The organism is Paenibacillus sp. QJM3NY_38, from assembly GCF_056173265.1.
This window is the reverse complement of record NZ_CM149665.1, coordinates 4942662-4998951: the sequence shown is the minus strand read 5'-3', so window position 1 is coordinate 4998951 and position 56290 is coordinate 4942662. Positions and strand designations below refer to the sequence as shown.

Genomic DNA, 56290 nt, shown 5'->3' with positions numbered 1-56290 from the left:
GCAGGAATTCGTGGACTGGATCTCGCTTCAACTGCAGAATTACAAGGTCATTAGCATATTAGGCATATAGATCAATCCAATCAGCGACTATGTTACGTGAGCAGCGATGAATATGATATTGGTATTGATTATTTATAAATATAATGGGTATAGTTCTTCCTGCGACTCTCTTATATGATGTAAGGAATGCCTCTAAAGAAATAGATTCTACTAGGACGAGAAAAAACACGGCGTCAATCCCATACGATTCGCTCAAGCTTCTCCTAACATAAGCGAATGTACTTAGGCGATATGGATACTAAAGATTGGGATTATCAAAGAATCCTCTATCGACCGGATGAGAAAAGAGAAGTCTAATTGCTAAACCTGGTGGCAGATTAATTGTGGATTTGTTTATTCCTACTAATTTTGATGCGAATTACACCTCGACTAGAAGCTGGGAAACTTCCGATAACGAAGTCATCGTTCTGGAGGATAGACGTACGGAATGCAATCTGCTTGACCAGCGGATCGTCTCGATTTTGAAATATGAAAAGTGGAAGGAAGGCCATCTGGTTCAGACCGAGCTGCAGCGGTTTCCTCTTAGTTGGTATGGATACCACGAATTTGAACTCATGCTAGAGAAGCAGGGATATGAAGAGATCACGAAGTCGGCTGACTATACATGGTTGAATAAACCTGTTAAAGCGGATCAGATGATTACATTCGAGGCTAGGAAAGCTCCGACAGGACGCTAGTAGAACTAGTGCCTTCAGGTGTTTATCCATAAGTGGCGTGAAACCCTGTGCAGGGATTAATTAGAATCAGTGAGGTGATTGCATGACGTATGACGCAGACTTAACTTCCGAGGATGTGGATCAATTACTCCAATACCTCGAATATTTCCAAGATCCTGGTTCCGTTTTTTACCATGAAGTTAATGAATATATGCACGAAAGTCAGGAAATCGGAAGTTTTCGTAAAGCGTTAGATGATGTCGGCTTCTTAATGGTATTCAACTGGAGTGATTGGTTAATGGAGAACGAGATCTACAGGAACTTAGATCATGAAGTGGATAGCAGCATCATGAACGCCGATCTGACAACCCTTAGAAAATTAATGACCAGTTATATTCGGGGGGATCGATTTAACGAAGGGTTATTTATCCACGTATGCATGAAAGGGTACGCAGCTAAAATTCTGTTAAGACTGAGAGAATTAAAGAGCACATTATCCTGATCCTACCCATATTTGTTATCCTCGTACCGAAATGACTTAGTACATTTATATGAAGTGATGGAATTAGAACGTGAGGGAGGAATAACAGTGATATCCAAAGCGATTTTCCTCGACTTTTATGGGACTGTGGTTCATGAAGATGATGAGATCATTCCGTTAATATGCCAAAAAATCAAGGAGACTTCCTCTGAGGACTGTACCATTCAGGAAATAGGACAATACTGGTGGAAGTCCTTTTCAAACATGTTTCATGAAAGCTATGGGAAAAGCTTCGATAATCAAAGAAATCTGGGCAGAACATCTTTACGCACGACGATAGACTACTTCAAATCGGATTGCATTGCAGAGGAGATCATACAGGAGCAATTTGAGCATTGGCAAAAGCCAGGTATTTATGAAGATGCGCTCTCTTTTTTTAAGTCGTGTAAATTGCCCATATATATCATTTCTAATATTGATACATCGGATGTGATGACAGCCATAAGGTTTCACAATTTAAAGGTCACTGGCGTGATCACTAGCGAAGATGTCAGATCATATAAGCCGAGGTCGGAAATATTTGTAGAAGCACTTAGAAGGTATGAGTTAAAGGCTGCGGAGGTCCTGCATGTCGGGGATTCATTAACAAGTGATGTTGTAGGGGCTCAAGCATTGGGAATCCGAGCCGTTTGGATCAATCGTATGAACAAATTAAAGCCGGATCATATACAGCCCGATTACATCATAAAGAAGCTGACGGAATTAGAAGGGATCATCTAGCGCGAAATATCTAAGAACGATAATGAATAGGAACGCTTGTGCGTAGATTCGATAAAAGGTAAAATATAACTACAATTGAATCTTGGGTGGGCATGGTTTCCCTTCGAAAGGGGGTGAAGCCATGGAGGTAAAGGATGCATTAACGATTATGTTTTTGTTTGGATCGTTCATTCTTGCTCTTTTAACATACATTAACAATAACAACAAGAAAAAGTAAAAACCCACCCAAAGGTTACGCGCCGAAGGTGGGTTTTTCGTTCCTAAATGACTTAGAGGGGAATAAACCATCCAAGCCAATTGTACTGACCAAGTGTTCGCTGCACTTGGTCTTTATTACATATATAGTACCATAAAATAAAATATGTATCAAAGCTTAGAAATACCTGAGGAAGCGTAGAAAACAAGAAAGTAATCATCATGTAAAATCGCTCTTTCGTAGTCGATGAAATCGATCGGAGTATATAGAATCTGGAAAAGGAAAGGAACGAAATGACCAAGAAATATACGATTTTCATATGTGTAATATTTCTACTCATCTCAATTCTGATCATTTCTTTTTTTGCACAAAAAACCTCTGAGACGAAAGCCCCTAATAACTCCGTTACCCTGACTTTAGATGAACATACAGGCTCTGTTATTTGGAATGATCTTATTAAGATCACGGTCGGGCAGCAAGATGGTCCAACAGAACATGTGAGTATTCGAAATCATTCGGAAATAACGAACAAAGAAAGTATAGACTTACCTATTGGTCAGGCTATATTAATTCGGTTTCTACATGGTGGTTCGGCAGTTTATCCCACTCCGGATAAAGTGTTTTATTTGATATACATTCAGAAACCCGTTAAAGAAAAGTCGGAGGAATTAATAAGAACTTATTATATTGAAGGAGAAGTTATAGGCGACAGTGAAATAGAAGCGAAAGAAGAACTCATAAAATTAGCACATGCTTGGAAGGTAGAGTAAGAACATATCGTATTTGTGCATATGAATCAATACTATAATAGTAATATGAAAGGAACTCTTATGGAAATCTATGGAGAACACATAATCTTATCTAGAATCACAAACGATGACTTGGATTTTATATGCAGGATTGAATGCGATCGAGATTTATGGCAGTTTGAAGAATCTGTACCGTCCGACGAACAAGTTCGAAGTAACTTTCTGGAGAAAATTAGGGAGGGAGACGAAACAGCAAGCTATGATTTTATAGTTCGTTTAGCGAATGATAAGAATAGAACTCCAATCGGACTTGCTCAGGTGTGGAGTTATATCGACTACAGGAAGAGCTGGGAATTGGGATTTGCGATCCTCCCCCAACATGGCGGACAGGGGTACGGAAGTGAGGCTGCTCAGCTTCTTTTGAAATTTGCTTTTGAACAGCTGCATGCGCATAAAGTGGTTGGTATGTGCAATTCGCAAAATGCTCGATCTGCAGCGCTCATGGAGCATATCGGGATGACCCAAGAAGCCGTTTTTAAAGAGGAACTTTTTTGGAAGGGACAATGGACGGATCAGTACTATTATTCCATCCTTGAAAAGGAGTTCTTTGAAGGTAAACGATTGTAGGAAAGAATAGTTATAATTCGTCAATGCCAATCTCAATATGGAGGGGATCATGAAAATAGTAAAACACGTACTGATCTTTTTTGTGTTGATTGTCATTACATCATGTAAGACCAACTCTGATATATCAACTACAAATTATGTGCATCTAATTGAGCAGCCGGTTGCGCTTATTGAATCCAAACTGGAGTTCACCCCGGAGATTCCAACATACATCCCAATTAATGTAACAGAAGCAACGGCTTCTTTGGAATCGTATGAAACCAAGCAAGGGAAGTTTCAGGAAGTGGTATACCACCATAGGAATATTAATAAACAGCAGCTTTATAATCTCATCATTACCTATGACGAGACGGACGAGATCTACAGTGAAGAATCCATTGCCAGAGGTAAAGAAAGTCATCATCTGGAACGTGGCATTCAAGGATATTATGAAGAAGATGATGATGGCCAATCATCATGGTGGAGAAATAACGGCTTAACGTATAGATTCGTATATTTTCTTAATGAAGGACAGCCTAGGTTGGATAAGCAAGAATTCATTCAGTCCGCCAACTCCGTTCCTGGGCGTACCAACCGTACAAGAAGATTTATAAGAAACTGAATTGAAAAATCACATGGGTGGGGGAGAAGACATGATACAATCCATTGTCCATATTGCATTAGTCGTGAAGGACTATGATGAGGCCATCGCATTTTATACCGAGAAGCTGAATTTCACCTTGATTGAAGATACATACCAGCCTGAACAAGATAAACGTTGGGTGGTCGTAGCACCTCCCGGCTCGGTCGGCACGACGATATTGCTTGCCAAGGCGTCCAAGCCGGAGCAAGAGCCATTTATAGGCAACCAGTCGGGCGGCAGAGTGTTCCTGTTCTTGAATACGGATGATTTCTGGAGAGATTATCGTGAAATGGTATCACGGGGGATTGAGTTTGTAAGAGAGCCCAAAGAAGCGGATTACGGCATGGTGGCGGTATTTAAGGATTTATACGGCAATCTGTGGGATTTGCTGGAGTTGAAGGAAGATCATCCATTGATGAAACGGACGAAGTAATCGGTATTCAAGAACCTGCAAGGAGGAAGCAAAAGATGCCTAATATCCTCAATGTCATTGTCATTGCAGCGCATCCGGATGAACCCGAAATTTATGCTGGCGCGATCTCGGCAGCTTACGCAGAGATGGGTCATCGGGTGAAGTTTGTAACACTAACCGATGGATGCTGCGGTCATCATGAAATGAGCGGACAGCAGCTGGTCGAGCGTCGGATTCAGGAAGCTCATGAGGCTGCAAAGCGGCTTGGGGTGCTGGAATACGTCGTCCTGCCCATTCCCGATGGCGAATTGATGCCAACGCTCGAAGTGCGCAAGGAAGTGATCCGTCAAATTCGCGGCTGGGAGGCGGATATCGTCATTACGTTCCATCCGGACGGTCCCGGTCATGTGGATAACCGTAATGTCGGGAAGGTCGTGCGGGATGCGGCAGATTTTGTTGCGAATGTGCCGAATGCCGTCCCTGAAGTGCCGTCATTGAAGAAATCCCCGATATTCCTGCTGATGCCCGATTACGCGGCACGGGCGACGTACCAGCCGGATATTGTTATCGATGCTGGAGGCGTGATCGAGAAGAAATTGCTCGCCTGCGATGCTCATGCTTCCCAATTCTATGAGTTTGCGCCTTGGCAGGGCGGTTTCTTGGATGCCGTACCGGATACCTGGAAAGAGAAGCGGGAATTTATTCTAAAGCATTGGGATCGGTTCCTGAGCGTCTCGGACGAAATGCAGCCTTCGCTTGTGAAGCAATATGGCCAAGACCTTGCAGCCAGCGTACAATATGCAGAGCCCTTCGAAATCGCGGATTATGGCAGAAGACCGAATGAAGCTGAAATGGAGATTTTGTTCCCGATGTTAACGGGTACTCATGTGTAGTCTATTTTTTGGTTAGATCATAAAAGAAAGCGGATTCCCTTCTCAGGGCAATCCGCTTTCTTTATGATCCGAAAAATAAGCTTAAACCTTCTCCAATGGTGATTCTCCAACGGGACAGAATTCGGGATTCGTCAAACTTAAGCGATCGGCAAATTCCGGCTGGAGCTTGGCAAGCTCCGCATAATAACTTCCGATTACATGATTGCCGCTCACCGATCCATTCTGGAAGGTCAACGGCCATTGGGTATGCACATGGCTGTAATAGTACTTCTTCTCCCGTTTAGGCATCTTGTAGATGTGAGGCGGGGCATGTGTTACGACGTCGAACAGGTTGGCGATGCGGCAGCTGTTTCGAACATACTTGGCGAAGGCCTTGGTAAAATCGAGATCTCCCACACGAGGGGACCCGTAGGTAAATACATAAGGGGATTGGTGGTCCGTGTTGGCGGCCGCATCGACTGCACATAAGGTTGCGAGCGCTCCTCCAAGGCTGTGACCGGTAATGAACAGTGTCTTGTGTGCAGGAAGTCGGTTAAGAGCCGACATGACCTGGCCCCGAGCAGAGGCGTAGATGTTAGTGAAACCGCGGTGTGTGAGAGAAGAGTCCTTAATATATTTGAAGTTTTTTTGGGAGGCGATGGCATCAGAGATCCAGTTTGTTGTTGAACTGGTGCCCCGAAAGGCGATAATGATTTCATCCGGTGATTCCAGAATAAACCCAAAGCGCTCGGACACGCTGATTAAGGAGTTCGCCTCAATGGTGTCATAGAGCGAATAATTTAGCGGAAGGACAAATGAGCCGTCCGTATTGCTGAATTGTGTATAGGTCTGTCCGCAGATCGCTGCCAAGAAAATGGCCCATTGTTCTTGTTCCATGCTCGTACCCATGCACATCCCGCCCTTCTGTTCTCCTACACTATATTAGAGTGCGGAAGGAAAGGTGCCTATACGCCTAAGAATGGCGCATTCGCCATCAAGCCCAAGCTCATACAAGGGATATTATCTTGAGAAGGTTTGGGTAGAACCAAGTTATATGGTACGATTCAATAGACGTTCTTGGTCGATCGGTGCATAAGCATGCACATCATCAGATTGTACTTTAATGATACATAGAGAGCAGGGTTATATAGAATGACGGACAATATTCAACAACGCTTCCGTTTCAGTGAAGCACCCATCTGGGAACTACAGCGGACTTACTACGAAGAACTGGGGATGAAAGCCTGGAATAATGACCAGGTTCCGCAGTATATTACGAGCAACCCTATGATTGCTACGGCTTACGCCGAAATTATATTCGGATTCCTTCGGGACCGCGCCGATCAAGGTGATCTAACCGAAACGGTTACGATTCTGGAACTGGGAGCCGGGGCCGGGCGCCTCGGTTATCATGTGCTGCACAAGTTGTGCGAGCTGAGAGATTTTGCGGGTATAGCGCTGCCCCCTTTCCGCTATGTCATGACGGATTTGCCGATTAAAAATGTTACGGCATGGCGTCAACACCCTGCCATGCAATCCTATATTGAACAGGGGCTGCTGGACTTCGCGAGGTTCGATGCCGTGCATGACACGGAACTGAACCTGGTGGTATCAAAGACAACGATACGTCCTGGAGATTTGAAGCAGCCGCTGCTGGTTGTCGCGAACTATTTCTTTGACGGTATTCCGCAAGAACTGATCTACGTGGGGGCAGGCAAGATTTACGAGAGCGATGTTGTCATCGAGTTTCCGGAGCAGCACGACAAGCTCAAGCCGGCTGAAGCACTGGAACGAATGAAACTGGCCTATGAGCACCGCCGTGCCCCCAGATACGAGGAGGACACCTACCCGTACCGTGATGTCATTGCCTACTACCAGCAAGAGCTGGAGGATTCGCATATCCTGTTTCCGGAGGTGGGACTGACCTGTATGGAGCGTCTAAATCAGTTATCAACGTCGGGTTTCATGCTTCTTACGGCGGATAAAGGAGATCATCATATCGATAATTGGAAGTTCGCCGAACCGCCGCAATTAATTTACCATGGCAGCTTCTCTTTAACGGCTAATTATCATGCGCTGCAGCATGTGTTTGAGCAAAGGGGCGCACATGCGATTTTCCCCACGCAGCATTATAAAAATATTAACGTCGGCTGTATCCTCATGCTGGAAGCACCGATGAGTTATGCGAACACCCGGATTGCTTACCGCCAATTTATCGAACGCTTCGGGCCTGATGAATTTTTCAGTATGAAGGAATGGATCGACCGGAATATTGAAAGCATGGGCATTCAGCAAATTTTGTCTTTTTGGCGATTGGGCGGGTATGACGCCGAGTTCTTCATTCAGAGCGCGAAGCGCATCTCGAATCTGCTGCTGGATGCCAATGACGAAGAAATGCTGGATATTCGAACAGGCATCTATAAAATGTGGTCATCGTACTATGTGATGGAGCAGCGTTATGATCTGGCATTGGACGCGGGGCTGGTGCTGTTCGAGATGGATATGTACGAGGATGCAAGGTTCTTCTTGAAGGAATCCGTGGAAACGGACGAAGACGAGCCGGTGCCAACGGTTATTTATTGCTTGGCGATCTGCTGCTATGAGCTTGGCCTCGACGAAGAGGCTCTGGAATACACGCGTGAGGCGCTCGTTCTGGAACCCGATCATGAAGAGGCTTTGGCACTGTTGAAATGTTTTGAGTAATACACGCATTACTTAATCTTCGCGAAGGAAGTTGCGTATTTTTCTCGGAATTGCATAGAATGACGCACGCGACCCGGCCTCTGAGATTACAATAAGGCTGGGTCGTTCTGTATTTTGAACTAGATCCCATTTACGATTCCATTCAAACAGCTGGCCCTGCGAGGATTGTTGGAGTGGAGTATAATGTAGAAGGACATTTACGTAATGATGCTGACAGAAAAACATACAACGATAGGTGAAAAACATGAGAATAGCTTTTTTTGATTCAGGTTTAGGCGGTTTAACCGTGTTATCGGAGGCAATGAAGGAGCTGCCGCAGGAAGATTTTTTGTTTTATGCGGACACCCTCCATGTGCCATATGGCACCAAAGCCAAGGAAGACGTGAAATCTTACATCCATCATGCGATGGAAACGATCATGAAGGAAGAAGTCAAAGCCATTGTTGTTGCATGCAACACGGCTACAAGCATGGCGATTTCCGATCTGAGAAAGGCTTATCCGATCCCGGTTATCGGGATGGAACCGGCCGTAAAGCCGGCCGTCGAAATCAATCGTTCCAGCGGGAAGCGAATCCTGGTGCTTGCCACACCGCTGACCATAAAGGAATCGAAGTACAGGGATCTGGTTCGACGAGTCGACAGCATGCATATCGTGGACTCCCTGCCTCTTCCGGAGCTGGTAGAGCACTGTGAGGCTTTGAATTTCGATCAAAAGGTGATGAAGGATTACTTTACCAAGCAATTCGAATCCTTCGATATGAATGAGTACGGAACTATTGTCTTGGGCTGTACCCACTATCCATTTTACAAAAGCATCTTATCGGATCTGCTGCCGGATCACATTCGCATGATAGATGGCAGTAAAGGAACCGTGAACAGACTTATTCAGGTTTTAAGTGACAATGATCTGCTCAGCTCCAGCGGTAATCGGGATGTTACGCTATTAAATTCGAGGCAATCCATAGAGTACACAGAGAAGATGAAGAAAGCATTGAGTCTTTATAGGGAAGTAGAGGGATAGGGTAACAGGCAGCTCCAAAAAAATGAAGATCGTTGAGGAGTAAGCTGCGGCTTTATAGCCGGTGTGCTTTGTGGTGTTATATGTTCAGCCTCAAAAACTTATCCCTGAAGCTGTTGAGCGTTTTACCGCTCTCCGAAAGCTGGTTGTCGTTAATCGGGGAATCATAGATTAGCTTCACAGGAGGACTTATTTTAAGACAGGACGATCAGTGCCGTGAAAATCTACGGACGCTGATCGTCCTGTTTCGCTTTTGCCGTGTTATTCCACTAAGAATTAGCGGAATCGTGAAGATTTCATAGCTGTATCAGCGTTACATCCCCCTGCCGGGTTCTATATAATTCTAGGCAAGGGTTGAACGAGATATGGCTTATTACCTAAGTCCTGACCATGGAAGTGGTTGAAGCTGACGCGGCCCTCGTCAGCACGGAATTGGACTGGGAGGATGCCGTCCCATCCGAATAAACAAAACGCTGTGTTTCGTCATATTTGAAGGAGTGTATTTATGCGAATTTACATTATCAGGCACGCCGATCCGGATTACGAGAACGACACTATTACTCCTCGCGGACACCTGGAGGCTAAAGCATTGGCAGAACGAATGCTCCAGGAGAACATCGACAGCATCTACTGCTCTCCGTTGCAGAGAGCTCGGCATACGATGAATTACACCCGGGAATTGACGGGTCTGCCGTTCGAAACGCAAGACTGGCTGGCCGAGATTCAGAACTGGCAAACAATGGATACAAGGGGCTGCCCGATCCCGGCCTGGAACGTGGATGGGGAAATTATACGCGGCCGGATGCCGCTGCCGACAAGCGATAATTTTCACGAGGCTGAGCCCTTCTGCAACCCGGACATTCGCCAGGGCTTCGCCGAAATCCGTTCCCATTCAGACCGCTTTATGGAGGCGGCCGGTTTTTGCAGGGAAGAAGGACGCTACCGCATTCTGGAACCAAACGAGCGAAAAATCGCCGTTTTCTGTCATATGGGTTTTGGCCTCGCATGGCTTGCTCATCTGCTGGAGATGCCGCTCCCGCTGTTGTGGGCGGGATTTTGGCTGGCGCCCAGCTCGGTGACGACGATTTTGATGGAAACACGTTCCGAGCAGTGGGCTGTGCCGCGCTGCTTAAGTCTCGGCGACGTTTCCCACCTTTACGACGCCAAACTGTCGGTCAGCAGCCAAGGCATCATTGCGAATTTTTACTGATTTTTTAGAAGCAAGCTTAAGGAACCTGCGCTATAATAAAAACAAACGCCGATTGAACGCTTCATTACGGTAAGGAAAGGATGGGATCACTTGAGCGGAAAACCTTATTATCCTGCAGATTTCGTAACTCCCAAAAACCGACCGCCGGGCGTTCTCGCTACGGAATTGTATCGCAAGGAGCACGGTTATTTCTGTCATCGTCCCAAAGGAACGCGGGACTGGTTGATCATGCATACCGTTTCCGGCACTGGTATTGTCGAAAGCGCCTCTCGTGCGTACGAATGCAAGCAAGGTGACATCGTATTGATCGCGCCAGGGACACCGCAGGAATTTTACACCGCTGAAAACAGCGTATGGGAGAAAATGTGGTGCCATTTCACGCCGAGACCGAGCTTCTATAGCTGGCTGTCCTTCACCGAGAACGTGGGAGGCGTGTTTCATTTTCGGCTGGACGATTCCGAAATCCGGGATCAAGTGCATAAAGCTTTCGAGCGCTTGCTGCATCACAACCAGTCGGTCCGTCCGATGTCGGAGGAATTGGCCGTGAACGCCCTGGAAGAAATTATTTTGTTGCTTTCCATGTATCAGCGGGAGAAGGAACAGGCTGTGTTGGATCAGCGGATTCAGGAAGTTGTTCAATTTCTAATGCAAAATTACGCGCAGAAAATCCAGCTGAAAGACCTAGCTCAGAAAGTTTGCTTGTCCCCATCACGATTGACGCATTTGTTCAAGGAGCAGGTCGGCCGCTCGATCACCGACATCCTCCAGAAGCACCGGCTAAAGCAAGCGGCGAGACTACTTCTATCCACAAACAAATCGGTTTTGGAAATATGCACGGAAGTCGGCTTCAATTCGCCAGCATTCTTCACCCGCAAGTTTATGTCATTCTATGGTACCAGCCCCGGCATGTATCGGAAACAGAACAAGTGGGAAGGGATGAAAGAGAGCTCGTGAGCATAGCCGAATCGATATAAAACGCAAAAAACCATTCAGGTATCAGCCTGAATGGTTTTTTCATTTTTGAGCGATAATCCTGTATTTACAGCGATTTAACGGGCTTTTTACAGCCGTTTTACAATGTCGCAAGAAATAGCGGAATCGTACAGGTTAATAGCGGATTCTTCACTTTCGTGGACGAAATCCCGTTGTTACAATGAACCCATACCAATCGGGCATGCGGATTGATTATCCAGGGAGACATGCGAGGGAGGTTAGGCTGAGCTATACACATGAAAGCGCTTAAGCGGAGTGCAAGCAAAAGTGTACAACGGTTGAATCATTTCGAAAACACGAGGAGGAAGACACGAGTCATGAAAAAATACGGTTTTTCGTTGTTAGTGGTCATCATGATTGTCGGCGTTATTCTGTCAGGCTGCGCGAAGAATGGAAATTCCGGTAACAATCCCTCGGAGCTTTCGGAGGACGGGACTTCGCCTCCGCAGGAGCAAGTCACGATCACGATGTGGAATCGCCTGGGCAAGGACACGTTCGACAGCGTCATCGCCGGATTCCAGGAGAAGTATCCGAATATTAAGGTGAAGCTGGAAAATATGCCGGAAGCCGGCGGCGACGTTGCGCAGTTCCAGGCGGCGATCAACGGCAACGAACTGCCGGACGTCTTCGTCAGACCGACCGGGTATACGATCTCGCAGCTGGTCAAGCTGGACAAAGTCCACAGCCTCGACGAGGTGTTCCCGGCTGATACCCACGGCAATTATACGGACGGCACGTTCGCGGAAGGCTACGGCAGCATCGAAGGAACCGTCTACACGTTCCCGTTATATTCTTCCTTACACGGCGCGCTAATGATGTATTACAACAAGAACGTGCTGGAAGATCTCGGCTATACGGAAGCGGATATCCCGGGTTCGTGGGAGGAGTTTATGACATTCGGCAAGGAGCTCCACGAGAAATCCGGCGGCAAAACGTACGCCCTGACGTTCGGCGCAGCGACGAACTATCTGTCCACCTTCCTGCTGAACCAGCTGTCGGCGCCGATTTCGCCGGAATCCGGCTTCAACTACAAGACGGGACAATACAACTACAACACGCCGGGCTATATCGAAACGATGCAATATCTGAAGAAAGCGTACGACGAGAAAGTGCTGCATCCCGCCACGATCGACGCGGATACGGGCAAAGCGTACTCGCTGATCAAGACGGGCGAAGCTGCCTTCATGATCGGGGGCAACTGGAGCGGTGATTACTTGAGCTCGGACGACAAAGGCGGCGCCGAAGCGTTCACGGCCGATGATTGGGGAGTCGTGCCGATCCCGTCCAAGAACGGCGGTCCGCAGTTCCAATACTTCGAAGGCGGTTCCGGCGAGTACCTGTATGTATCGAAAGAAACGCAGCATTGGCCGGAAGTGAAGGTGTTCCTTGATTATCTGAACGAGAATATGTACGCCGAAATCGTCAAGTCGGGCCAAACGCTGCCTTCCAAAAAAATCGAACTGATCGAGGGTGCGGAATCGCGTTTCGAACAGTACGGGACGATCTCCGAGATGATGGTGGAATTCAAGCGGCTCACGCCGACCGTCTACTTGAACAATCCCGCCGCAACCGACGTGATGTCGCAGTACAGCGGCTTCGCGCCGAAAGAGAACATCGGCACGATCTTCCTCGGTTATTTGCAAGGCCAGCTCAAGGATCTGGAGCAGCCGCTCCAGAAGCTGACCGACGATAACAACGAAGCGCTGAAACGCGCCATCGACGGCTCCGGCGGTGCGGTGAAGCCGGAAGACTTTATCTTTCCGGACTGGGTGCCGGGAGAGAACTACACCAAGTAACGACCAACTAAGGCAGAAGAAGAGACACGGCTACTTGCAGCTTTGGGCTGCCCGGGGGAAACGGCGGGCAGCCGTGTCTTTCTTTTTTCGGAAGAATCAGGAGGGATGGCATGCGGACCGGGAAAACACGATCGAAAATCAATCCGCAGCTTCGTCGTAAGTATATTTGGGCCTACATTTTTATATTGCCTCAGCTGCTTTATTTTCTGCTTGCATCCATGTACCCGATCATCATGAGTTACGTTTATTCTTTCTACGAGTGGGACGGTCTGGGGCCGCTTGTCAACTTTGTGGGCTTCGCCAATTACGCTGAGCTGCTTCGCGACGACATGTTCTGGAACAGCTTTAAAAACGCCTTGATCTACGGGCTCTCTGCCACGGCGCTGACGATTATCGTTTCGTTCCTGCTGGCACTTGTGTTGAATGACCCTTCCATGAAGGGGAAATCGATTTACCGCACGGTTTATTTCCTGCCTGTCGTCACGGTATCGTCGATCATCGGCATTATTATGAACAATATTTTCGGCATTCAAGGTTTTGCTAACCAGTTCTTGCAAAGTCTCGGCTGGATCGATGAGCCGATCAAATTCTGGCTCGACCCTGTGCTCGCGATGATTATGCTCATCTTGGTCGGCTCTTGGAAGCATATCGGTGTCGTGATGATTTACTGGCTGGCCGGTTTGCAAATGATTCCGACCGATTTGTACGAAGCAGCGAAAATGGACGGAGCGGGCTATTGGAAAATGCTGATGAAGATTACGCTGCCTCTGCTGAAGCCGGTGGCGGCAACCATTCTTCTGTTGACTATCGGAGGCAGTCTGCATGTATTCGACCTGGTCAAAACGCTGACCGACGGTGGCCCTTATCATAAGACGGAAACTATTGAGCTGTTTATCTACCAATACGCGTTCGCTACCCAGTTCGGGGGCGCAAGAGTCGGTTACGCCTCGGCCGCCGGCGTTTATCTCGGTTTGTTCGTGCTCTTGATCAGCTTATTCTTAGGCTGGCTGGGCATGAAAGCGGGAAGCGACGGCAAGAAGAGCAAGCTTGCGGGCAGAGGAGGTAAAGCATGACCAGTTCCAAAACGGCACGCGCGTTTATTCACGTCTTGCTGATCGTCGTCGGCATCGTCTGGATCTATCCGTTCGTGTGGATGGTATCGTCTTCGCTGAAAGACAATGTGACCTTTTATAAAGCGGCCATCAATCCGATCCCCGAGGTGTTCATGTTGGAGAACTATGCTCGGGCATGGGATGTGGCGAACATTTCCCACTATTTTATGAACTCCGTCATCATTACAGTGTCGACCGTTTTGATTGTGGTTATCTTAAGCTGTCTGACTGGCTATGCGCTCGGAACGGTAGCGTTTCCGGGACGGACGGCAATGATCGGCTTTATCGTGGCACTGCAATTCATTCCAAAAGGCTATACGATCATACCGCTGTACCAGCTCGTCAAGTTTCTGGGGATCAAAGACTCGTATCTGGGTCTGATTTTTGCGGAATCGTCGGGCGCGCATGTCTTGTTCATCCTGCTGTTCGCCGCCTTCTTCTCCAAGTTTCCGAAAGAAATTGAGGAATCCGCGCTTATCGACGGCGCAGGCTTCGTGAAGACGTTCGCGCGCGTGGCGATGCCGAACTCGATGCCGATCGTTGCGACTACGGCGATCATGCAATTCATCTGGACCTGGAGCTCGTTTCTTACGCCGCTGGTGCTGACGATTACGAAGCCCGAACTAAAGACGCTGGCGGTCGGTATGCTGTCTTTTACCGAATTGTATGGCACCGACTGGACCGGTATGGCCGCCGGCGCGACGATTTCCCTTGTTCCCGTCATGTTGGTGTTCATTTTCATGCAGCGTTATTTCTATGAGGGAATTTCGGGAGCGGTCAAAAGCTAGACGAGAGAGAGCGAGAACAAGAGAGGTGCAGACAATGGAAACGAGTAGTAACAGAATCATTTCACTGGATGGGGAGTGGTGTTTCGCCCTCGATCCAGATCGCCGGGGGGAATGGGCGGACTGGGCGTCCGGCTACCCGGCGGATTTGATCCGCGTACCCGGCTCATGGGAGGAGCAAGGGTTCGGGGAGAAGATGAAGGAAAGTTTTATCGGCACATGGACCAAGCGCTGCGAATATGTCGGGCAAGCCTGGTATGTGAAGGAAATTGAAATTCCGGCCGAGTGGGAAGGCAACCAAGTCGAGCTCGTGCTGCGCGGTGTGCGCTGGATTTGCGAGGCGACGCTGGACGGGCAGGCGATCGGTTCGTCCGAGTCGCTGGTGCAGCCGCACCGTTTCGACTTGACGCCCCACGTCCGGGCGGGCGAGAAGCAGAAGCTGGCGCTGCGGATTGACAACGAGATGAAGCTGCCGCTCGAAGAAAGCCATGCCCATTCGCTCCATACGGCGTCGACATGGGGCGGGATTACCGGCGGGGCGGAGCTCGTCCGGTCGCCGCATACGCGGATCGGCTTCGTCCGGATTGCGCCGGATGCGGCCGCAAGGTCGGTAATGCTGACCGTTGACGTCATCCGGGAAGCCGGCTCGGAGCCGGCAGATCTGGTGAGCGTCGAGATACGCGCGGCGAATGAGGAGGCGGGCTCGGAACCGCTCGTGGCTGCGCAAGGAATCGTCGATCACGAAGGCAAAGCCGTGTTGACGATCTCGATGGGAGAGTCCGCCCGGATGTGGTCGGATCGCGACCCGTTTCTGTACGCCGTACAGGTGAAACTGCTCCGGAACGGCCGGGAAATCGACCGGATGGCACGCAGATTCGGCTTGCGCACGATCCGGGCGGAAGGCAAGCGCATCTTGCTGAACGGCGAACCGGTCTTCCTGCGGGGCTATGTCGATTGCAGCATTTTTCCGCTTAGCGGTTACCCAGTATGGGACAAGGAGCATTACCGTCGCCAGTTCCGCATCGCGCGCTCCTACGGCTTCAACCACGTGCGCTTGCACAGCTGGACGGCGCCGGAGCCTTTCTGGGAGGCAGCGGATGAAGAAGGAATGCTCGTGCAGACAGAGCTTCCTCATTGGTCCATGCATTACGAAGGGCGCAGCGCTAACGTGCCGGAGGAGGTCCATGCATTTCTGAAGCGGGAGCTGGATCGGGTCGTTCCAATGCTGAACGCCCATCCATCCTTCGTACTGCTCTCGCTTGGTAACGAGTTGATCAAGGCCGACGGTCACCCCGGTCTGAACGAACTGGTGAATCGGGCCCGCGAGCTCGATCCGACCAGGCTGTACACGGACAATACCGGTTTCGGGGAGCTGCCAGCGGTCGGCCGGGAAGGCGATTATTTCATCCCGAGCCTGAACTGGCACCCGCCGCAGCGGACCGATTTGTCGGCTACCCCGGATACGCGGGAAGATTTCCGCCGCGTGACCCAGGCCGACGCCGCGCCGATCCTCGCCCACGAACACGGACAGTATACGATGTACGTCCGTCCGTCGGAAGCGGAGAAGTATACCGGCATTTTCGAGCCGAGCTGGCTTTATAGCGTAGAGGAGTCTCTGGCGAAGAAAGGGCTGACGGAGCGCGTCGATTCGTTCTTCGAGGCTTCCGGCATCCACCTGATCCGGTCGATAAAGGAAAATATCGAACGGATGCGCCGGACGCCCGGCCTATCAGGGTTCCAATACCTGGACTTGCGAGACTTCCCCGGACAGGGACATAACACGATCGGGCTTCTCGACGTATTCTGGGACAGCAAAGGGTTAATCGAGCCGGAAGCGTTCCGGGCGATCAACGACGAACGGGTGCTGCTTATGCGTAGCGAAGGGAGAACGCTGTATGCCGGAGACGCGATCATTGCCGAGATCGAGCTTTCGAATTACGGACCGGGGCCGTGCGGGCCGGGCAAGTTGACCTGGCAGCTGCGGAGCAAGAGCGGCGCGCAGAGCCAAGGAACGCTGCGGACGGAAGCCGCCCAGCCAGACGGCATCTGTCGTCTGGGGACCGTGATCGCCCATACGCCGACGGACGAGGTGAATGACTGGAAGCTGATGGTCATCTTCGAGTGGGATGGCGGCCAGGTTCGCAATGAGTGGGAGTTCTGGTCGTTTCCGCGCACCGGGTCTATCCCTGGGCAGGAGCGAATTTTCAGCAACATCGAAGCGTTGCAACCGGTGCTGCCGGATGCAAGGCGGGAATACGAGAGCGCGTATTTGACGTTCACGATACCTCGCGGGACGGAACTTGCGATCGTGAACAAGTTGACGGGCAGCGTGCTGCAATATGCGATGGACGGCGGCAAGGTGTGGTTGATGAGCGCGCCCGGGGAGCAGTATGACGAGGTGCATACCCGGTACATTCCGCCGTTCTGGAGCTACCTGTGGTTTCCGACGCAGATCGGCCATACGATGGGCATGAAGATCGAGCAACATCCGGCGCTGGGACGATTTCCGAACGACGGGTTCTCCAACTGGCATTGGTATCACCTGGTCGACATGGCCTCGGCGATCTGTTTGGACACGGTGCCGCATGTGAAGCCGATCGTCGAAGTCGTGGACAACTTCAACCGTTCGAAGCGTCTCGCTTACGCCTTCGAGGCGAGGCTCGGCAAAGGGAGCCTGTTCGTGACATCTCTTCAGCTTACCGACGACGATCAACGAAAGCGGCCGGAAACGGCATTTCTGACGCATGAAATTATCCGATACCTGTTGAGCGGCTTTTTCCGTCCGGCACAGGAGCTGACGATCGGCGAAGTGCTGGGCCTATTCAAGCTGGACATTCGGTAACATTCATACACATCATTTGGGAGGCGTATATGCATGAACATCTCAACATCGTTAAATGTTTTCGAAATTAATCATCCGATCGAGCAGCAAATTCGCAGATGCAAGGAAGCGGGCTTCCTTGCGCTCGATTTCAATTACTGGGATTATCAGGAGACCGTCGCAAAGATGACCTGGCAGGAGGAGGAGGCGTGGGCCCGGAGCATCCGGGCAGCCGCAGACAACCAAGGGGTGCGCTTCACGCAAATGCACGGTCCTGTCCACGGGGGCTCTTTTACCGAAATGGTTATGGGCCTGAATGTCGAGTCGTTTCTTGAAATGGCGTCGCGGTCCATTCGAATGGCGGGCATTCTGGGCGTTCCGTGGGTTGTCTTCCATCCGAGCCCGCTGTCGCTCCGAGGGGAAGAGTCGCACAAGGAAGTACTCGATTACAACGTCGACTTTTATCGCAAGCTGCTTCCGGTCATGGAAGAGGCGGGCGTCGGAATTGCGCTGGAGAACATTTTCGATCGGACCGGCGGCGATACGGGGCTCTTCCGCAGAATTTATTGCGCGATTCCCGAACAGCTAGCAGAACTGCTCACGAAGCTCAATCATCCGCTGTTCGGCGCGTGCTGGGATACGGGGCACGGCCACCGGCAGGGGCTGACTCAGGCGCATTCGATCCGCATGCTGGGTAAGTGGCTGAAGACGCTGCACATCCAGGACAACAACGGCCTCCACGATCAGCATTTGCTGCCGTACCTGGGCACGATCGATTGGAAGGAAGTCATGTCCGCGCTGCGCGAGGTCGGCTACCCGGGTGACTTTACGTACGAAGCGCATAATTCGGTGCGGACGCTGCCGGACGGCATGCGGGATGCGGCGCTGCAATACGCGTACGCGACGGCGCAATTCTTGCTGAAGAATGACTAATTGAGCAGCGTGATGGACAAAGCCCCGGGTTTTTCTCGGGGCTTTCCTATTGGGAAGAGGAGGCGAAGCCGATAAATTGATCGTCAAAGCGATTGGACCCATTGCCAAGCTCAATGCGCAGTGGAAGCTCACTCCACTTCCGTAAGGCTCCTGATCGGTTTTATGCAGGCCCATACGCTAAGGGCGCAAGTCAGCCGAATCATGCAGCGTTGCAGCCGGTTCAGTCCTTTTTTAGATACGCACCGTCCCTATAATAAAAGGGAAAGCGATTATTTCCATTCAGGAGGGATGCAGTCTATGAAGAATAAGGCTTCCAGGATGATACTCGGTCTTTTTCTGGTGCTCGCTTTAACCGTTCCGTTGTCGTTCGCGTTTCCCCAGGCAGCGTCTGCAACCGCAGGCATGTTGAAGGTGCATATGCTGTCACAGGATGACGGCCGAAACGATTCCTTTATCTTCGAGCTTCCGAACGGCGAAGTGATGGTCGTTGACAATCAGAACGGGAGCGCGTTGATGTCCAAGCTGAATAGTCTGGGCATCGACTCGGTCAAGTATGTGGTCGGAACCCATCAGCATGTCGACCATATCGGTGGTTTGGACCATTTTTTGAACAACGGATTTACGATCGACAACACGAAGATTTACTATCCCGATGGTGCGATTCATCGTACCAATACAGAGTACGCCAATCTGAAGAACGCCGCCGACAATCGCAATTTGACGATGGAGTATCTCTGGGACGACGAATATATACTGAATACGACCTATGACAGTAAACCGCTTATTATTAAGGCGATCGGACCGTTATACTGGCGAGTCAACGGGGGGAGTAACGATTATACGAACGTTAACGACGCTTCGCTCGTGCTCAAGATCACATACGGAACAAAGTCCATCCTGATGATGGGCGACTCGAAGTCGTTGACCGAATCCGATCTGATGACTTACCGCAACGGCGAGCTCGACGGAATTCAGGTTCTGAAGGTCGGCCATCACGGGATCAAGGACGTCGATCAGTGGGCAGCCAGCGGGGCATTTCTGGACCGTCTCGGGGTGACGAAGGCGTTAATCACCAACGGCACGCATGATATTGCCGTCACGATCGTCAACACGCTGCAAGCGCGGAATATCCCGTATTGGACGACGGGTCAGTACGGCGTAAAGGGTCCCGATGTGACGCTGTCGACCGACGGCGCGAACGACTGGACGACCGCGTCGGATGCGTACTGGAGTCCGGGAGACACAGGGACGACGTATTATTTCATAGAGCATGCCGGGGATCCGACGAATACGAACGGCTTGCGTCGAATGTACAATGATACGCCGATCAATTCGGATGTGGCACTCTCCGACTCGCAATGGGGCGGCTACCACATCCGGTGGCAGCTAATTGACGCCGGAGGCGGGTACTATTACATCCAGAATATGAAATTCGGGACAAGGCTTTATTCGTCGCCGGACGGCTCCGACGTCTACCAAGTGTCGGGGACGACGACGAGCGATAACGTCAAATGGAAATTGACCAATGCCAACGGAAACTGGAAATTCATCGACAATAAAGCGAACGGCTATCGCCTGCACTCGAAAACAGAAGAGAATTGGCTCGTTCGATTGACGAGCAGCACGTATACCAACGCCAATGTACAGTGGAAGCTCGTCCCTATTCCGTTAGGATCCTAAAATTTTTGGTCTCTTGCTTGGATGGTTGTCGATCAAGAACTGGAAAAGGGCTGCGCGAAGTACACTTGATCAACAGCTTTCCAGGCGTTGGAGACAAGCTGAAGGCTGCAATCGTGGCGGAACTCGGTGATGCAAGCCAATAAGAATGTAAAGGCGCTACCATAGGATATGTGACTACTTCGACAAGAAAAGGAAAGAGCAAGCCTTACAAGGTGGTCGTGATTGCTTGCGCCAACAAGCTTCTTCATCACGTGTACGCCATCCTCTTGTAATAGCGAGCCCTACAGACAAGTTACTACCATATTTAACTATAATCCTTCCGCCAAAGAAGGATTATTTGTTATGCACAGAAACGGATAAACCAATTAAGAACGTACGCTCTAGACTGTGAGCCACAATGTGCAGAGACACATTGCTTCAAAGGATGTGGTTTTAGACTCAAACAAAACAGGCAAGGGCGAAGAATATGAAGATTGTCAAGGACTAAGCTAGGGCTTAAAAAGTGGCCTGAAGCCGGAGTATGCTTTGCGGTCTTGGTAGATCGATCATATAATGAAGTAGTCTCTGCATCGATCTATTCGGTAGATCGATTGCTGCACGATAAATTGGAGGGATATGTGGTGGAGATTCGCTTTTTATCCGATTTGGAATATGCCGTTTCCGGCTTGGCAGTCAACGAAATTATGAAACAAAGGTACTGTGTATTTGATTTGGAATCAACGGGCATCCATCATGAAACGGACCATATCACGCAGGTAGGTGCCGTTATCATTGAGAACGGTATCGTTCAGGAATCCCAAACCTTCAACTCGTATGTTCAGCCTCTAAAGCCCATTCCTGAGGCCGTTGAGCGTTTTACCGGCATATATAATACAAATGTAGAGCGTGCCCCAAGATTCAACGAGGTTTATAGCCGTTTTATCGAATTTATCAAAGATTGCGTGTTGGTGACTCATGCTGGCTATGAATTTGATTTGCCTCTATTGCGGGCCGAATGCAACAGATTTGGCCTTCCCATGATGAACATACGCTGCTTGGATACCAAAGCCCTATTCTCTTACTTGCATCCAGAGATCGACTGCATCATATCAACTGATTATTTGATAAAGTACTATAAGGTTAATGATCGGGACCTAAAGCGACATGATGCGCTAGGTGACAGTATTTTGATCGGGCGAATCTTTTTAAGCATATTAGAGGAGTTTCAAGCGAGGAATTTACATGACATTCATTTCAAAGAAGAGGTTGTGGTCAAAAGGTTCCAGATAACGCCCTTGGTTTAAGGGATTATTGAGGTAAGGAGCAGCAAAGGTCTAAGCTTTATTTATACTCTGTGGTAGAGTTCAATTACATATATATTATCCATATCCTGTCAGGCGTAGGTTGTAGCATAATAGCCGATATAAATGTTTAACTATGAATACGCTTGCGTTTGCGTTTGGCAGGCAGGGAGGTTGCAAGATGAAGGGACAAACGGATATCGTTAAAAGATCCTGGGACGAATGGTCAGACTCGTGATACGTAGGATATCGAACCGAAGAGGTCATTACAAACATCATAAAACAACCTGATTCCGCGTTTCACCCTACTACATTCTCGATGATCATGAAGGCATTCCCAGACCTTCGGGGCAAACGGATATGTGTTCCTTCAAGCGGAGATAATCATGCCGTGTTTGCTTTTCATCTCATGGGGGCTCACGTCACTTCATGTGACATTTCGGAACGGCAGCTCGAGAACAGCTCAGCTATAGCACAGAGATATGGATGGGATATTGAGTTCATCTGTGACGATACCATGAAGCTGAGCAGCATCAAGAGCAATGAATATGATTTTGTCTACACATCGAATGGGGTCCATGTATGGATTCATGATTTGAACTCGATGTATACCCAGATCCATCGAGTCCTTAAACCTAATGGGGCTTACATCATGTATGATATTCATCCTTTTATGCGCCCATTTGGAACCAGCTCTACAGATAAGATCCATGTGGTGAATCTATATGACTCCACAGGGCCTTTTGGAGAAATACCAACGTATAAGTGGCGTATTCAAGATATGTTGAACGCCATGATGTCATCCGGTTTTAATGTTAAACATATGGAAGAAATGTTCGCAGTAGACGGTAGGTTCTGGGTGGATGAATCCAAAGGCGAGGCTAGCCGTTTGTCTGATCAAGATCTGGAAGATTTTCGTAACTGGAAACTGAAACCGCTTGCGGCGCTTCCTCAATGGTTATCGCTCTATGCAACGAAATAATATAAAAGAATAACATACAACATATGACCCGACCTACGTTCTAAAGGCCGGGTTATGATGTTAGAAGGGGACTTTTATGGGCAATCCTTTCGAGAAACTAATATCTTATACACAAGCTTCTCAGGAGAAGTATGGTGCTTCTGCCTCAGCTTTGTTCATCATTCAAGATGGTCAAGTCGTAACGGAATGGTATTCTGGTCAGCATCATTTTAAGCGTGGTGCATTGCCAGTAACCAGGGATTCGATGTTTAATCTATATTCAATCAGAAAGTCATACGTTGGCATGTCAACAGCCATAGCGGTTACAGAAGGGAACATCTCCATCGATACGGTTGTCTCTGATATCGTTAAGGATATGGCAATTAGCGATTTAAAGGGCGTGACCATCCGAGATTTAGCTACCAAAACCAATGCGAAGTACTTTGGTCCCCAGCGAATCGAACGCGAAGAAGTCGCAGGAAAACTAATAAAAGCGATAACAGGCAAGACGATCGCTCAATTAATAACAGACCGGGTATTTAAACCACTGGAGCTGAAGCATTCGGAGTGGGTGACTGTGCCCCAAGCTCTTTTAGTATGTGATTTTCAAGCTGCGGATGGGTATGCATCCATTCGAATAGAATCTGATGAAGGCTGCGACCGGAATTTGTATGCCAGCGCTAAGGATTTGGCGATGTGGGGATATCTGCATCTACATCAGGGAAACGTTCATAACCGACAACTCCTATCCAGTGAAGTATTTCGTTTGATTAACCAATTAAGGGCTGAAACTCAAGATCAACACCGGATTTTTGGATGGTATTTTCAAGAAAAATGGTTTTATGCTTCCGGAGCGGCCGGCTGTCATTGCGTAGTTATCCCTGAGTTCAGTGCGGTAGGGGTTCGGATGTTGAACAAATATACGGAGAATTACAGTGAAGATCAGATCATGTTTAATGAAACATTATACGAGTGCTTGCGGTTATAAAGGGAGTACCAGTTAATTTATCCACTAGAACTCGGTCATATCTCAATGACAGGAGCACGCGAAGTTGTACTTGCTGCTCCCGATCGTCCAAATCATAGATGCAGGTGATGTCCATGAAAAAGATTAAGCTTGGCATGATCGGCAGCGGTCATGTCAGCAATCGTTATTTTGAACAGGCGGCAATCCTTGAAGGCGTGCAGATTGTAGCAACATACTCCAGACATTTGGAGAATGCGGAGAAGAAGGCAGCGGCATATGGAATTCCCGGATGGTATGACGATTATCGACTCATGCTGGACCGGGAAGATTTGGATGGCGACCACATTCGAAGATTGTAAACGTATGGTTACTCTGGCGGAGGAGAAGGGGCTGATTTTCATGAGCCTGCCTTTTGATTTGAATCCCGTCTTTCTAGCTGCTGCCGATTTCATTGACGAGCGATACATTGGAAAAATCACAGGCGCGGAAGCACAACTCTCCCTACCCGGCCCATGGCGCGATAACTGGTATTATGATAAATCTATAGCGCATGGGGGTGCGGTACTGGATTGCCTGGCTTATCCCGTTAGCCGTATGATTGGCTTGTTGGGCCCTGCTGCAAGTGTGATGGCCGAAGTCAACACGCTGATTCCTAATCGCATCGTTGGCGGTGGTAAGAAAGTGAATAGCGATGTGGATGATAATGCGACTCTCATCCTTCAATTTGCAAGTGGGCAACATGCCGTTATTCGCTCGTTATGGGGGATGTCCTTCAAGCAGAACAATACGCTAATCTACGGACGACAAGGCACAGTAGCTCTGAATGACGGTGGATTTCCTTTGGTTATTCACACATTGGGAGATGCCATTACAGATGCGGAGCCAGTCCATTGGCGGGGAAATGACAACTGTTATGTGCCGTTTCGTCGAATTACGGAACAACGTGATGAGACTGTTATTGCCCATTTTGTTCGCTGCCTTCGCACAGGTGAACAGCCCGTCCAGTCGGCGAAGCAGCAGCTGCACGTGCATGAGATTCTGTTCGGCGCCTATCAATCTGCGGAAACCGGTGGGCGGTACGCATTGACGACAACCTTTACGCCAGTGGTAAAATTGGACCCACACATATGGGATACTCGTAGTCGTTTTATTTAGGAGGAATTAAGAAAAGGATGAAAAATGCGCAAAATCTATTTGTCCGGCCCAAGCATAATAAAGGTTTCTCATTCAGATACTCATAATCCTGATGTAGGAGATGACAGGGGAATTGAAATTAAAATTATTTTTCATTCTTATGTTGGTTATCCTTGTTGGTTGTAATAAAGAGAATGATGGGGTCGTCATAGAAATCCATAAAGAACAGCATGTTAACTACTTGCAGAATTACGGATGGAGCATTGATAGATTTGCGTCCGAAACCAAATACGCTGCCTATACTTTACAATCCTTTAAGTCGCATGTGAAAGATATTAAAGAATTGGGTCATGTGGATTTGACCCGATTTTTGGATCAAGAAGTTACAGAGACAGGGTACTTCCTGCAAGAGAAAACAGCGACGTACAATCAGATTGTAGGATTTATACTGGAGTCAGGCAATGAAATTATTGGAGGGTATTTGGTATTTAATTATGAGGCAGAACAAGTTGATGGAACATTGCACATCGATCAAAGTGTTATGAATCCTATTCTTCATCGCAAGGAGTTAGGTAGTAGTCCGTCTTTGTAAATGTTGAGATGTATTGCATGATCGCATTCGCAGGTGCATTAACCTGGAAACATGAAGAGTTGGTGGAATGGCCGAAGACGTTGATGTTTAGTAGTTTTGACGAATGGGTTCGCGATTCGATGCTGCCTGATAACTAATATTATTAGAGATGAATCTAAGAACGAAAGGATGCATTCTAAATATGATCGGTTTGACTATTTTCGTTATGATAGTTGGCTTGGCCGGAATTATCAGCAATCAATATTCTGCTCTGAGAAGGATGGAACGCATGCAGCGTTCACTGGATGAACTTAACACAAGAATACAAGAGATGAACCATCATCCAAAACTGTGAAATTGTTTATTCATGGGTGCGTATTCGCCTTAATACAACAATGTGGGAGTATGATATGAACCCTTTTAAGCATTCAAAAAAAGAAATCAGAACGAAGTTTGAGATCGATTTGCTGCACCAGGCACAAGCCAAAGAACCTACGAAACCACCACATCCTTGGATTCATGAGGTTATCATTCCAGCTGCGGGGTGTATTGCGTGCGGGTGGGACGCCGATGAGAACCTTGTTCTAATCAGCAGCAATGGGTACAGCATTACGCAAGCCAAGTCAGGAACCTTGATTCACAGAGAGCGGGATTCTGATGTAACCGAAGATCATATTAGCGAGAACTACTTGAGTTTTCATATTCCGAAGAGCGGACAAGCCATTTCTATTTTTGGATTTGAGTCTGGCGATGGGACTCACATTACGCACGATGGTTGGATGCTGGAAGTCATTTACCCTTGGTGGCCAAGGGCTTCCGTCATATTGGATCAGATATTTGTCCCTAACTATGAATATCTTAAACAAGCCGCGATGATCGATTTGAACCGGTTGGATGGAAAAATAAAATGCGGATTTTCGCCTTCTGGTCGACATTTCGTTATTCTGGGATCTGGCGGAGTACTTTTGTATTCGAGGGAGTAGTAGATGTAACTACATAAGAGAGGTTGTTTGTCTAACGCAAGCTTACAGCTGCAGGATGGAGGAAAATGAATGTCTAGCCCCCCTATAACTTATGGCATGTACACAATGTGCCTGATCCAAAAAGATGATAAAGTGTTATTAATCAATCGCCCAGACAAGCTGGGTTTTCCCGGATATCTTGGTCCAGGAGGAAAAGTGGAGTTTCCTGAGAGTATTTCAGAAGGTGCTGTGCGTGAGGTTTTTGAGGAGACAGGACTGATCGTGAAAAACCTGGTGTACAAAGGATTAGATGAGTATGTGGTTCCTCAAACAAACTATCGTTACATGGTGTTTAATTATTTGGCGGACTCTTTTGAAGGCAAGCTGTTAGCGGATCCACCGGAAGGTGAGCTCGTTTGGGTACCGATTGATGAAGCAATGGATCTACCTATGCAGCCCTGGTTTAAACGAAGATTTCCCCTATTCTTTGAAGAAGGGACTTTTGAAATCTCTATTGTCTGGGATGAGGATGGACAGAAGTCAATCGATGAGAAGATCAGAAGATTGAGATAAGGGCAACGATCCAGAGGAGGGACCATTATCAGATGATCAAGTACAATATTTGTTTTGTTCGGCGCGGTGATGAGGTTTTATTGTTGAATCGTAACTCCCCGCCCTGGATGGGGTGCTGGAATGGCGTGGGGGGCAAGCTGGAGGCGAACGAAACCCCGCGAGACTCGATGGTACGTGAGCTGGAGGAAGAGACACATATACAAGATTGGAGTCTAACCTTTAAAGGCGTAGTGACTTGGTCCATCAACGGCTCGATTACGGGTGGTATGTATTTATACCTAGCAGAGGTGCCTGAGGATTACAGTTACCCTACACCGATCGCGACAGCTGAAGGAATATTGGATTGGAAACCAGTGAGCTGGATAACCGACGATGCAAATGCTGGAATTGCAGCTAATATACCGGGTTCGATCGAACTCATCCTACATGATTCGAATTGCTATGATCATCGATGTACATATGAGGACGGTAAACTGGTCGAACAAACACCGCTTCCGATCAGTTCCTCGATTGAAATGGATGAAGCGATGAGGGAGGCGTGGTTAAATCAGTATCGGGGAGAGGGAATTGCGATTTAATCTCGTTAGAAACAAATACTCAAACACCACATGGCTCGACCTAAACAGGATATATCTGAGGTCGGGTTTTGGTGATCATTACTTATAAGTGGTACACCCATCGCGGGCATATTAAACGATTTAAGAGCTGCAAAGACGAAGGAATGAACCAGAACTACAATACATCGATAACGGAGATAAAACACGATGAACAAATTACTTCAAAAGGTGTTGGTCCCCTCATCTTACGGACTCTTGCTTGCAGTGATCTGGATTCCTATCGGCATTATAATCTACATGAACTATCTAGCAGGCAGCATTACTATGAAATATATCTTGTATTTTTTACTCGGGTTGCCCCTCATTGCCATTTTGATCGGGTTAATCTGGTTTCGAAAGAAATCGGGGTATTCTATTTTTTCTGTTTCATTTTTGGTTTTGACCCTGTTGATTACGGTGCTTATTCCTATTATTTTCGAATAAAACCATGCCATCTCATTGACTCTGGAGCGCCAATGCTCCAGGGTCTTTTTTTTATGACAGCAGTAAGTCTATCTTAAGCTTCTCTTAACGTAGATTTAACATTGGCAACCGTATAATGGTGGGGAGGTGGTAGAAGAGATGCGTCTGCTAATAATCGAAGATGATCGTGAATTATCCTATGTCATGAAAGCCGGGCTTGAAAAAAGCGGGTTTCATGTCGATGTTGCCAACCAAGGGCTTGAAGGTGAAGATAAAGGGTTTGCCAACCGGTATGATGCTATTTTGCTTGATTTGAATTTGCCTGACAAAGTCGGGATGGAGATCCTTTCCTTTCTACGGGAACAACATATCGACACGCCAATCGTTATTGTTACGGCACGGGATGAAGTCGTTCAGAGAGCACTGGGATTAAACACGGGGGCCGATGATTATATCATCAAGCCTTTTGATTTTGTCGAGCTTGAAGCCCGGATTCAAGCCGTCATCCGCCGCTATTATGGGCGAACGAAGAATGAGATTGATATCGGCCGCATTCGAATTTGTCCCCGTACACGGAAGGCCTACATAGATGGAATGGAGATCGCATTGTCCGCCAAGGAATTTGATATATTGGAGTATTTAGCTAGCCGAAGCCCGGATATCGTATCCAGCGAGGATATTGCGGAACATGTGTACGATGAGTTTTTTGACCCGTTCTCGTCGGTGCTAAGGGTGCATATTGCGAATTTGCGTAAAAAATTAACGCTGCAAGGTGGACAGGGGCTGCTGGTTACCATGAAAGGGAACGGGTATCAGTTATGCGGACAACCTCGATGAAAGTCAGCCGAGTTCTACTGTATTATTCCCTTACGGTGACGGCCTGCCTGATTCTTGCATTCATTTTATTCATTAGCTCCATTACGGTCCCTGAGTCCAATCTGCCCAAATATTTATTTATGATGAACATGAACAAAGTGACAATGCTCATTCAAAACGGGAGTTTTGGCGGTATGTCCTTCCTCGATCTGAAGCCGTCCATCATCAACAAGAGAAACCTGGAGGATTATTATGTGGGAGCGCTGCTTCAGCATATTCCTATCTTGATTCTGTGTCTTGTAGGCATACTCGTAACAGGGACCTGGGTATTGTCCAAAATTCTGAAGGTCCAGCATGAGAAACAGGCCCTCCTATTAGCCAAGCAATTAAGCAGCATGGACGAGGAACATATCATCATGGAGCAGCATCCTGCCATTGTTAAAGCATATCAAGAGATTAAGAGTAAATTCGAAGCGTACACTCTGGATTACGTCCGGCTTAGTGCTTACGTGACGCATGAGCAGAAGAATATCCTTTCCTTGCTCCGAGCCAAATTGCAGCTTTCAGACCATGGGGAACTGACGGAAGAGGTGGATAAGGTTACGGACAGCCTCGACGATATTTTGACATTGAGTGCCTCCAAAGAAAATACGACCATGGAATTGGTCGATACAGCCCTTCTGTGCGCTAATGTATGTGATGAATATCGGAGGCTGCACCCGAACATCCATTTTGATTTTGATGACGATGCCAACAACACCATAATAGGGCGGGAGCTCTGGATATGCCGGGCTGTCACCAATCTGGTGTCCAATGCGGTGAAGTACGGCGGGAACAGTGAAATCTATGTGTCGGTATGCAACAGGAAGGGCAGCGTGATTATAGCGGTCTCCGATGGAGGAGAAGGCATTGACGAAGCGGAGCAGGAGAAGCTGTTCGATTACCAGTATCGGGTCGGCAAACTCAAGAAAGACGGCTACGGCATCGGACTGAGTCTGGTACGCCATGTGTGCGAGCTCTGCGACGGATTGTGCTGGGTAGAGAATAGAGGCGCTAGAGGCACTACATTTTATATGATTTTCCCGGAGGCCTTAACATTAGATTAACATGGCATTCATTAGAATGGGATTGTCCAGGGTGGCAGTGAACCGCTTCGCTGCATCTTAGGCCAATAACAAAAGGGAGGATAACCATGTACATCTTTCAACATGCCATGAAAAACATCGGCCGAAACAAGGGAAGAAACCTGCTGATGGGGATCATCGTCCTGGTCATCATCATTGCGACCGTCATCTCGCTGATTATTAACAACACGTCAGGCAGGATCATTGACGACTATAAAACACAGTTTGGATCCAAAGTCAGCATAGCTCCCGATCTGGAACAAATGTACAACAAGGGGCCAGATTACGAAAAAGTCACATCGGAGCAATATTTGGAATTTGCGGAATCCGAATACCTGAGTCAAAGCACCTTTTCCGCCGTCGTGCCGAGTGTCAGTGATACCGTCAAAGCGGTGGATCAGGATAACGATCCAAAGGGCGGAAATATCAAGCTTCAAGGGCCCGGCGGAGCGTCCAAAGGCAATCCTACGATGAAACTTGTGGGAAATTCTAACCTGGAGACCCTTGCCGAATTCGCGGATGGACAGAGATCCATCACGGAAGGCGAAATCTATAAGGAGCCCTATGAAAGTATCGTGAGCAAGGAGTTTGCAGAGCTGAACGATATCTCGGTCGGGGATACGATTGAGGTGAATAGCGTGATGGGTGAAGGCAATCCGTATACATTGACCGTTACCGGAATCTATCTGGACTCTACTGCAGAATACGGGGACATGCCCATGGAGATGAGTTTTATGAACCGCCGCAACGAAATTTTGACGAGTTTTGATACGGTGATGGGGGATGATCCATCGTCAGCAAGTGCAGTCAACATTCAGGCAACTTATTACATGAAAAGTCCGGATCTATTACCTGAGTTCGAAAAGGAGCTGCGTGACAAAGGGCTTCCTGGTTCCTATACGGTAAGCACCGATGAGGAGAGTTATGCCAAGGTTGTTGGCCCGGTCGAAGCGATGAAGGGAATCTTCTTAACATTTATGATTGTTGTGATTATTCTGGGTTCGATTATCCTTGCGCTGTTGTCTTCCATCACGATCAGGGAGCGGAAATATGAGATCGGGGTTCTACGGGCGATGGGGATGAAAAAAGGCAAAGTCGCTGCAGGACTCATAAGCGAGGCGCTTATGATTACGGCCGTCTGCCTTGTTGTCGGGCTGGTCATTGGAAGTGCGCTGTCTCAGCCTACGGCCAATACCATTCTGCAGAATCAGATCGAAGCAGCGGAACAGGCAAAAGCCGCAAGCGGACCCGGTAAATTTCTGATGGTCGGGGGACAGAGCAATATGAGTAACGTAACAGCCCCGCCGATCAGCCAAATCGATGTCGGGCTGGGAATGGATACCCTTTTACAAATTGCACTTATAGCACTGCTGTTAGCAGCGGTCTCCAGCATGATGAGTATCAGCCGAATTACAAAATACGAACCCATCAAAATTTTGATGGAACGGAATTAGGAGCATGAATCATGAGTGTATTAGCCTTACAGAATGTGTCGTATCGCTATGAGGGTGCAAAGCAGCTTGTTTTGAAAAACGTCAATGTGGCGTTTGAGAACGGCAAAGTGTATACCATTGTAGGAAAATCCGGTTCGGGCAAATCCACCTTGCTGTCGCTCCTCTCCGGTCTGGACGTATGTGCGAACGGGGAGATCTTGTATAAAGGAGATAGTCTGAAGTCGCTCGACCGCGACTATTACCGAGCGAAGAGCATCGGCGTTATTTTTCAAAGCTTTAATCTGCTCACTACGGCGACGGCCGTCGAGAACATTGTGCTGTCCATGAATATAAGCGGCAGTAAGGAAAAGGACAAAAAGGCGTTTGCCTATTCGCTTCTGGAAAGAGTGGGGATCAACCGGGATACGGCAGATCGTCGAATATTGAAGCTGTCGGGGGGAGAACAGCAGCGTGTAGGCATTGCACGCGCCTTGTCGCACAATCCGGATGTTGTCATTGCCGATGAGCCGACCGGGAATTTGGATCGGGATACGGAAGCCGAAGTGTTGAATATTCTGATGTCCCTTGCACATGATCATGGAAAATGCGTCATTATTGTTACCCATTCCAAAAAAGTCACATCGGTAGCAGACGAGGTGTGGGGACTCTCGGAAGGGAAATTGCTCTATATCAAATCTTAATTAGTTTATATAGAAAGGCTGAACCTAAATGAGCAAAAAGAAAATACACGGCTTCAGCATCATTCTGTACGTACTTGCCGGCTTGTTAACGCTGTATGCGACTTGGGCAGCGTTGGAGTCGCACGGCTACATTTCCAGCATGATGGAACAGAATCAGATCAGCGTGAGTGGAAGCGAGTATGATATTGTGAACTTCTATATGTCGAACAGTGCACAGTATGTGTTGTTTGCTGTCATCCTCGGGACTCTTGGTTGGATGCTGCAGAAGAATGCTGCGGGTCAACCAAGCCATGTTACCTTCGCACGGCAGCAGGCGGGCTCTACTTCCTCAAATGATCGATCCGTTGAGTCGGACGGGGAAGATTTTGAGGAGTGGTTCCGGAATAATCAGAATTAGTAGAAGTGTGGAATTTGAGAAGTACAGGACCAGGGATGGATCCTGGGTCAATCGTGAGTCCGCAGTAAAAGGAACCAAAAAGAACCTCCCCAATTGGAGGTTCTTTTTGGTTCCTTCCCGGGCACAAATCATCTATTATAGAGGAAAGGAAAATTCTTCTATTTGGAATTGAGGCGATATTCTTGTTTGGGTATATGAAAGAATTTCATGAATATTATCTGAAGCTCTTACAATTAGCAGAATACGAGATGGATACAGACGAGAAGCGTATAGCGTATGGGTACCAACCTAGCTCACACGAAGATTTGACTCTTTTGAGAGAAAAGTATCTTTTGGAACGGGTAGCAGGAACGGGAGATGAGCTATCACAAATTAGAAATCTAACGCAATGGGTGAATGAACGGCTTCCACATGGGAATGTGAGCCCGCCGGAGCAAGTTAATGCATTACATGTCTTGGGGCTTTCAGATTCAGGACCTATCCAGATGAATTGCTATGTGATTGCTACTGTCTTGAATGAAGTGCTCTTGAGCCTAGGGTTCCAATCTCGCAGAGTTCATTGCAGATCCTATGATGCATATGATTTGGATAGCCACGTGGTCACACTTGTTTATTCTAATACGCTGAGCAAATGGGTCTGCATGGATGGCTCATGGAATTGCTATCTTACCGATGATAGTAGAATTCCTCTTAGTTTAGAGGAATTTCGGGAACGCCTTTCTTCCAATCAGCCCGTCTGGGTTAATGGTGAATCGACGGAGACAGACTGGAGCATTTTTTATAAAGGTTATATGGCCAAAAATATGTTTTGGTTTTATAGTCCTGTTGATAGTGAATACAATTATGAAGCTCGTATGGAGAAAGACTATTGTGCCTTATTGCCGGAGCACTTTACTCCAATTGAACTGATGAGAGAAATACCTGAACATCAAAGCGTACAAATTAGTAGAAACCCGCAAAACTTTTGGAGTCATCCATCCACCATAATGGATAAACCAAGAGATAAGAAGGTTATGGCATAGTTATCGTTATTAACATTACTTGTATAAAAACATGCTTTGTTCGTAGGAGGGGATTGTATTGAAGGACACCAGCTTGGATTTTTACGAAGGTCTTGCGGATACATATCATTTGATATTTAAGGATTGGTATGAGGCGGTTCAATGGCAGGGTGATTTCTTCAATCGATTTATTCGTTCGTTACATGCAGTGGAACACGAGGATCCGATTCATCTCCTGGATGCATCATGTGGAATAGGAACACAGGCTTTGGGAATAGCGCAGCATAATTTTACCGTAACGGCTACGGATCTTAGTCCCAAATCCATTGAACGTGCCAAAAAGGAAGCAGATAAGTTGGGGGTTCATGTTCATTTTGGCGTCGCGGATTTCCGCTCGCTGGAGCAAGATATCCCTGGGCAATATGATGTTGTTCTGTCTGCTGACAATGCGATCCCCCATTTACTGTCTGATGAAGATTTAAGAGAGGCATCCCGCAATCTCTATGCCAAACTTCGAAGCAATGGTTTACTTATATTGTCCATTCGGGATTATGACGAGATCCTGCAGAATCGACAGCGTGCCACGTTGCCCCGAGTTATGGATGAAGGAAAACGGATCGTTTTTCAAGTGTGGGATTGGACAGAAGCCGGGCATCACTATATAACCAACCAATTTATTGTGCAAGAGATTGACGGGTCATGGAAGACTCAAGTCAACAGCACATCCTATAGAGCTTTATTGAGGTCGGAGTTAAGCACAAAATTGGTGGAAGCGGGATTTACCGATATCATGTGGCATATGCCTTCCGAATCGGGCTTCTATCAGCCGATCTTGACCGCAAGGAAATCATGAACGTAGTCTGCATGGGTAAAGTGAGTTTCTTCGAATCCCATCATATATGAGGAGGAGCTATGGATGGCCAAATTATCAGGTCACGAACAAGTCGTGGAGTATCTTCACCATCTTGAGCATCCACTAAAGGCTGAAATTGAGGAAGTAAGAAGCTTCATATTAAGCGTCGATGGCCGAGCAGATCAAATGGAATGCACCCAGCTTCTGCGTTCAGGGGGAAGACCGTATCACATTGAATTTACAAGGGAAAGGCTTCTTACGCATCATTTTTCATTGTGGGGCAAAAGTTCAAACGCATGACATCAAGGGAGCCCTGCCTGAGGATACGCTATTGGAATGGGCTTCTAATGATCGGGCAATCGTGAAAATATTGAATTTAAACGATCTGGAGGAGAAGAAAGAACAATTAAGAGAAGTTATCGTTCGATGGATTGAAGCAACGAGTAAGGAGTAAACGGGGAGTAACATGGTTGTCGTTTGGCGCTATAAGATGCTTGTAAATGGAGGAGTGACTCAGTTGAACAAAGTGATCGATTATTATAATGCCTTCGATGAATGGGGGCGTTTGGATAGGGAACCCGTTGAATTTGTCGTCAATCTGCATCATATCTTGAGCATGCTGCCTGAGAAAGGTCACGTGCTGGATAACGGAGCGGGACCTGGGAAGTATTCGATGGAATTAGCGAAGAACGGTTACGATGTAACCTTAACAGACCTTACGCCAAGATTAGTCGAGACCGCGTCTGCTAAAGCTGAGGAACTCAAGTTAACCGGCCAGTTCAAAGGATTTCACCGTGCCAATGCCAACGATCTTAGCCTGTTTCAAGATGAGCTGTTTGACGCCGCACTGATGATGGGACCGCTATATCATTTACAGACAGAACAAGATCGGTCTACGGCCGTCCGGGAATTGTATCGCGTTACACAAGCGGGTGGCTATGTCTTTGTGGCATTCATGACCCGAATTCGACATCTGATGACATCATTATCATTTCCGGAACATTGGAAACCGAATGATACGATCAGCAGCATTAAGGAATTTGTTAGGACTGGGATATTCAATCATAGCGATGAAGGACGATTTACCGGTGCATATTATTTCAACCTGGAGGATATCAAGCCGTTCATGGAAGCGCATGGCTTCAAGACGATTAAATTGATAGGCTCGTCAAGTATAGCAGGCTCCTTCAAGGCAGAGCAGTTCGATTATTGGCGGTCCCGTGGAGAAGAGGAATTCCAGGAAGTAATGAAACTGATCTACCAGGAAGCGGAGAACCCCAGCATTTTGGGAGTTTCATCTCATTTATTGTATATTGGGCAGAAACGATAAGGGATTATAAATACGAGTGGTTGGGGTACTTTATACTTTTTTTGAGTACTAGTCGAATGAGTCAGGGGGATAGACATGATCGTTCAAGAAGTTGCTGAACTGGATGCAGTAGACATTGCTGAGCTCTTGACTGAAAGCAAGAGAGAAGGGTTCAGGAATATCCATAGGCTAGTGAATGAATATAATGAGGGCATCAATAGGTTTCAGCATGAAGATGAAGCTTTGTTTCAATGTCGAGTTGGTCAAAGAGTCATCGGCATTTGCGGGTTGAATCGTGATCCGTATTCTGACGGAAGCATAGGCAGGATCCGCAGATTGTATGTGTTAAAGGAATTTCGAAGTCATGGTGCCGGGAGAAGGCTGGTCGAGGCGGTCATTCAGAAGGCGAGCAGTCATTACAGTAAAATCGTGTTGAGAACGGACAACCCCAAAGCGGCTAGTTTCTATAAGAAGCTAGGTTTTCGAGAATTAAAGGATGTTGAACTAGTCACGCATGAACTTGAGTTATGATGTATCGATGATGCCCCGCCTCGATCCTATAGAGTAAAAAAGGCCACCCTAAAGGCAGCCTTCCCTACCCCTCGTAGGCTTGCTGTAACGTCTGCATATCGATTTTTGATTTCGTCTGGAGTAAAGCCTTCATGACGCGTTCGGATTTTGCCGGATCGGAGTCGGTTATCATTTCGCTTAAGTTAGCCGGGACGATCTGCCACGATACACCGAACTTGTCCTTCAGCCAACCGCATACTTGAGCTTTCTCGTCGCCGCCCTCAGACAGCTTTTCCCAATAATAGTCCAATTCTTCTTGGGTTTCGCAATGCACAATAAATGAAATGGCTTCATTGAAGGTAAAATGCGGGCCGCCATTGAGGGCAACAAAATGCTGGCCTTCCAGCAGGAATTCCACAGTCATGATCGCACCTTGGGCAAATGTATGGTTGTCATTTTTTTCTGCACTGTAGCGCGTGATACGCTCGATTTGTGAATTTTTAAAAATAGAGACGTAATGCTGGGCTGCTTCCTCGGCTTGGTGATCAAACCACAAGTTTGACGAAATCTTTTGGACTCTATTCTTCATAATTCCAACTCCTTCCTCACAGGTAATAGAATGTAATGCAATCGTACCATATCCTTCTTAACACGATTTCTTTCCAATTGCGATTTATTTCTGGAATATAGTACGAAGCTAACTTTTTAAGATAACGGAGGGTTATAACAATGAGTGGAAGTCAACTCATCATTACGGGAACCTCAAGGGGAATCGGCGAGCAACTGGCTTATATGCTCCTAGAGAAAGGCCATGACGTGCATGGGATTGCGAGAGGAACGTCCGAGAGATTGAGCAGCTATTCAAAATACAGACACCATGTATATAATCTGAGCGATCCGTTGGGGCTAGAGGAGCTTGTGGATAGAGTGTTTGACGAGATGGATCCCGTTCACGCGGATATGATCTGCCTTATCAATAATGCGTCCATGCTTGAACCACTGAAGGCCATTGAACAATGTGATGCAAGAGATATTCATATGAATGTGCAAATCAGTCTGGTTGCCCCCATGATTCTGACATCCGGCTTCATCAAGAAAACGGAGGGGTTGTCCATTCGGAAGAAAATCATCAACATCTCTTCAGGCTCTGGCATATATCCAGCACCTACGATGAGTGTCTATTGTTCGGTCAAGGCCGGAATCAATATGTTTACGCAAAGTGTAGGGAGCGAGCAAAGGAACAGGCCAAACCCGGTAGAGATCATTGCGGTTAATCCAGGTATGGTGGACACGGATATGCAAAGAATGGCCAGAGGGAAAAATGAGCAGGAGTTTGAAATGGCCAAAGCCTTCGCCCATGCGCATGAGTCCGGGCAGCTTCTATCTAGAGAGGAAATCGGGGCGCTTCTGTTACGTATCATCGACAAGGATTTTGCAACTGGAAGTGTTGTGAATTATGACGAAATCTAAGGGACCTGTGCAAGCTGAAGTATATCTTATCTATCGGAGGCTGTTATCATGTTGATGCCAACACATATCGTCGCTGTCGGCGGCGTAGTTGAGAATGAACGCGATGAGATTCTACTGGTGAAGGGGCGCAGCGGCTGGGTTTTTCCAGGTGGGCAGGTGGAAGCCGGAGAGAATCTGATGGAGGCTTTGATCAGAGAAATCAAAGAGGAGAGCGGCATGGATACCATCGTTTCCCACCTGATCGGAGTCTATTCCAATACATCAACCTATCCGGGACACAGCGGAGTTGCCGTGGTTCCAACGAAAGTGATGATGGATTTTGCGTGTAAGCCTACGGGCGGCGAGCTGGGGATCTCGGACGAAACGACGGACAGTCGTTGGATCCCTAAGGATGAAGTGCTTCAATTGATTACGGCCCCGGCCATTCGTACGCGATTTCAGGCTTATTTGGATTTTAATCGAGAGGTCGTCTATATGAAATATATTACGAAGCCGGAGTTTGAAATTAAGTTGAGACGGAATATCTAAGAACTACGAAATGGTCTGATAATGGATCGAAAGGAATATTCGCATGGAAGAAGTCATTGTCACCAAGATCTAGTCGGGGAACTTGATGCGGAAAGGAATTAAAGATGATGTCCGAATATTACTGGGATTCAGCAATCGAATACCTGAGGAATACGAGAGGGCTATACTATAACGATGATTATCTGGAGTTTCTTGTTAAGAATGTCTGGAAAATGAATACTCCCATTAACATTGTGGATTACGGTTGTGGTTATGGGTATCTAGGATTAAAGCTTCTCCCGTTATTACCCAAAGGTTCAACCTATACAGGGATAGATAAAGGCAAGGATTTGATTATGGAAGCAAGAGAAGTGTTTGATAAGCTGCCCTATTCTACTGAATTCATTCAAGGAGATATTGAGGATATGTTTGTGGAACGTCAGTATGACGTTGCGATCTGCCATGCATTTTTATTACATATGGCAAGCCCTCGGGAGATTCTTCAGAAAATGATGGATAGTGTACTGGACGGCGGACGAGTCATCTGTTTTGAGCCTCATTGGATTGCTAATACGGCTAATTATGGCTTCGATGGAATCCAGCATTCTGAAGTCGTTCGTCTGGGCATATTACAGAAATTGTATGAAACGAGTGCCAAAGATAGCGGAAAAGACGGGAATATCGGCATGAGGCTCCCTATTCTTCTAAGTCAGCTGGGATTACGGAATGTGGGATGCCGAGTCAGTGATAAAGTGAATTTTTTAGATCAGAATATGGATGCTGCAGAGAAGGATCGGCTTTTTCAGTCCTTGAAGGAAGAAGGCATTGGGCAGGAACTGGAGGATCCGGTTAAGGTCGTGGAGCAGATGGTACAGAGAGGGTTATCAGTAGAAGAAGCCCAAGCCCAATATGCCGCTGAACTCAAGTTGTTCCGAGTGTTTGATAGCGACTCGTGGTTGACTTATGCACCGAATATGAAGATCTCTTATGGAACGGTTGGTCGAGAATAAACTTGCTTAAGGAGCCCTATGAAAATTGGATTGGTAAGACATTTTAAAGTTATACATAAATGGGATAGGAAATGGTTGACGTCCGATCAGTTCAATGCTTGGGTGGAAGCTTACAACAACGCTGAAATTGAACAATCCGACCTGGACTATGACTATTCGGAGTGGAATGTCTGCATATCCAGTGATTTGCCAAGGGCCGTTCAGACGGCAGAAACGATATATCCAGGCCCTATCATCGCAACGAATCGGTTAAGAGAAATTGAGGTTCAATCGATTCATCCTTTGGGAAATCTAAAGCTTCATTACCACATGTGGTTGATGATGGGGCGCTTGGCATGGTATCTGTCTCACCGCTCGCAAGCGGAGCGGCGAAGCGAGACACGGAAGCGAGCTGGGCATATCATCGATTGGATCGAAACGAAAAAGAATAGGATTATAACGATCGTCTCCAATAATAGATAGCCAACTGGGTTCTGTCTCGGAGCTCCAACTTATCCAGTATGATCGAGAGGGTATTGCGCACGGTTCCTTCGCTGATAAACAATTGCTCGGCAATCTCTCGATTCGAGCAGCCTAAGGCAACCAGCTCGAGAATATCGTTTTCCCGCGGGGTAAGGTCGGGACGATTCTCTTTATCGGGCAGCATCAAGGCTTTCAGCACATTTGCATCCACAACGGAAGTGCCGGAAGCCAAAGCACGTAGTTGTTGTGCCATACTGGAGACCTGCGTCGATTTCAGCATGTACCCCTCGGCTCCGGCTAGCAGCGCCAGGCGGATACTATGCTCATCTTGGAACGTGGTCAGCATCATAATCTGCACTGGGGGCCATTTTTGCTTGATTTGCCTCGCCGCTTGGATTCCGTCCATACCAGGCATCCGAATATCCATGAGGACGATGTCCGGCAGGACCTCTTCACAGCATTGAATGGCTGCAGCGCCGTCATTCGCAGTGGCCGTTACTTCCATATCCGGTTCTCTGGATAGAAGCAGCCGGAGACTCTGACATACCAATGGATCATCATCCACAATGAGAATGTTCATCGAATGCCCTCCTTTCCCATAGGTAATACGCAGACCAATTGAAAGCCGCCGGATGTATTGGTGGAGATGCTGCCTCCTGCTGCCTGGGCTCTTTGTCTTAGGTTGCGGAGTCCGGTTCCAGGCAGCGAGGAGGAATCCAAAACGCCGTCATTTAGGACGCTTAACCGCACGATATGTTCATTGACGTCCAACGATACTTCAACGTGTTTGGCTTTGGAATGACGCACCGCATTGGTCAAGGCTTCCTTGAGACAAGCATTCAGGATGACCCACAGATGGGCGGCTATACGAGATGTATCTCCATAAATTTGCAGCTGGACAGGCATCGCTTTGAAATTACGGCAGATCTCCTCCAGGCTCCGAATGCCGGTCGCTTGGACAGGCTGCATATTATGGACCGTTTCCCGCAGCTCCAGGGCACTGCTCGACAAACGCATCTGGGCTTGAGCAAACATTTCTTCCGCTTGCGGGTCATTCTCCCTCCATAATGTTTCAAAAGCTTGGAAAGCTAACAACGCGGCTGTTAATTCATGGCCGACCTCATCGTGCAGCTTCTGGGAGATTCGATGACGCTCTCTGAGCTCTGCAAGCTGAGCCGTTTGCACATTGGCCATAAGCAGCTCACCCTTCAATATTTCCAGTTCGTAGCGATCGCAACGCTCCTGATCCGCCTCCAATCGATACTGATGGGTTTGTTTGGACCAACATAAAACGATCCATCCCGCAAATGAAGCTTGAACGAGCATGAGCAGAAGCGGGAGGTCCGGATCGACATAGCCGATGACAAGCACTGCCAGGATGGGCAGGGAAAATAGCGGTGTACCGGCAAGCATGGTTTCAAATAGCGGCAGAGCCAGTCCGAAGCCGGCCTCCGGCCAGAATGGAATGATGGATATGCATAGGAGCTGGTCGACCAGTGTTGTCCATGAAGGAAGGGGAAACCGCCATCGGGCTAACGCTAGGATCGCTAAGGCGAAGACCAGGATGAATCCTTCGGTCCCGGCATCTCCCATAAACCAAAGAGCGGCCATAAGCAGCAGGGCAAGTATTCTCCAAATCACGACGGCTATGCTCGGGGACCACGAATCGGTATAGCTTCTCATGAAAACCTCCCATGGCATACGTTCTCTTTTCCCCATATCGTAACATATTTTTCAAGCCAGTTTCCTTCGGCTGCCAATCAGCATAAAAGCGATCGCAAACAACAGCAGGATCCCGAGCGGAGTGAGCTGTTCCGCGAACAAGCCTCCGTTCTTAGCAAGCATGATTCCCTCATGGAACCAATAGGTAGGGGATAACATGGCGATTTTCTGCAGGGATGCAGGCATAGCCTGAATGGGAAATAAGGTTCCTCCGAGCACCGCCATGATCAAGATGATTCCAAGCATAACGGCTGTAGAAGATTCAGGCTGGCGGAACATGGAAGACCAAGCGAGAGAGAAGCTAATCGCGGTGACCGAGAACATACTTAAAATGCTGAAGAGTTGAATCAGACTGCCAAAAACATCGGCATGCAGCAACCAGGCGCTGCACGTGATCACGGCACTTTGTCCTACGAGCAGCAGAGCGAAAGCAAGCAGATTCTGCGATAAATACTTGAAGTGGGTCACAGGTGCAACGCCGATCCGGGTCAGAATTTTATTCTTCCGATCCTCCATGATCATATGAACGAGTTTGGAGGCAGAGAATAACAGCAGGATTCCGTAGAAGTGATACCCTAGCGGTAAGCCATGCCAACCGCCCACCGGGAGGACAACGACGGCTGCGGGAAGGCCTAACAGCAAGATAAGATTGGGCAAGCTGCGGACGCTCCGAATGAGCGCGAAGTTAAATATCGTCAAGCGAGCTTCCTCCTCCCAAGCCATGCGCTGATCATCATGCATATCACGGTTAAGGCTAACAGCAATAAGATGCTAAGGTACGCTTTCCCTTGCCCGCCATCGACAAGCATCTCCAGGATGGCCATCTTTCCGAGGGTTACCGGATTCCCATAGGACGACATGAACTCAAAGAAACGATGATCTGGAAGAGGAAACATGAGTCCGGTCAAGATGATGAAGCCGATTCCGAGGACTTCAGATACTCTTTCAGCCAATTTTACGTTATGGATGGATAATGTCAGCAGCAGATGTACGGACTGTGCAAATAAGGAATAAATAATAAATACCAGAAATACCCAGCCAAGCGATCCCCACGCGATCCCGAACACCCAGGTTGTGAATAGCACCAAGACCAATCCTTGCAAGGTACTGAAGAGCGTGCAGGCAAGAATAAGAGAGCTTGAATAAACCGCTACGTTAATAGGGAGCGAATAGATTCTCCATTTGCGGGTTTTAAGTAAATCGATATCCAAATAACTCATCAAATACGTGCCGCCAAAAAACTGAACGCCCATAATGGTCGTAACGACCGTCAAGTCCAGCGGAGGAACACCCTTCATGCCTTCATATGGTCCAATAACGACACCCAGCACGGTAATGACGACCAGCGGCAGGCCCACAAGAAGCAGCTGCCCGATGGGTTCGCGTATCAGGCGAAGCAAGGAGAAGTACGTCATTCTGAACACAAGCATGTTAAGTTCCCTCCGTGTCACGTAGTTGCTTACCGGTAAGCGTAAGGAATACGTCTTCAAGCGTAGGTTTCTCCGCATGGATGGATAGGACGCCGCCCGCGCTTTTGGCCAACGACAGGATACGATCCAGATTTCCTGCGCCTGCCCGTGATATGATCTGAATTTGCGTTCCATTCAAAACCACGTGCTTGACTCCATCCAGCTGTTTGATGTTATTGATCAGATCCTCCGTCAACTCCACGACTTCCAGCTTGATCTTTTCTTCATGGTGGATGTTCTTTACCAACTCATCAATCGTCCCCTGCGCGATGACGTGGCCTTGATCCATAATCACGACACGGGATGCGAGGGACTGCACCTCTTCCATGTAATGGGTGGTATAGAGAATGGTAGTCCCCCTTTTTTGCAGTTCGCGTACCGATTCCAGGATGTGATTTCTGGATTGGGGGTCGATTCCAACCGTAGGTTCGTCCATGATCAGGAGCCTGGGCCTGTGAATGATCGAGCAGGCGATATTCAGTCGCCGCTTCATTCCCCCGGAGAATTTGGAAGGACGTTTATGGGCTTGATCCGTTAGTCCGACGAATTGGAGCGTTTCCGTGATTTGCCTTCTCAATTCCGTGCCTCTTAACCCATAGATTCCGCCAAAAAAAGCGAGATTCTCTTGGGCGGTTAAATCTTCGAAAACGGTGATATCCTGCGTGACCAGTCCAATTTTCCGTTTGACCTCCAGCATAGGGCCGCTTGGCCGTTCCCCAAACAGCTCGATGCTACCGGAATCGATGCCGATTAAGCCGGATAACGCATGGATCAATGTGGTTTTACCTGCACCATTCGGACCAAGAAGGCCGAGTATTTCGCCCTGCCTGATTTCTAAATGGACATGGTCCAGGACAAGCTGATGTCCATAGCGCTTAATGATATGGTTCATGGTAGCGATTGTCATCCGAATCCTCCTTAGCTTGAGTGTTTAGCTTTATTATGGCAACCGGGAGAAAGCGTTCATAGTTACAATTGTAATGAAATCGGCAGGGAACCGCATGTTGAAATATGATGCCGGATACGTTACCATCATGGAATTAGCAAATGTGTAATCGGCCAGTAAAGGAGTCGTATCTGCGATGACCAAGGTACTTGTTGTAGATGATGAGATCAGTATCTCAAGCGCAGTTGCTTATGCGCTGCGAAGGGAAGGATATACGGTGGAGACCGCAGGGGACGGGCAGGAAGCGCTGGAGCGCGTGGGATCGTTTGATCCTGACGTGATGGTGCTCGATGTCATGATGCCGAAGCTTAGCGGGTACGATGTCTGTCGCAAGCTCGGGGACCGGCAGCGCCCGGCCATTCTGCTGTTGACGGTGAAGGACGATATTGTGGATAAGGTGCTCGGGCTGGAGCTTGGTGCCGATGATTATATGACAAAGCCCTTTGACATGCGGGAGATCATCGCCAGGGTAAAGGCATTGTCCCGAAGAAGCCGTACTCCCGAGGCAGCCGGGAAGCAAGCCCCCGAACAGCATGTGATTCGGATAGCCGGACTTACCATTAACCTGTTAAATCGCACCATTCACGCCGAGGGCAAGCCCCTTGAACTGACGCCGAAGGAGTTTGACCTCATGGCTCTCCTGGCACGGAATCCGGAGCGGGTATATTCGCGAGAGGCCTTGCTAGAACAGGTATGGGATATGGATTTTGCCGGCGGCACACGTACGGTAGATATTCACGTCCAGCGATTGCGCAAGAAGCTGGGAAACCAGCATGAAGTGATCCAGACCGTATATGGCATCGGATATAAAAGCACGGAGATTCCCTCATGAACAAAGGAAAAGTGCGTTTCGGCTTGAAGTGGAAAGTCGCACTGCTTCTCGCTTTGCTGCTGATCGCCGTTGTGGTTGTTCTAAGCACGTTGGTTCTTGCCGGAATCCGGGAGGATCAGCGGATGCGCCTGGAGCAATCCTTCGCCCAGGAAGCCGAAGCGGCCAATCTCAGGATTCATCAGGAGTTACTGACGAATCCTCAAACGCAGCCGGATGATTTTATGGAAAATGTCGGCCAACGGCTGGCCGTCGATCTTGGAACCCAGAGCGGCATGCCGGTGACGCTGTATAAGCTGGATGGTACATTCACGGGGACTTCCCTTCCTTTCCAGCCGAAGATGGATGTACAAGACGCGCTTGCACATACGGCGCAAGGACGTTCCGCCTATATAACCGAAGGTGACCAGCTGCTCTATCTTGCTCCGCTTCGGCATATGGAGGAGCCGATCGGAACGATTCAATTCCACGCCTCCCTGGCTGAGCAGCACGCTTTCTATGACCGGATCCAGAACTTGTTTATCGTGACGGGCCTTGCGGTGCTGGCCGCCGGCTTCCTGATCGGTTTTCTGTACGTCTGGCGGCAGGTGCATGTCATCAGCAGGCTGAACCAGGCTGCGCAGAGGATCGGTGAAGGCGTCTACCTTAGCGAGCCAACGGTGAAGCGAAAGGATGAGCTCGGCGAGTTGGCGCAAGGCATATATGAAATGAGCGGGCGAATTTCCTCATCGGTGAGCCAGCTCACGGAGGAGAAGCTGAAGCTGCTGGATGCCATCGAAAGACTGCAAGAGCTGGAACAGCAGCAGAAGCAGTTTATCGGGAATATCAGCCATGAGTTGAAAACGCCGCTGACCTCCATATTGGCTTATGCGGATCTGCTTGAAATGTATCGCGATGATCCCGCCCTGCTTGAGGAAGCCAGAGGACAGATCGGCAAGGAAGCACAGCGTCTATACCGCCTGGTAGAAAAGGCGCTTCAGTTATCGTCCATGGATATTTATGAATTCGAAACCCATGCGGAACACGTAGATCTCATGCCGATTCTGGAAGAGGCGGCAGCCCGGTTAGAGGCCAAGGCAGAGCAATCGGACATTACGATTCAATCATCTTTAACGGTTGGTAAGGTATGGGCTGATCCGGAGAATCTGATGCATATGGTTCTGAATCTGCTGGATAACGGAATTAAATACAATAAGCCCGGAGGGACGGTTACGCTCTCGAATGAAGTGAAGCAGGATCCTTATGGCCAAGATCGTATGATCATTAAGGTAAGCGATACCGGTATCGGAATTCCGGATGATGCCAGAGAACGGATCTTTGATCCGTTTTATACGGTGAGCAGCGACCGCTCCAGGGTTCACGGAGGTACGGGCCTAGGGTTATCCCTGGTACGCAATCTGGCAGAGAAACAGCATGGCTCCGTTCAGGTTGCGGAATCGGGTCCCGGCGGTTCTACGTTTGTGATTGCCCTGCCGATGAATCGGCCACAATCCTCAGAGGTTATTTCGACCGAAGAAAGTTCAGACTTGGAATAAGGTCTGGACTTTCTTTTTTTCAAGGGTACCTGTTTGTTTACAAGTTCGTTACAAGCTCGATATCGTATCGAGATATTCACATTCTATACTGAGTTCAACAGGGAAAGAGGCGGCATGCCAAGACACATTCTGTGCTGCTGCCGAAGCGCCTTGGGGGATATGCCATTGGGAGGAACCTGTTATGAGAAACAGAGTAGGGAAGTATGGGTTCAAGTTGATGTCTGCTGTTGTTATTGCTGCAGCCCTGACGGCTTGCCAATCCCAGGATCGGCTGACCATCGTGGAGCCAGGTAACAATATAACCGGCCAGTCCCCTGTATCGAATGCTGGAGAGACGGCATCAGGAGAGCGCAAACTTACGGTTGTAGAAGGAGCGAGTGGTCCATCCAGTCAGGAAGTCGTTGTGAATCAGACGCACCGGATCGCCTCGTCGAACATTGAGACATGGCTGTCGGAGAATGAGGTCAAGGTGCTTACAACCAAGCTGATCAAGGAAGCGACCAAAACGGAAGAACCGCAATATGCTTATTCCTCCGAAGCAGTGAACGTAAGTACAGGTGAGCGTCGTGAGCTCACGAATCATGAAGAGTCGCATCCAGGCGAACATCTTGTCAAAGAAGAAATCTCACCAGATGGTAAATATAGCTTTATTCAGAAATGGAGGGATAAATATACGGCTGATAATTTCCTGAAGGACCTGAGTACAGGCAAGAGCATACCAGTTGAAGGCGACAATTACATGGAGGTTGGGGGGTGGCTGGATACAGACACCTATGTTCTTGCAGCAGGCTCCATGAACGGCAAAGGCGATATTCGTCTCATTTCGACGGACGGCTCTTATACTACCATAGCCATTGAGGATGAGGATGTTGAAGTCTACAACCAGTTCGGAGCGAGTAAAGGCCGGATCTATTATATCGATGTAAACCAGGTACTGAAGGTCGTTGAACCCGGACAATCGAAGCCGGTACAGCTCATTGAAAATGTATGGAGCTTCACCATCTCGCCGGATGGAGAGTACATTGCCGTCTCCACAGCGACCAACACGGAAGGGAACTCAGGCAGCAATTTACTGATCTATGACGCAGCCGGCAGCCTGCAAGGATCCCTTATCGGAAAAGGCAATCTGATTTCTTACCCGTCCTGGTCGCCGGATTCTGCCAGACTAGCCTTTGATGTATATTCGGAGAATGAAAGCGGGATGAACGGGGTGTATGTATTTGATACGGCTTCAGGAAAGGTAAGCTGGATGGCGCCCTATTATTCGGCGGTGCATCCTGCGGCCCATCCGGTCTACCCGCTGACTTGGAGTCCATCTGGAAAAAGACTGGGAATTACGATTGACGATAAAGAAGCGTTGATAGCGACGTATGTCATCGATTTTAAATAAAGATATCGAGCTTCATACTATGACTCATCGACTTGGAAGGTTGGTGAGACAACGAGGGGAATGGATGAAATGAAACAGTTGAAAAAATCAATCGTGGCGGTTGCCGTGCTGGGAATGACGTTAACGGGAGCAGCAGGTGTCTATGCGGGAGCCAATCTGGAGAAAATCTCGGCTTACCTGAATCACAGCATCGGTATCAAAGTGGACGGAGTCATATATAACACAGGCAAAACATTGACTCCGATCACGTATCAGAATACGACATATCTGCCGGTTCGCGCGATTGCCGATGTGCTGGATGTACCCTTGCAGTACGATGCGAAGAATAACCAGGTGCTGATCGGAAGTAATCCTGGAAACGGTCAGACGACCGAGCTGACCAACGTGAAATACAGTGATGCCGAGCGAAAAGAAATCAAAAGCGCATTCGCCAAATTTGATGGTTTTCAAACGCCGTATGCTCCAACTCAGATGGTAAAAGGCGATGTGTATCAAAAGACAGGCGCATCGGAAGATGGCGTTAACATGTTATTCAAACACATGACGGTATATATCTCCCCAAGAGACTATTCTCATGGATATGACAGCAAATCGGTTACATTGTCCAATGGGGTTAAAGCGAAATGGTATACACCGGATGATACGGACATGCTGGGCTTTCAGATCGATGATCGTTTTGTGACAATCAGCTCACCGGATCATTCCTTAAGTAGAGCACAGCTGGAGAAGGTTGCTGTAAGTGTTGCCCAATTGAAATAAATATAGAGATAAAAGAGATAGAGATATGGCTTAGATATGAAAAAGGTGAATAGAGATTAGTACGAGGAAGCTTGCAGGGTGAAAGGAATGCCCTGTGAGCTTTTTTGATTTCGAAAAGCTATTACGAGCATTGATATTTCCTGGGCAATCCAAACTTCCAGTATATGTAAGAATAAGTTTTAGTTTTACTTTGATTTTATAGGAAGTTTACGCATAATAGAAACTAAGGGAGATGATTCCACTTTGAATGATAAGGATATCAGTACTGTTGTTACTGGAGATTTAATTGTTGCTCATCTGATAGGGAAGATAAACACGGATGATGTTATTGAATGGTTTAATGGCTTTGAAAATTCATGTCAGCAGTTTATTGGAAAGGGACTGAAATACAAATTGCTGGTAGATAGAAAAGGGTATACCCCAAACCACTTCTCCGTTCAAAAAGTATGGAAAGAAAAGTTCTTCAATGACACCATCCTGAATCATAGCAAGGCCATTGCGTTTCTTCTTGAAGAAGGGGAGATCATGAATTACCTGCAGCAATCCAACACCAAAGAATCCGTTGAATTTTTTGATGATTATGAACAAGCACTCCATTGGTTAAACAACTATCCAAGTTAGGAATTTATGTTGAACCAGTTGCTCTCTAGCAGCTGGTTTTCTTATGCTCACAGCTTTACGTTGTTGTGGCCAGATTGGCTTGCTTGCAAGCTTCTAACAATATTTATGAAAAAAGCTAAAAAAGAAGCAGCATGATCGCCGCTCCTTCTAAAATCCATTAATTACGCTGTAATAACAGGTAACCGCTAATGCTGGATGTTCTTTGGCGGAATACGATTTTGAAACCTACATCATTATCCAGCAAACAGGCTAAGGCAGTTCTTAGCAATGCATTCGGCGTCAAATCAGCTCGGCAAGGAGAAGCATTGCCAATGACACGAGCAGCAACGATTCTACGCGGGGAACCCGCAACGAGAGGGTTTCTTGACCAGCTGATTAATACTAAATCCGGCTCTGGAACAGCACTGACACGACCCATTTGAATCACCTCTTTTACTATAGTAGAGTCAGTATATTAAATGAGAATCTGTTATGAAGTGTGCACAGTAAAGGCGGAGTTTTTTAAGATCATGGTTGCAACCCAAACTGTCGGAAGGGGAGATGTAGTGTGAATTCTATGAAAATGAAGGACATGATTAATGAGTATGTGAGAGCCTATAATTCTTTTGATATCGAGGGGATGATTGCTCTTCTGCATGAGGAGATCGAGTTCAGAAACATATCAAGCGGATCGATCGACGCGGAGACCAAAGGAATCGAGGAATTTCGAGAGATCGCCGAACAGTCCCAGTCGTTATTCTCCTATCGTTGTCAGACGATCATTGCTTATTCGTTCGAAGATGACAAGACTCAGGTTGAGATCGACTACGAGGGCATTCTTGCTAAAGATCTCCCCAACGGTATGAAGGCCGGCGAGAAGATTCATCTGAAGGGAAAGTCCGTATTTGCGTTTAGAGACGATAAAGTAGCAGTGATAGAGGATCATAGTTGATTGAGCAGATGGAACTCAGGTGCACCTGAGTTGATCATTCCAAACTGTATTAACACCATCTCTTGCGTTGGTGGGGAGGCAGGAAGAGTTTATCTATAGTCGTTTAATCCCGGGAATAGAGTTCCTCCACATGGTATTATTTGGTTAGTGTACTGAGAAAAAGGGAGTGAGCGAGTGTCAGAAATCAACGTCGATCGAAGCAGTCCGGAAGAAGCGCTTGCGGTACGGACGAACCTGATTCAATATAATGCACAGCATATCGCAGAAGATTTGCAGCAGAATTACGAGGAGATCAACTTACATATAAAGGATGAGAATGGTGAAATCGCAGGCGGGATCAATAGCGTGTTTTGCTGGAATTGGATTGAGGTCGATATTCTATGGGTGGATGATCGATCCCGGGGCCGGGGTTACGGTTCAAGATTGTTACAGGAGATCGAGAGGATAGCCAGAGAAAAGAAATGCACCTTCATCAAGCTCAATACGTTCAGCTTTCAAGCGCCGCTGTTCTATCAAAAGCATGGATTTCAAGAGATTGCACGTATCGACGATGCCCCAAGAGGGCATCAGCATTATTATTTGATAAAGCATTTGGTGTAGAAACATTAAGCCGGGTTTATGAAGGAAGGTCATGGATAAATGGGAAAGGCGCAGCAGCAACAGGCTCATCCGGTATATTCTTTAGTTAAAGCAGACCCTATTATTTATTCTAAGTATTTTGCGACCTACAGGAAAAATGTTTGGTTTAGACCGAGTTGGAAGCATGTGCAGCAGATGATGGCAGGTGCGGACGACTGCTACTGGATTATGTCTGACGGTATAAGAATAGCAGGAATATCAATATCGGAGAATATGCTGGGATCCCTGTTTGTTATTCCTCCCTTTGGTTTCTCGCAATCGATTGCGGCTTATTTGAAGGAATATATCTTGGAGACTATTACTGGAATCACTAGAATATATGCTGACAACGTTCTGACTGAACATATTGCAGCATTCGAGGCAGAAGGCTTTAAACCCGAGCAAGCAAGAAAATGCATGATTCGACCCACAGGCGATACACAAATACCCTCACTTGTCGACCAATTTAGGTGTGAACAACCAGAACCAGATGAATTGGTGTCAATAACCCGACTAATGATGGGTGCCTATTGTAATAGTATCGATGACCGTGATGGTGAGACTTTTACTCAGGATATCGTTTATTATTTTGAGAATAATTCAATTGATATTCTATTGGATGCTTCTTCAACTTTAGTCGATCAACAATCCAATGAAATCGTGGGGGTATGTTTCGTATCCCTCTGGGAGGATCTACCGTTAATTTATGAAATTGCTGTTGCTCCTGCCTGTAGGGGAAAGGGATTGGCCGAGTATATGTTACGAAAAGCCATACATAAGTTAGACCGCCATTATGACGTCTTACGATTGTTTGTAACTACCGGGAATAGAGCTGAGCTTCTATACACAAAGCTGGGGTTCTTACCAGGAGATGAATTGACGAACATGGTTTATACCAATGAATAAAACCAACAACTATCCAAAGGAGCTTGATATGATTAGATTGCAGCCCATCGATAAGGATAATTGGACCGAATGCATTAAACTGAAAGCGAAGCAGGAGCAAGAAGGCTTTATCGCCTCCAATCTGTATTCGATTGCTCAGTATCAATTTCTTGAACATTTTGAAGCGATGGCCATTTATGAAGAGCAGACGATGGTCGGATTCGCGTTGTATGGCTTAGACTCCGATGACGGGAACTACTGGATTTACCGTTTGATGATCGACGGTAACTTTCAAGGGAAGGGTTACGGTAAAGCGGCTTTGCGATACATAATCGAAGAAATCCGAAACAAACCTGATCGGACGAATGTCCTTATGATAAGCTTTGATCCGAAGAACGAACGGGCCAGACAACTATACGTTAAAGCGGGTTTTGAGGAAATCGGCGTCATGCCGTGGTCGGAGGGGGAATCCGTAGCGAAGCTGTTGCTGTAAACCCTCAGCTTACAAGTGTGCGGAGAGGATGATGCTGATATGAAAATCATAGTGACTGGCGGCGCCATCATCCGGGATCATCAAGAGCGAATATTGCTCCAGCGACGCTCCGACTATGGCAACTGGGGTCTTCCTGGCGGCGGTATGGAAGCCGGAGAATCCGTGGAAGAGACGATGAGACGGGAAGTACTCGAAGAGACGGGGCTGGTCGTCAACGATCATGAACTCTATGGGGTTTATAGCGGACCCAGAATGCAGTATCGATACCCGGACGGAAACGAGGTCGTGTTTGTCATGTTTATTTTTAACGCGACGGTGGATTTGGAAGGGAAGACAGAAGATCAAGGCCGAATCCTTATTTATCACGATGTGAACAACGAGTCGTTGCAGTTGGAATTCAAGGCAATGCATGAGATTGATTTAGAGGATATCAGCACTGTGCAAAGACCGGTATTTGAGGATCTGCAAAGCGGGAAGTCACACATTTTAAGAACATGAATATGTCTTGCATACGATAAAAAGGGAGTGCCTACTGTTTGTGACAGTTGTGCACTCCCTTTTAGTAGCCTAACTAGAGATCGGCTTCATACCCCAATAATTGGGTGAAGTCCTGGAATGTATCCGCGTAATAATACATCACTTCAATCTTATTATTGTCATCGGTGGCTTTCTGACCCTTGCTCCGGATAATGGGAATGAACTCCGCATAGGATGCGCCATTGAAAGCTATTCGAACAGGCTGTTTAGGGTTGCTTAATTGTTCGTAAGTATAAAAGGATGGCTCCCCGTTCACGTTGATCTGCAAGTCGATTTTCTCTGAAGCCTTCACGGCCAGATAGAATTCCGGTACGGAATCGGGATTCACTAAAGCAAAGTCAGCAACCGGACTTTCTCCGTGTCCAGACGGAGATCCCGCATAGATAAAGTTTCTAGTGCCATTCGGGATGAGATCATCTGCCGATGGTTCCCGGACATAGTCGCTGTCATCGTAATAATCGTATATGCGATGCAGGACGACTGCGGTTTCGGCTAACGTTACCTTTTGATTCGGACGAAAATACCCTTTCGCGTCAGGTTTCATGATGCCGGCCTCGGCAAAACCGAGCAGCGCATAAGCTTTAACGTAATCGAGATCGGAGGCTAAGGAAGGTCCCCATTTTTTGTCTTGCATCAATCCGATTTCAGGTGCCAATGGTTGATAGGCGTAATTCCATTTTTCGTATTGGTTGTAAGAATTGAAATACCTTTTGGGAAGATCTTTGATTTCCCGCAGCCTGGCAATCTCCTCACTATCCGATAACTCCAAGGAATATCCAATATCATCGAACAGCGCATTCAGCGTAATCAATAAGTCCCAGCGTGTTAACACTTTCTCCGGTATAAACTTGAAGGTTTCGTCATGATAATTGATTTTGTCGGCGGCCGCAATTAATCCGCTCGGCGCCGACGGTATGCTGCCGTATACATCTTTAAACATCTGGTAGGAGGGATGTCCATTTGGGACCCCGGGTATCTTGATGTTCTTATCGCTTTCGACCCGTAAATCGGTAAACAGCCGATGAACCATGAGCGTGAGATCGGACTTGGTTACCATCCTGCCTAAAGTTTTTGTCCGATACTCCATATTCTCAAAGACTCCATGGGATCTCAGGAAATCAACGGATCCATTGGCCCAGGCATATTTGTTTTGACTGGTTTCCGCCGCGCTTGCCATGGATGTCATGCACAACGATAGAATGAGGGTAAAAGATAATAATCGACGCCACCTTTTTAGAAACATGAAATCCTCCTGTATGTATCTATGTATTGGATTAATATTCCTCCATTGTAGACGACAAATTATGACAGGAGCAATGTTTTTATGAATATATACATAGTAATAAGGAGTTGGCCTGCGCACACTTTCTGGTTTGAACGTATCGGATGAGGAGAAGAATATCGGAATATCGACCATGAAAGGTATGATTTTGACGGAATTTTTTTAATGTAACCGTTGACATTACGGAACAAAATGGTAATATTTTAAGTCATTAGATATATAGCGTTAAATTGGTGCCTATTGGCTTCTTTCAAGGCCATGTAATAACAGATTTCTGCTATCTTGGATAGTGAATGCAATGCAGCCTATGACGGAGGAGGTATGTATGGGAATAGACTGGTATGATATGATCGCGCGAAGGAATGGCGGCTACAAAGGAAGAGCGGTGTGTACCGTCGTCGGCAGGTCGGCGGAAGAGGTGTTTGAGGAGCGGTTAGTGGAGATGCTGCCGCAGTTTCAATCGGTGCTGGATGCAGGCTGAGGCATGGCGAGTTCACGCTCCGGATGTCCAGACATGCTAAGAACATCATTGGTTTTGACAACTCCGCGGAGATGATCCGAATCTCCCAATCCTTACTCGAAAGCAGCGGAATCGGTAATGTGGAATTTGTGTTTGCCACAACGAAGACCGAGTTGCCCTTTCAAGACGCTCAGTTTGATCTCATCTATGACCGCAGAGGGCCCACCTCGATCATCGAACATCCCAGGATATTAGCTTCAGGCGGTACCGTCATCGGCATACATAATGATGTGACTGCCGTTCGAAGGCGATTGTCGGAGAATGGCTACATGAATGTCGAGATTGAGGAGTATAATGAAGCGATTACTTACTTCCCGAATGCCCGCGAATTTGCATTGTTTCTGTCGGATGTGCCGGGTAATCCCGATTTCACCTTGCCGGAAATGAAGGGTGAACTCGAGGCCAAGATACGGGAGAATCAGACCGACGGGCAGCTTGGAGTCCGTGAACACAAATACATCTGGAAAGCCATGAAGAAGTGACGTCAAGTCGTTTATCATACCGAAAAAGGAGTGTTGCGTTATGGATCATGAGTTCAACCGGAAGTGGCTGGAGGACAAATTTGAAAACATCCGCAGCCGTACCTTAAAAGTGCTGGTGCAGTTAAACGATGAGCAAGTCAATTGGCGGCCCAACCATTCCAGTCTGAGCATTTCGACGTTGATCAGGCACATCGAAGGCAACATTCAAGAGCGGGTCATGAAAGGGATTCTGCACAAAGACATCACGCGAAACCGGGAGGAAGAGCTGACGCAGGTTTTTGTCAGCCGGGATGATCTGATTCAGATTGTAAAGAATCGGTTTCAGTTCCTGATCGATACGGTAAAATCCATGTCGAGTGAGGACTTTGAACAGGTTCAACAGGTACGCGGTAAAGAACGAAGCAATCTCGACATACTGCATCAATGCGCCACGCATTATTCGGAGCATATGGGTCAAATTTTTTATATCGCGAAGCAGTGTTTGGCGGTTCAATATAAAGCTACATCGATCTAATAAGCAAGTCCCCCTTAGCTGGGGTATCCAGCGATCAAGGGGGACTTTTATTTTACGGTTGACCTGGAGAAGGGACCTGGTGGGTCTCTTTTTTCTGCATCATGCTCGTCAGCGGCTCGGGCTCCCGATACGTGATCGATTCATTAACTCCGGCATCCAGCTGCCCGTTATTGAACCGTATGCCGATAAGATGCGTGCCGGATGGCGCTGAAATGCTCAAAGAGCGTCCGCTGGTGGAGGTTCCGTTCAGGCCCTGATTGTTGCCCGGCGTGAAGACGGCCAGCAGTTGAGACGGTGAGAGACCTTTCCCATCAGTATTATAGTTGGTAAGGAACTGCTCCATGCTCAGGTCGTAACAGCAAGGCTGCTTCTTGATCCAGATCACCTTGGTTTCATTAGGACGGATGAGGGTGTCCGTGCTGTAGCGATCCTTCGTAATGGTCCAGCGGTTGGACTTGGATTTATCGAACGGAAGAGCAGGGTCGTAATAATAGTAGATTTGATACCCTTCCAGGTCGATTTCCCGATCCGAGGGGTTGTAAATCTCCACATAATTGTAATTCCCCTGCTCGTTCGAGTTAGCGACCACCTCGGTGATGTGCAGTGCGGTGGTTAAGGGCAGCTTGGGTACCGTTTCTTCGGTGGTTTTATTGGATCCTTGCAGGGTACCTTCCATCATGACGGGATAATGATCGCTAGGGTATTGGCCGACTTCATTGTAGTTGATAATCTCGCTGTGCAGGACATTCCAGCCCTGGCTGTGCAGAATCCAATCGATCCGGTTTCCACTGCCGCCGCCCGTAGGGTCCTTGTAATTATGAAAGGTTCCCAGGTCATCGTTGGTGCGTTTCTTGGCGGTGACATGTCCATCCGACATCCCGTTGCTTGTAAAAATTGAATACGTATCGCTTCCCGGACGGGTATTGAAGTCGCCGGTTATGACAACAGGGATATCCGAGGCAAAAGCCTTCATTTTGTCGACAATGAGTTCAGCGCTCTTCTGCCGGGAAACCTCGGATTGGTGATCCAGATGCGTGTTGACCATATAAAAGGTTTTGCCGTTCTGAAGATCCTGGAAGCGAACCCAGGTTGCCATCCGCGGAATCTGGTTCCCCCAGCTGGCGGAGCTGATCGTCTGCGGCGTATCGGACAGCCAGAAGTGAGACTGTTCCAATGGCTTCAGTCGTTCCG

67 protein-coding genes (2 of these 67 only partly in view) are annotated in these 56290 nt (G+C 47.7%); 57 read left to right on the top strand and 10 right to left on the bottom strand.

The window, feature by feature from the left end:
• From AC0VZ8_RS23115 to AC0VZ8_RS23070, 10 genes are all read left to right on the top strand, one after another.
• Positions 1–70, top strand: partial view of a hypothetical protein gene (locus AC0VZ8_RS23115; protein WP_475484540.1) — the end only. 356 nt of this gene lie to the left of the window's left edge; only the last 70 of its 426 coding nucleotides appear in the window; its start codon lies off the left edge, out of view; its stop codon occupies positions 68–70.
• A 313-nt stretch (positions 71–383) separates the two neighbouring features.
• Positions 384–737 (top strand): hypothetical protein, encoded by a 354-nt coding sequence (locus AC0VZ8_RS23110; protein WP_475484539.1) that lies wholly within the window; start codon positions 384–386, stop codon positions 735–737.
• Between the two features lie 82 nt (positions 738–819).
• A complete protein-coding gene (locus AC0VZ8_RS23105; RefSeq protein WP_475484538.1) occupies positions 820–1218 on the top strand; it encodes a DUF6508 domain-containing protein in 399 nt (132 codons plus the stop codon).
• 87 nt (positions 1219–1305) lie between these two features.
• On the top strand, positions 1306–1977 hold the full coding sequence (locus AC0VZ8_RS23100; protein WP_475484537.1) for an HAD family hydrolase: 672 nt from the start codon (positions 1306–1308) through the stop codon (positions 1975–1977).
• A gap of 121 nt (positions 1978–2098) precedes the next feature.
• The gene (gene comI, locus AC0VZ8_RS23095; RefSeq protein ID WP_227793437.1) at positions 2099–2194 is read left to right on the top strand and encodes a competence inhibitor ComI; all 96 of its coding nucleotides are present in this window, start codon (positions 2099–2101) and stop codon (positions 2192–2194) included.
• Positions 2195–2466: 272 nt separating this feature from the next.
• Positions 2467–2943, top strand: coding sequence for a hypothetical protein (locus AC0VZ8_RS23090; protein WP_475484536.1), 477 nt, complete (start codon positions 2467–2469; stop codon positions 2941–2943).
• A gap of 60 nt (positions 2944–3003) precedes the next feature.
• Complete coding sequence (locus AC0VZ8_RS23085; RefSeq protein ID WP_475484535.1) at positions 3004–3549, top strand: GNAT family N-acetyltransferase; 546 nt, start codon at positions 3004–3006, stop codon at positions 3547–3549.
• 49 nt (positions 3550–3598) lie between these two features.
• Complete coding sequence (locus AC0VZ8_RS23080) at positions 3599–4150, top strand: hypothetical protein (protein WP_475484534.1); 552 nt, start codon at positions 3599–3601, stop codon at positions 4148–4150.
• A 31-nt stretch (positions 4151–4181) separates the two neighbouring features.
• On the top strand, positions 4182–4604 hold the full coding sequence (locus tag AC0VZ8_RS23075; RefSeq protein ID WP_071219842.1) for a VOC family protein: 423 nt from the start codon (positions 4182–4184) through the stop codon (positions 4602–4604).
• Between the two features lie 35 nt (positions 4605–4639).
• Positions 4640–5476 (top strand): PIG-L deacetylase family protein, encoded by an 837-nt coding sequence (locus AC0VZ8_RS23070; RefSeq protein ID WP_475484533.1) that lies wholly within the window; start codon positions 4640–4642, stop codon positions 5474–5476.
• Positions 5477–5557: 81 nt separating this feature from the next.
• Here AC0VZ8_RS23070 and AC0VZ8_RS23065 read toward each other — a convergent pair whose 3' ends face one another.
• Positions 5558–6364: a lipase family protein gene (locus tag AC0VZ8_RS23065; protein ID WP_475484532.1), complete on the bottom strand. Its 807-nt coding sequence runs from the start codon at positions 6362–6364 to the stop codon at positions 5558–5560.
• 243 nt (positions 6365–6607) lie between these two features.
• Between AC0VZ8_RS23065 and AC0VZ8_RS23060 the strand changes: the two genes are divergently transcribed.
• The 30 genes from AC0VZ8_RS23060 to AC0VZ8_RS22915 all read left to right on the top strand — a co-directional run bounded on the left by AC0VZ8_RS23060 (position 6608) and on the right by AC0VZ8_RS22915 (position 36138).
• On the top strand, positions 6608–8158 hold the full coding sequence (locus AC0VZ8_RS23060) for a tetratricopeptide repeat protein (protein ID WP_475484531.1): 1551 nt from the start codon (positions 6608–6610) through the stop codon (positions 8156–8158).
• A 244-nt stretch (positions 8159–8402) separates the two neighbouring features.
• A complete protein-coding gene (gene murI / locus AC0VZ8_RS23055) occupies positions 8403–9179 on the top strand; it encodes a glutamate racemase (protein ID WP_475484530.1) in 777 nt (258 codons plus the stop codon).
• A 502-nt stretch (positions 9180–9681) separates the two neighbouring features.
• Positions 9682–10386 carry a histidine phosphatase family protein gene (locus AC0VZ8_RS23050; protein ID WP_475484529.1) on the top strand — a complete coding sequence of 235 codons (705 nt, stop codon included), beginning with the start codon at positions 9682–9684 and terminating at the stop codon, positions 10384–10386.
• 90 nt (positions 10387–10476) lie between these two features.
• Entirely contained in the window at positions 10477–11340 is an 864-nt protein-coding gene (araC, locus tag AC0VZ8_RS23045; RefSeq protein WP_475484528.1) for an arabinose operon transcriptional regulator AraC, read from the top strand.
• A 356-nt stretch (positions 11341–11696) separates the two neighbouring features.
• A complete protein-coding gene (locus tag AC0VZ8_RS23040) occupies positions 11697–13175 on the top strand; it encodes an ABC transporter substrate-binding protein (protein ID WP_475484527.1) in 1479 nt (492 codons plus the stop codon).
• 110 nt (positions 13176–13285) lie between these two features.
• On the top strand, positions 13286–14248 hold the full coding sequence (locus AC0VZ8_RS23035) for a carbohydrate ABC transporter permease (protein ID WP_475484525.1): 963 nt from the start codon (positions 13286–13288) through the stop codon (positions 14246–14248).
• The gene (locus tag AC0VZ8_RS23030) at positions 14245–15075 is read left to right on the top strand and encodes a carbohydrate ABC transporter permease (protein WP_475484524.1); all 831 of its coding nucleotides are present in this window, start codon (positions 14245–14247) and stop codon (positions 15073–15075) included. The genes AC0VZ8_RS23035 and AC0VZ8_RS23030 overlap by 4 nt, the downstream gene beginning before the upstream one ends.
• Positions 15044–17914 carry a glycoside hydrolase family 2 protein gene (locus AC0VZ8_RS23025; RefSeq protein WP_475484523.1) on the top strand — a complete coding sequence of 957 codons (2871 nt, stop codon included), beginning with the start codon at positions 15044–15046 and terminating at the stop codon, positions 17912–17914. The genes AC0VZ8_RS23030 and AC0VZ8_RS23025 overlap by 32 nt, the downstream gene beginning before the upstream one ends.
• A 33-nt stretch (positions 17915–17947) precedes the next feature.
• Positions 17948–18826, top strand: a complete 879-nt coding sequence (locus AC0VZ8_RS23020) for a sugar phosphate isomerase/epimerase family protein (RefSeq protein ID WP_475484522.1) — start codon at positions 17948–17950, stop codon at positions 18824–18826.
• A gap of 297 nt (positions 18827–19123) precedes the next feature.
• The gene (locus AC0VZ8_RS23015) at positions 19124–20506 is read left to right on the top strand and encodes an MBL fold metallo-hydrolase (protein WP_475484521.1); all 1383 of its coding nucleotides are present in this window, start codon (positions 19124–19126) and stop codon (positions 20504–20506) included.
• Between the two features lie 533 nt (positions 20507–21039).
• Positions 21040–21789 (top strand): 3'-5' exonuclease, encoded by a 750-nt coding sequence (locus AC0VZ8_RS23010; protein WP_475484520.1) that lies wholly within the window; start codon positions 21040–21042, stop codon positions 21787–21789.
• 388 nt (positions 21790–22177) lie between these two features.
• Positions 22178–22768 (top strand): class I SAM-dependent methyltransferase, encoded by a 591-nt coding sequence (locus AC0VZ8_RS23005; RefSeq protein ID WP_475484519.1) that lies wholly within the window; start codon positions 22178–22180, stop codon positions 22766–22768.
• A 76-nt stretch (positions 22769–22844) separates the two neighbouring features.
• The gene (locus AC0VZ8_RS23000) at positions 22845–23735 is read left to right on the top strand and encodes a serine hydrolase domain-containing protein (RefSeq protein ID WP_475484518.1); all 891 of its coding nucleotides are present in this window, start codon (positions 22845–22847) and stop codon (positions 23733–23735) included.
• A 113-nt stretch (positions 23736–23848) separates the two neighbouring features.
• Entirely contained in the window at positions 23849–24073 is a 225-nt protein-coding gene (locus AC0VZ8_RS22995; RefSeq protein ID WP_475484517.1) for a Gfo/Idh/MocA family oxidoreductase, read from the top strand.
• A gap of 4 nt (positions 24074–24077) precedes the next feature.
• Positions 24078–24869 (top strand): Gfo/Idh/MocA family protein, encoded by a 792-nt coding sequence (locus tag AC0VZ8_RS22990; RefSeq protein ID WP_475484516.1) that lies wholly within the window; start codon positions 24078–24080, stop codon positions 24867–24869.
• 112 nt (positions 24870–24981) lie between these two features.
• Positions 24982–25440, top strand: coding sequence for a DUF4830 domain-containing protein (locus tag AC0VZ8_RS22985; RefSeq protein WP_475484515.1), 459 nt, complete (start codon positions 24982–24984; stop codon positions 25438–25440).
• A 389-nt stretch (positions 25441–25829) separates the two neighbouring features.
• Complete coding sequence (locus AC0VZ8_RS22980) at positions 25830–26402, top strand: hypothetical protein (protein ID WP_475484514.1); 573 nt, start codon at positions 25830–25832, stop codon at positions 26400–26402.
• A gap of 69 nt (positions 26403–26471) precedes the next feature.
• On the top strand, positions 26472–26954 hold the full coding sequence (locus AC0VZ8_RS22975) for an 8-oxo-dGTP diphosphatase (RefSeq protein ID WP_260066049.1): 483 nt from the start codon (positions 26472–26474) through the stop codon (positions 26952–26954).
• A gap of 32 nt (positions 26955–26986) precedes the next feature.
• A complete protein-coding gene (locus AC0VZ8_RS22970) occupies positions 26987–27532 on the top strand; it encodes an NUDIX hydrolase (RefSeq protein WP_475484513.1) in 546 nt (181 codons plus the stop codon).
• A 600-nt stretch (positions 27533–28132) separates the two neighbouring features.
• Positions 28133–28810 carry a response regulator transcription factor gene (locus AC0VZ8_RS22965; RefSeq protein ID WP_475484512.1) on the top strand — a complete coding sequence of 226 codons (678 nt, stop codon included), beginning with the start codon at positions 28133–28135 and terminating at the stop codon, positions 28808–28810.
• Positions 28807–29895: a sensor histidine kinase gene (locus tag AC0VZ8_RS22960; RefSeq protein WP_475484511.1), complete on the top strand. Its 1089-nt coding sequence runs from the start codon at positions 28807–28809 to the stop codon at positions 29893–29895. Before AC0VZ8_RS22965 ends, AC0VZ8_RS22960 begins: the two co-directional genes overlap by 4 nt.
• Before the next feature lie 86 nt (positions 29896–29981).
• On the top strand, positions 29982–31367 hold the full coding sequence (locus AC0VZ8_RS22955; RefSeq protein WP_475484510.1) for an ABC transporter permease: 1386 nt from the start codon (positions 29982–29984) through the stop codon (positions 31365–31367).
• A gap of 11 nt (positions 31368–31378) precedes the next feature.
• A complete protein-coding gene (locus tag AC0VZ8_RS22950; RefSeq protein WP_475484509.1) occupies positions 31379–32047 on the top strand; it encodes an ATP-binding cassette domain-containing protein in 669 nt (222 codons plus the stop codon).
• Between the two features lie 28 nt (positions 32048–32075).
• Complete coding sequence (locus AC0VZ8_RS22945) at positions 32076–32444, top strand: hypothetical protein (protein ID WP_475484508.1); 369 nt, start codon at positions 32076–32078, stop codon at positions 32442–32444.
• A gap of 182 nt (positions 32445–32626) precedes the next feature.
• Entirely contained in the window at positions 32627–33466 is an 840-nt protein-coding gene (locus AC0VZ8_RS22940; protein ID WP_475484507.1) for a transglutaminase domain-containing protein, read from the top strand.
• A gap of 58 nt (positions 33467–33524) precedes the next feature.
• Positions 33525–34298, top strand: a complete 774-nt coding sequence (locus AC0VZ8_RS22935) for a class I SAM-dependent methyltransferase (RefSeq protein WP_475484506.1) — start codon at positions 33525–33527, stop codon at positions 34296–34298.
• 63 nt (positions 34299–34361) lie between these two features.
• Positions 34362–34598 (top strand): hypothetical protein, encoded by a 237-nt coding sequence (locus tag AC0VZ8_RS22930; protein WP_475487805.1) that lies wholly within the window; start codon positions 34362–34364, stop codon positions 34596–34598.
• Entirely contained in the window at positions 34531–34752 is a 222-nt protein-coding gene (locus AC0VZ8_RS22925; protein WP_475484505.1) for a hypothetical protein, read from the top strand. Before AC0VZ8_RS22930 ends, AC0VZ8_RS22925 begins: the two co-directional genes overlap by 68 nt.
• A gap of 63 nt (positions 34753–34815) precedes the next feature.
• Positions 34816–35628, top strand: a complete 813-nt coding sequence (locus AC0VZ8_RS22920) for a methyltransferase domain-containing protein (protein ID WP_475484504.1) — start codon at positions 34816–34818, stop codon at positions 35626–35628.
• A gap of 75 nt (positions 35629–35703) precedes the next feature.
• The gene (locus AC0VZ8_RS22915) at positions 35704–36138 is read left to right on the top strand and encodes a GNAT family N-acetyltransferase (protein ID WP_475484503.1); all 435 of its coding nucleotides are present in this window, start codon (positions 35704–35706) and stop codon (positions 36136–36138) included.
• Positions 36139–36202: 64 nt separating this feature from the next.
• On the opposite strand, the gene AC0VZ8_RS22910 is transcribed toward AC0VZ8_RS22915, so the two are convergent.
• Positions 36203–36706: a VOC family protein gene (locus AC0VZ8_RS22910; protein ID WP_475484502.1), complete on the bottom strand. Its 504-nt coding sequence runs from the start codon at positions 36704–36706 to the stop codon at positions 36203–36205.
• A 140-nt stretch (positions 36707–36846) separates the two neighbouring features.
• Here AC0VZ8_RS22910 and AC0VZ8_RS22905 point away from each other — a divergent pair, with 140 nt between their 5' ends.
• The 4 genes from AC0VZ8_RS22905 to AC0VZ8_RS22890 all read left to right on the top strand — a co-directional run bounded on the left by AC0VZ8_RS22905 (position 36847) and on the right by AC0VZ8_RS22890 (position 39566).
• Positions 36847–37587 (top strand): SDR family NAD(P)-dependent oxidoreductase, encoded by a 741-nt coding sequence (locus AC0VZ8_RS22905; protein WP_475484501.1) that lies wholly within the window; start codon positions 36847–36849, stop codon positions 37585–37587.
• A 48-nt stretch (positions 37588–37635) separates the two neighbouring features.
• Positions 37636–38115 (top strand): NUDIX hydrolase, encoded by a 480-nt coding sequence (locus tag AC0VZ8_RS22900; protein ID WP_475484500.1) that lies wholly within the window; start codon positions 37636–37638, stop codon positions 38113–38115.
• A gap of 107 nt (positions 38116–38222) precedes the next feature.
• A complete protein-coding gene (locus AC0VZ8_RS22895) occupies positions 38223–39104 on the top strand; it encodes a class I SAM-dependent methyltransferase (protein ID WP_260066395.1) in 882 nt (293 codons plus the stop codon).
• A gap of 75 nt (positions 39105–39179) precedes the next feature.
• On the top strand, positions 39180–39566 hold the full coding sequence (locus AC0VZ8_RS22890; RefSeq protein WP_475484499.1) for a histidine phosphatase family protein: 387 nt from the start codon (positions 39180–39182) through the stop codon (positions 39564–39566).
• Here the strand turns inward: AC0VZ8_RS22890 and AC0VZ8_RS22885 are convergent.
• From AC0VZ8_RS22885 to AC0VZ8_RS22865, 5 genes are read right to left on the bottom strand one after another with little or no spacing between them, the layout of a single operon-like run.
• Positions 39538–40146, bottom strand: a complete 609-nt coding sequence (locus AC0VZ8_RS22885; protein WP_475484498.1) for a response regulator — start codon at positions 40144–40146, stop codon at positions 39538–39540. The genes AC0VZ8_RS22890 and AC0VZ8_RS22885 overlap by 29 nt on opposite strands.
• Positions 40143–41249, bottom strand: coding sequence for a sensor histidine kinase (locus tag AC0VZ8_RS22880; protein ID WP_475484497.1), 1107 nt, complete (start codon positions 41247–41249; stop codon positions 40143–40145). Before AC0VZ8_RS22880 ends, AC0VZ8_RS22885 begins: the two co-directional genes overlap by 4 nt.
• A gap of 51 nt (positions 41250–41300) precedes the next feature.
• A complete protein-coding gene (locus tag AC0VZ8_RS22875) occupies positions 41301–41987 on the bottom strand; it encodes an ABC transporter permease (protein WP_071219865.1) in 687 nt (228 codons plus the stop codon).
• Positions 41984–42718, bottom strand: a complete 735-nt coding sequence (locus AC0VZ8_RS22870; protein ID WP_475484496.1) for an ABC transporter permease — start codon at positions 42716–42718, stop codon at positions 41984–41986. Before AC0VZ8_RS22870 ends, AC0VZ8_RS22875 begins: the two co-directional genes overlap by 4 nt.
• A 1-nt stretch (position 42719) precedes the next feature.
• Positions 42720–43664: an ABC transporter ATP-binding protein gene (locus AC0VZ8_RS22865; RefSeq protein ID WP_475484495.1), complete on the bottom strand. Its 945-nt coding sequence runs from the start codon at positions 43662–43664 to the stop codon at positions 42720–42722.
• Positions 43665–43839: 175 nt separating this feature from the next.
• Between AC0VZ8_RS22865 and AC0VZ8_RS22860 the strand changes: the two genes are divergently transcribed.
• The 5 genes from AC0VZ8_RS22860 to AC0VZ8_RS22840 all read left to right on the top strand — a co-directional run bounded on the left by AC0VZ8_RS22860 (position 43840) and on the right by AC0VZ8_RS22840 (position 48837).
• Positions 43840–44535, top strand: coding sequence for a response regulator transcription factor (locus AC0VZ8_RS22860; protein ID WP_475484494.1), 696 nt, complete (start codon positions 43840–43842; stop codon positions 44533–44535).
• Positions 44532–46067: a sensor histidine kinase gene (locus AC0VZ8_RS22855; protein WP_475484493.1), complete on the top strand. Its 1536-nt coding sequence runs from the start codon at positions 44532–44534 to the stop codon at positions 46065–46067. The genes AC0VZ8_RS22860 and AC0VZ8_RS22855 overlap by 4 nt, the downstream gene beginning before the upstream one ends.
• A gap of 181 nt (positions 46068–46248) precedes the next feature.
• Positions 46249–47457, top strand: coding sequence for a WD40 repeat domain-containing protein (locus tag AC0VZ8_RS22850; RefSeq protein ID WP_475484492.1), 1209 nt, complete (start codon positions 46249–46251; stop codon positions 47455–47457).
• A gap of 69 nt (positions 47458–47526) precedes the next feature.
• Positions 47527–48216, top strand: a complete 690-nt coding sequence (locus tag AC0VZ8_RS22845; RefSeq protein ID WP_475484491.1) for a hypothetical protein — start codon at positions 47527–47529, stop codon at positions 48214–48216.
• 198 nt (positions 48217–48414) lie between these two features.
• The gene (locus AC0VZ8_RS22840; RefSeq protein ID WP_475487744.1) at positions 48415–48837 is read left to right on the top strand and encodes an STAS/SEC14 domain-containing protein; all 423 of its coding nucleotides are present in this window, start codon (positions 48415–48417) and stop codon (positions 48835–48837) included.
• Between the two features lie 157 nt (positions 48838–48994).
• Here AC0VZ8_RS22840 and AC0VZ8_RS22835 read toward each other — a convergent pair whose 3' ends face one another.
• Positions 48995–49255 (bottom strand): hypothetical protein, encoded by a 261-nt coding sequence (locus AC0VZ8_RS22835; protein ID WP_475484490.1) that lies wholly within the window; start codon positions 49253–49255, stop codon positions 48995–48997.
• A 138-nt stretch (positions 49256–49393) separates the two neighbouring features.
• On the opposite strand from AC0VZ8_RS22835, the gene AC0VZ8_RS22830 reads away from it, so the two are divergent.
• From AC0VZ8_RS22830 to AC0VZ8_RS22810, 5 genes are all read left to right on the top strand, one after another.
• Entirely contained in the window at positions 49394–49768 is a 375-nt protein-coding gene (locus AC0VZ8_RS22830; protein WP_475487743.1) for a nuclear transport factor 2 family protein, read from the top strand.
• Positions 49769–49942: 174 nt separating this feature from the next.
• Positions 49943–50368: a GNAT family N-acetyltransferase gene (locus AC0VZ8_RS22825; RefSeq protein ID WP_475484489.1), complete on the top strand. Its 426-nt coding sequence runs from the start codon at positions 49943–49945 to the stop codon at positions 50366–50368.
• Between the two features lie 39 nt (positions 50369–50407).
• Complete coding sequence (locus AC0VZ8_RS22820; RefSeq protein ID WP_475484488.1) at positions 50408–51292, top strand: GNAT family N-acetyltransferase; 885 nt, start codon at positions 50408–50410, stop codon at positions 51290–51292.
• 28 nt (positions 51293–51320) lie between these two features.
• Positions 51321–51764, top strand: coding sequence for a GNAT family N-acetyltransferase (locus AC0VZ8_RS22815; protein ID WP_475484487.1), 444 nt, complete (start codon positions 51321–51323; stop codon positions 51762–51764).
• A 39-nt stretch (positions 51765–51803) separates the two neighbouring features.
• A complete protein-coding gene (locus AC0VZ8_RS22810; RefSeq protein ID WP_475484486.1) occupies positions 51804–52262 on the top strand; it encodes an NUDIX domain-containing protein in 459 nt (152 codons plus the stop codon).
• Between the two features lie 73 nt (positions 52263–52335).
• On the opposite strand, the gene AC0VZ8_RS22805 is transcribed toward AC0VZ8_RS22810, so the two are convergent.
• Positions 52336–53544: an S-layer homology domain-containing protein gene (locus tag AC0VZ8_RS22805; RefSeq protein WP_475484485.1), complete on the bottom strand. Its 1209-nt coding sequence runs from the start codon at positions 53542–53544 to the stop codon at positions 52336–52338.
• A 364-nt stretch (positions 53545–53908) separates the two neighbouring features.
• Here AC0VZ8_RS22805 and AC0VZ8_RS22800 point away from each other — a divergent pair, with 364 nt between their 5' ends.
• The 3 genes from AC0VZ8_RS22800 to AC0VZ8_RS22790 are packed head-to-tail and all read left to right on the top strand — an operon-like array spanning position 53909 to position 55099.
• A complete protein-coding gene (locus tag AC0VZ8_RS22800; RefSeq protein ID WP_475484484.1) occupies positions 53909–54064 on the top strand; it encodes a hypothetical protein in 156 nt (51 codons plus the stop codon).
• Positions 54065–54087: 23 nt separating this feature from the next.
• A complete protein-coding gene (locus AC0VZ8_RS22795) occupies positions 54088–54585 on the top strand; it encodes a class I SAM-dependent methyltransferase (RefSeq protein ID WP_475484483.1) in 498 nt (165 codons plus the stop codon).
• A 40-nt stretch (positions 54586–54625) separates the two neighbouring features.
• Entirely contained in the window at positions 54626–55099 is a 474-nt protein-coding gene (locus AC0VZ8_RS22790; RefSeq protein WP_071219879.1) for a DinB family protein, read from the top strand.
• A 52-nt stretch (positions 55100–55151) separates the two neighbouring features.
• Here the strand turns inward: AC0VZ8_RS22790 and AC0VZ8_RS22785 are convergent, their stop codons facing one another.
• On the bottom strand, positions 55152–56290 hold the 3' portion of the coding sequence (locus AC0VZ8_RS22785) for an endonuclease/exonuclease/phosphatase family protein (protein WP_475484482.1). Its footprint extends 346 nt past the window's final position; 1139 of the gene's 1485 nt are visible here — the last part of the coding sequence; the start codon falls outside the window, past its right edge — the gene reads right to left on this strand; the stop codon is at positions 55152–55154.

Excerpts from the sequence above, each read along its gene's own strand:
- AC0VZ8_RS23085 (WP_475484535.1), top strand. The coding sequence starts at position 3,004 with ATGGAAATCTATGGAGAACACATAATCTTATCTAGAATCACAAACGAT.
- AC0VZ8_RS22880 (WP_475484497.1), bottom strand. The coding sequence starts at position 41,249 with ATGAGAAGCTATACCGATTCGTGGTCCCCGAGCATAGCCGTCGTGATT.
- AC0VZ8_RS22860 (WP_475484494.1), top strand. The coding sequence starts at position 43,840 with ATGACCAAGGTACTTGTTGTAGATGATGAGATCAGTATCTCAAGCGCA.
- AC0VZ8_RS22800 (WP_475484484.1), top strand. The coding sequence starts at position 53,909 with ATGGGAATAGACTGGTATGATATGATCGCGCGAAGGAATGGCGGCTAC.
- AC0VZ8_RS22805 (WP_475484485.1), bottom strand. The coding sequence starts at position 53,544 with ATGTTTCTAAAAAGGTGGCGTCGATTATTATCTTTTACCCTCATTCTA.
- AC0VZ8_RS22820 (WP_475484488.1), top strand. The coding sequence starts at position 50,408 with ATGGGAAAGGCGCAGCAGCAACAGGCTCATCCGGTATATTCTTTAGTT.
- AC0VZ8_RS22865 (WP_475484495.1), bottom strand. The coding sequence starts at position 43,664 with ATGACAATCGCTACCATGAACCATATCATTAAGCGCTATGGACATCAG.
- AC0VZ8_RS22795 (WP_475484483.1), top strand. The coding sequence starts at position 54,088 with ATGTCCAGACATGCTAAGAACATCATTGGTTTTGACAACTCCGCGGAG.
- AC0VZ8_RS22830 (WP_475487743.1), top strand. The coding sequence starts at position 49,394 with ATGAAAATGAAGGACATGATTAATGAGTATGTGAGAGCCTATAATTCT.
- AC0VZ8_RS23060 (WP_475484531.1), top strand. The coding sequence starts at position 6,608 with ATGACGGACAATATTCAACAACGCTTCCGTTTCAGTGAAGCACCCATC.
- AC0VZ8_RS23035 (WP_475484525.1), top strand. The coding sequence starts at position 13,286 with ATGCGGACCGGGAAAACACGATCGAAAATCAATCCGCAGCTTCGTCGT.
- AC0VZ8_RS23040 (WP_475484527.1), top strand. The coding sequence starts at position 11,697 with ATGAAAAAATACGGTTTTTCGTTGTTAGTGGTCATCATGATTGTCGGC.
- AC0VZ8_RS22905 (WP_475484501.1), top strand. The coding sequence starts at position 36,847 with ATGAGTGGAAGTCAACTCATCATTACGGGAACCTCAAGGGGAATCGGC.
- AC0VZ8_RS22835 (WP_475484490.1), bottom strand. The coding sequence starts at position 49,255 with ATGGGTCGTGTCAGTGCTGTTCCAGAGCCGGATTTAGTATTAATCAGC.
- AC0VZ8_RS22885 (WP_475484498.1), bottom strand. The coding sequence starts at position 40,146 with ATGAACATTCTCATTGTGGATGATGATCCATTGGTATGTCAGAGTCTC.
- AC0VZ8_RS23050 (WP_475484529.1), top strand. The coding sequence starts at position 9,682 with ATGCGAATTTACATTATCAGGCACGCCGATCCGGATTACGAGAACGAC.
- AC0VZ8_RS23105 (WP_475484538.1), top strand. The coding sequence starts at position 820 with ATGACGTATGACGCAGACTTAACTTCCGAGGATGTGGATCAATTACTC.
- AC0VZ8_RS22950 (WP_475484509.1), top strand. The coding sequence starts at position 31,379 with ATGAGTGTATTAGCCTTACAGAATGTGTCGTATCGCTATGAGGGTGCA.
- AC0VZ8_RS23025 (WP_475484523.1), top strand. The coding sequence starts at position 15,044 with ATGAGGGAATTTCGGGAGCGGTCAAAAGCTAGACGAGAGAGAGCGAGA.
- AC0VZ8_RS22810 (WP_475484486.1), top strand. The coding sequence starts at position 51,804 with ATGAAAATCATAGTGACTGGCGGCGCCATCATCCGGGATCATCAAGAG.
- AC0VZ8_RS22910 (WP_475484502.1), bottom strand. The coding sequence starts at position 36,706 with ATGAAGAATAGAGTCCAAAAGATTTCGTCAAACTTGTGGTTTGATCAC.
- AC0VZ8_RS22855 (WP_475484493.1), top strand. The coding sequence starts at position 44,532 with ATGAACAAAGGAAAAGTGCGTTTCGGCTTGAAGTGGAAAGTCGCACTG.
- AC0VZ8_RS22915 (WP_475484503.1), top strand. The coding sequence starts at position 35,704 with ATGATCGTTCAAGAAGTTGCTGAACTGGATGCAGTAGACATTGCTGAG.
- AC0VZ8_RS22960 (WP_475484511.1), top strand. The coding sequence starts at position 28,807 with ATGAAAGTCAGCCGAGTTCTACTGTATTATTCCCTTACGGTGACGGCC.
- AC0VZ8_RS22895 (WP_260066395.1), top strand. The coding sequence starts at position 38,223 with ATGTCCGAATATTACTGGGATTCAGCAATCGAATACCTGAGGAATACG.
- AC0VZ8_RS22995 (WP_475484517.1), top strand. The coding sequence starts at position 23,849 with ATGAAAAAGATTAAGCTTGGCATGATCGGCAGCGGTCATGTCAGCAAT.
- AC0VZ8_RS22955 (WP_475484510.1), top strand. The coding sequence starts at position 29,982 with ATGTACATCTTTCAACATGCCATGAAAAACATCGGCCGAAACAAGGGA.
- AC0VZ8_RS22790 (WP_071219879.1), top strand. The coding sequence starts at position 54,626 with ATGGATCATGAGTTCAACCGGAAGTGGCTGGAGGACAAATTTGAAAAC.
- murI (WP_475484530.1), top strand. The coding sequence starts at position 8,403 with ATGAGAATAGCTTTTTTTGATTCAGGTTTAGGCGGTTTAACCGTGTTA.
- AC0VZ8_RS22965 (WP_475484512.1), top strand. The coding sequence starts at position 28,133 with ATGCGTCTGCTAATAATCGAAGATGATCGTGAATTATCCTATGTCATG.
- AC0VZ8_RS22990 (WP_475484516.1), top strand. The coding sequence starts at position 24,078 with ATGGTTACTCTGGCGGAGGAGAAGGGGCTGATTTTCATGAGCCTGCCT.
- comI (WP_227793437.1), top strand. The coding sequence starts at position 2,099 with ATGGAGGTAAAGGATGCATTAACGATTATGTTTTTGTTTGGATCGTTC.
- AC0VZ8_RS22945 (WP_475484508.1), top strand. The coding sequence starts at position 32,076 with ATGAGCAAAAAGAAAATACACGGCTTCAGCATCATTCTGTACGTACTT.
- AC0VZ8_RS23065 (WP_475484532.1), bottom strand. The coding sequence starts at position 6,364 with ATGGGTACGAGCATGGAACAAGAACAATGGGCCATTTTCTTGGCAGCG.
- AC0VZ8_RS23000 (WP_475484518.1), top strand. The coding sequence starts at position 22,845 with ATGGGCAATCCTTTCGAGAAACTAATATCTTATACACAAGCTTCTCAG.
- AC0VZ8_RS23020 (WP_475484522.1), top strand. The coding sequence starts at position 17,948 with ATGAACATCTCAACATCGTTAAATGTTTTCGAAATTAATCATCCGATC.
- AC0VZ8_RS22870 (WP_475484496.1), bottom strand. The coding sequence starts at position 42,718 with ATGCTTGTGTTCAGAATGACGTACTTCTCCTTGCTTCGCCTGATACGC.
- AC0VZ8_RS22815 (WP_475484487.1), top strand. The coding sequence starts at position 51,321 with ATGATTAGATTGCAGCCCATCGATAAGGATAATTGGACCGAATGCATT.
- AC0VZ8_RS23015 (WP_475484521.1), top strand. The coding sequence starts at position 19,124 with ATGAAGAATAAGGCTTCCAGGATGATACTCGGTCTTTTTCTGGTGCTC.
- AC0VZ8_RS23090 (WP_475484536.1), top strand. The coding sequence starts at position 2,467 with ATGACCAAGAAATATACGATTTTCATATGTGTAATATTTCTACTCATC.
- AC0VZ8_RS22930 (WP_475487805.1), top strand. The coding sequence starts at position 34,362 with ATGGCCAAATTATCAGGTCACGAACAAGTCGTGGAGTATCTTCACCAT.
- AC0VZ8_RS22850 (WP_475484492.1), top strand. The coding sequence starts at position 46,249 with ATGAGAAACAGAGTAGGGAAGTATGGGTTCAAGTTGATGTCTGCTGTT.
- AC0VZ8_RS22845 (WP_475484491.1), top strand. The coding sequence starts at position 47,527 with ATGAAACAGTTGAAAAAATCAATCGTGGCGGTTGCCGTGCTGGGAATG.
- AC0VZ8_RS22900 (WP_475484500.1), top strand. The coding sequence starts at position 37,636 with ATGTTGATGCCAACACATATCGTCGCTGTCGGCGGCGTAGTTGAGAAT.
- AC0VZ8_RS22975 (WP_260066049.1), top strand. The coding sequence starts at position 26,472 with ATGTCTAGCCCCCCTATAACTTATGGCATGTACACAATGTGCCTGATC.
- AC0VZ8_RS23080 (WP_475484534.1), top strand. The coding sequence starts at position 3,599 with ATGAAAATAGTAAAACACGTACTGATCTTTTTTGTGTTGATTGTCATT.
- AC0VZ8_RS23070 (WP_475484533.1), top strand. The coding sequence starts at position 4,640 with ATGCCTAATATCCTCAATGTCATTGTCATTGCAGCGCATCCGGATGAA.
- AC0VZ8_RS23030 (WP_475484524.1), top strand. The coding sequence starts at position 14,245 with ATGACCAGTTCCAAAACGGCACGCGCGTTTATTCACGTCTTGCTGATC.
- AC0VZ8_RS22970 (WP_475484513.1), top strand. The coding sequence starts at position 26,987 with ATGATCAAGTACAATATTTGTTTTGTTCGGCGCGGTGATGAGGTTTTA.
- AC0VZ8_RS23075 (WP_071219842.1), top strand. The coding sequence starts at position 4,182 with ATGATACAATCCATTGTCCATATTGCATTAGTCGTGAAGGACTATGAT.
- AC0VZ8_RS22980 (WP_475484514.1), top strand. The coding sequence starts at position 25,830 with ATGAACCCTTTTAAGCATTCAAAAAAAGAAATCAGAACGAAGTTTGAG.